The organism is Mesorhizobium sp. LNHC209A00, assembly GCF_000502915.1.
GTDB lineage: Bacteria > Pseudomonadota > Alphaproteobacteria > Rhizobiales > Rhizobiaceae > Mesorhizobium.
The window spans coordinates 572,967-628,301 of record NZ_AYWT01000003.1; the positions used below are offsets into that span (position 1 = coordinate 572,967).

Here is a 55,335-nt window from a genome sequence, read left to right on the forward strand (position 1 = left end):
TCCCGAACTGCCGGGCTATTACAAAGGCAAGGTCCGGGAGAACTACGACCTGGCCGACGGCAGGCGTATCATCATCGCCACCGACCGTCTCAGCGCCTTCGACATTATCCTGACCTCGATCCCGTTCAAGGGAGAGATCCTGACCCGGACGGCGCGGTACTGGTTCGAGGAAACGGCCGACATCTGTCCCAACCATGTGTTGGAATACCCCGACCCCAACGTCGTCGTCGGCACAAGGCTCGACATACTGCCGGTCGAGATCGTCGTGCGCGGCTATCTGGCGGGGACCACCAGCACCTCGATCCTGACCCGCTACCGACGCGGCGAACGGGACATGTATGGAATGCGCCTGCCAGACGGCCTGCGCGACAATGAGAAGCTGGCCGAACCCATTATCACGCCAACCAGCAAGGCGGCCGACGGCGGACATGACGAGCCGCTGGCCAGGGACGAGATCCTGGAGCAGGGCCTGCTCACGCAGGAGCAGTGGGACACGGTTTCGGATTATGCCCTGAAGCTGTTCGCCCGTGGCCAGGCGCGCGCGGCCGAACGCGGCCTGATTCTCGCCGACACGAAATACGAATTCGGCAAAGACAAGGACGGGACGGTCATTCTCGCCGACGAAATCCACACGCCCGACAGCAGCCGCTACTGGATCGCGGCCAGCTATGAACAGGCGCTGGCTGATGGCACGCGGCCGGAGAGCTTCGACAAGGATTTCATCCGCTCATGGGTGACGGCGCGCTGCGATCCCTACAAGGACCCGATCCCGAGGATTCCGGACGAGATCGTCGAACAGGCCTCCAAGGTGTATGCCCAGGCTTACGAGGCGATCACCGGCAAGGCATTCGTTCCCGACATTTCCGGCGACACCGTTCTCGACCGCATCCGCGCTAACCTTGCACGTTATTTTTGAGAGAGGTGCGATCTCCAGGAACTGCATTCCTCGGCGATTGGGAGAAATCCTCCCTGACACCCGAAGCCGCTGAAAACCAGGCACAACCGGGCGAATGCCAGGTTAGCCTATGGCCATGGGGCGAGGAAACAGCGGCCGCCGCGCGTTGACCTAGTCCCATGGCGGCGATACGGGATTGATGACCATCACTGCTTAAGGATGCTCCCATGGTGCAGTACGCGGACGGACGGCCGATCGGAGACCTGACGCTGCGCACCCTGGCCATGCCTTCGGACGCCAATGCCGCCGGCGACATTTTCGGCGGTTGGGTGATGGCGCAGATGGATCTTGCCTGCGGCATCCGCGCCGCAGAGCGCGCCAGGGGCCGCGTGGTGACGGCGGCGGTCAAGGAAATGTCCTTCGCCAAGCCGATGAAGATCGGCGACACGCTGTGCATCTACACCCATGTCGAACGCGTCGGCCGCACCTCGATGACGCTCAAGGTCGAGGCCTGGGCGCAGCGCTATCTTTCCGACCTGATGGAAAAGGTGACGCACGCCGACTTCGTCATGGTGGCGCTCGACGGCGAGGGCAAGCCGAAGGCGGTTCCCGCCGAGAGCTGATTCCACACCGCCAAGCCGGGGCATTTGTAACATCGCCGGAGCGAAGCGATGCGTTCAGCGACATCCTGCCGTTGCCCTTCACGCGCAATTCTGCGGGGCACCGGAGGAAGACAATGCGTCAACACCTGTTGAACGGCTGGCTTGCGGCAGCTCTCGTGGCCTTGGTCTGCCTGCTCGGCATAACCGCTTACGCCGAAGTCAAACAGGACCTTGGGCGCACCGCCTGCCTGCATGACACGACGGATGCTAAGCAGCTGATAGCGACGTGCACGCTCTGCAGCCAGACGCCTTGCGGAGCGTTGGAGCGAAGTGCCTGACTGGCTGCCGTTGGAATGCGGTCCGTCGAGGGTACCGGGGCATTGGACCGGCATCGAGCGCCATAGACAAAATCCCCAAGTCGGTTTCAGGGAACCTTTACTCCGGCAGCGGCAGCTAGTGCCGCTCGGTGCGAATCTGGACCCCTTGCCGCGCAAGGGTTTCAGGCATGCATGTCGTCGAACCTAGCGCGCGCCGACTGAACGCGCTGGGTGTTCTTGCGTGCCCATTCGCCAAGCGCGCCGACGGGCACCAGCAACTCGTGACCGAGCTCCGTCAGCTCGTAGTCGACGCGCGGTGGAATGGTCGGAAACACTTTGCGGGTGACGAAGCCGTCGCGCTCCAGGCCGCGCAACGTGGTGGTCAGCATCTTCTGCGAGATGCCGCCGACGGCGGCGCGCAACTCGTTGAAGCGCAGCGGTCCGCCACCTAGCTTGCCGACCACGAGCACGGTCCATTTGTCGCCGACGCGCTGCAGGATTTCCGATACTGCGCGGCAGTCCTCGGTGTTATGCGGGTGCCTCAGTAACAAAAACGTGCCTCCTTGCGCATCAAATTATCAGTATCACATATAGCGCCGGTATCCAAATGATACCAAAAATTCCCGCAAGGAGAGCCCCTTATGTCCAAGCCCAAAATTGCTATTGTCGTCGGTTCGACGCGCGCCGCCCGCTTCGCCGACGTGCCGACGCAGTGGATCGCCAAGATCGCCAAGGCACATGCCGACATCGATGTCGAAATTGTCGATCTGCGCGACTTTCCGCTGCCCTTCTTCGATGAGGTCGCGTCCTCCGCCTGGGCGCCGTCGCAGAACGAAGTCGCACAGCGCTGGCAGAAGAAGGTCGCAGGATTGGACGGCTTCATCTTCACCGCCGCCGAATACAATCACGGTCCGACGGCCGTGCTGAAGAATGCCATCGACTACGCCGCCAACGAGTGGAACAAGAAGCCGGCCGGATTTGTCGGCTATGGCAGCGTCGGTGGCGCCCGCGCCGTCGAACAGCTTCGTCTCCATGCCGTCGAATTGCAGATGGCGCCGGTCAAGTCCGCAGTCCATATCGCCTGGGGCGATTTCCTCGCCGTGCGCCAGGGCGAGAAGAAGCTCGAAGATCTCGAGCACCTGAACCAGGCCGCCACCGCGCTGGTCAACGACGTCGCGTGGTGGGCCAAGGTGCTGAAGGCCGCCCGCGCCGCCGACGCCATCGCCGGAGAAGCCCAGGCGGCCTGATCCGCCGGACGGGATTATCCTCCCAAGGGATACGGGCGGCGCTTGCGTCGCCCTTTTTTCGTTGGCTGCGTTCTTGCAAAGAAATAGGCGGCGGAGTGCCAACTAAAGGTCCCGACCGGCGGCCGCCGTGGCGCGGGCAAGCAGCAGGGCGCGTTCCCTGTCATTGCCGGTCAATTCAGCGGCGTGGCGGAACGCGGCACTGGCTTCCGCCCCATGGCCGAGCTTCTCGAGGAGATCGCCGCGCACCGTGGGCAAGAGATGCGAGTCCTTCAGGCGCGGTTCGTCGTTCAGCGCCTCGGCGATGGCGAGCCCTTGCGCCGGGCCGAACGCCATGCCGACCGCCACGGCGCGGTTGATTTCGACGATGGGCGAGGGGGCCGAGAGCGCAAGCGCCTGATAGTAGGCGGATATCGCGATCCAGTCGGTATCCGCGGCGGTGACCGCGCGCGCATGGCAAGCCGCGATCATCGCCTGCAGCAGATAGGGGCCGGGCGCCGATGTCAGGGCCATGGCGCGGTTCAGGCCGTCGAGGCCGCTCCGCATGAGCGACCAGTCCCACCGGCCGCGGTCCTGGTCGAGCAGCAGGATCGGGTCGCCCGCCTTGTCGGTGCGGGCGGCGAAGCGCGAGGCATTGAACTCCATCAGCGACACCAGCCCTTGCACCTCGGGCTCATCAGGTACCAGCGCCGCCAGCGAGCGGCCGAGGCGCAGCGCCTCGCCGCATAGATCGGCACGCAGCCAGTCCGGTCCCGCGGTGGCCACATAGCCCTCGTTGAAGATGAGATAAACCACCTCCAGCACAGTCGTGAGGCGTTCGCGGCGCTCTTCCGCGCGCGGGGTCTCGAACGGGACGGCGGCATCGCGAAGGCCTCGCTTGGCGCGCACGATGCGTTGGGCGGCGGTGGCTTCGGACACCAGGAAGGCGCGGGCGATCTCCGGCGTCGACAGCCCGCCCAAGAGCCGCAAGGCAAGCGCGGCACGCTGCTCGGCGGGCAGGACGGGATGGCAAGCGGTGAAGATCAGCCGCAAAAGGTCGTCGTCGATATCCTCGTCGAGCGCTGCCTCGATGTCGGGCATCTCGCGCTCCAGCTCGGTCAAGTCGACAGCGAGTTGGCGATGCTTGCCGTCGATCATTGTGGTGCGGCGCAGCCGGTCGAGCGCCCGGTTCCTGGCGACCTGCGTCAACCAGGCGGCCGGATTGCGCGGAATGCCGTCGCGAGGCCAGCGCTCCAACGCCAGCAGGAAGGCGTCCTGCGCGATTTCCTCGGCCAGTCCGACATCCCTGAGGGTGCGTGCCAGTCTGGCGGTGAGCTTTGGCTGCTCGATCCGCCAGACGGCTTCGATGGTTGCGCTGGCCGTCAAGCCTTCAACTCGCCAAAGCCTTCCGCCACCTTCTGGACGTCCTCGGGAAATTCGCTCATTTCGAAAACCTGGCGGATTTCGATCACGTCATCCTCCCCGGCGGGACAGCGGCGCGCCCATTCGATGGCTTCGTCGCGCGAGCGCACGTCGATCACCCAATAACCGCCAAGAACCTCCTTGACCTCGGCGAAGGGGCCGTCGACGACCACAGGCTTGCCGCCCTAGTAGCTGACCCGCGCTCCGGAGGATGGCGGATGCAGCCCGTCGAGCGCCAGCAGCACGCCGGCTTTCTTCAGCTCGTGATTGTATCTCATCATCCCTTCCACGGCCTCGGCGCCGGGCCTGACATCGGGCGTCGCCTGCGCGTAGCCGGCGGGGATCATCAGCATCATGAATCGCATGTCTTTCTCCTTGTTTGGGTTGGTTCGATCATATGACGAACGGGCAACTGCGGAATCGACAGCGCGAAGAAAATTCAGGCCCCGATCACTCCGGCAGCAACGTGGACCGCCATATCGGCGGGGCTGCCACCTGGCCCCGCCGGTCCGCCCTGATATATCCAGCTGCGATCCACCACATGAGGGGGCCTCGTGAAGTCTTCCAGCCTGGCAGGCGCCGTTTCTCCCACGATCCCGGTGCTTGTCTGCGCCCTAGGCATCTTCCTTCTGTCAGGGATGGACGCGGCGATGAAGTTCCTGGTCCTTGCCGTCGGCGTCTACAACACGGTGCTGTGGCGCAGCATGCTGGCGACCGTGGTTGCCGGCGCCGGCTGGTCGGCGGGACCGCGCACGCTACCCGCGCCTTCCGTGCTCAGGCTGCATGCGCTGCGTGCCGCGGTCGTCGGCTTTGTCCTGCTGTCCTTCTTCTGGGGGCTTGCCCGGCTGCCGCTGGCGGAGGCGATCGGACTCAGTTTCGTGGCGCCGCTGTTTGCCCTGCTGCTCGCGGCGCTGCTGCTCGGCGAACGAATACAGCGTCAGGCGATCTGGGCCTCGCTGGCCGGCATTGCGGGCGTCATAATCATCGTCGGCGGACAGTTCGGGCAGACAAGCCATGCCAGGGATGCCTTGCTCGGCACGGCGGCGGTGCTGGTGTCGACGGGATTCTATGCCTACAATCTGATCCTTGCGCGGCAGCAGGCGCTGGTGGCCAAGCCGATCGAGATCATGCTGTTCCAGAACCTTTGCGTGGCGGTCTTCCTTGGTCTCGCGTCACCCTGGCTAGCCATTGCCCTGCCGCGTGAGCTCTGGCTTCCGCTCGCCGGGGTGACGGCGCTGTCGCTCGCCGGCCAATTCCTGATGAGCTGGGCCTATGCGCGGGCCGAAGCGCAGTATCTGATTCCGACGGAATACTCCGCCTTCATCTGGGCGATCGCCCTTGGCTGGCTTTTCTTCGACGAGGCGGTGACCTGGACCACGCTGGCGGGAGCGGGTCTCATCGTCACCAGTTGCCTGATCGCGGCACGCTCAAATCCCAGGCTTGCCGAGCCGATCGAAGCTGCTCTCTGATGGCGTAAGCTTCCCGCCCGCCATGCGCCTAAGAGGAAGGCTGATGAGCCCGGAGGAGGATAGCGGTCATCTAAGTAGATCATTCATCTAAGTAGATCCTTTGCAATTTAGGGTTTATACACCATTTTACTAAATAGCCTTGCTTAAGAGACGCTCTTTCCCCGAATAATAAGTATATGTCTTCCGAAAGATCGATGATATGGTGGATTGTGTAATGATTCCCTGGAACGAAAATCGTTCCTTTCAGCATTGGTCCTACGTGGCCATCCGGAAATTTTAAGCGACGGTTCGAGGCGGCCAGGCCTCACGAGGAGGATGTATCCGATGAGCTTCTTCGTCAACGCCGTGGGTGTTCCTCTTCCCTATAGCGGCACGTCCAACCACTGGTTCTCGGCGCCTGGGGCCGGGCCCGACTTGTACGGCAGCGCGGGAAATGACTCGTTTTACGGAGCGGGCAATCTCAACGTCACCATGCATGGCGGCACGGGCGATGACATCTATTACCTCTATGGGGCGGGCAACAAGGTGGCCGAGGGCGCCGGTGCAGGCATCGACACGATCAGCACGTGGATGAGCTACAAGCTCCCCGCCAATGTCGAGAACCTCATCGTCACAAACCCCAATAACTACGCTTTCGGAAACGGTTTGGACAACATCATCACCGCCAAGGCCGGGCACCAGACGCTGGACGGCGGCGCGGGAAACGACGTGCTGATCGATGGCGGCGGCGGCTACGACACGTTCGTCATCTCGAAAGGCAACGGCAGCGACCTGATCGCCAATTTTGCCGCCACCGACGCCGTCCGCCTCAATGGCTATGGGTTCACGTCGTTCGATGCCGTTCACTCGCACCTGATCCAGGCGGGATCGAACGTGCTGCTGAACCTCGGATCCGGCGAGATCCTCGAGTTCAAGGACACGACCGTCGACAAGCTGCAGCCCAACCAGTTCGAATTGCCGATCGACTTGTCCGGTATGAAGCTGTCCTTCAGCGACGATTTCAACACGCTCAATCTTCACAACGCCCAGAGTGGCACGTGGGATACCAATTTCTCATGGGGAGCGCCGAACGGCAGCACATTGACCAGCAATGGCGAGCTGCAATGGTACATCGACGCCAATTACGGGCCGACGAGTTCCGTCCACCCGTTCAGCGTGAACAACGGCGTGCTCACCATCACCGCCGCGCAGGCGCCAGCCGACATCAAGCCCCTGATCAACAACTACGAATACACGTCAGGTATCCTCAACACGCACAGCACCTTCTCACAAACCTACGGCTATTTCGAAATGCGCGCCGACCTGCCCGAGAACGCCGGCGCGTGGCCGGCCTTCTGGCTGCTCCCGGCAGACGGCTCGTGGCCGCCGGAACTGGATGTGATCGAAACGCGCGGGCAGGACCCGAACTCGTTGATCATGACGGCGCATTCGAATGAAACGGGAACCCACACCAAGGTGACGTCGATGGTGAACACCATGGATACCGCCGGCTTCCACACCTATGGGCTGCTGTGGACCCCGGACAAGCTCGTCTGGACCTATGACGGTGTCCAGGTCGCGGAAGCGGCGACGCCATCCGATATGCACAAGCCCATGTACATGCTGGCCGATCTCGCGGTCGGCGGCCTTGCCGGCGCGCCTCCCGATCATCTGGCGACGCCTGCCGAGATGAAGATCGACTATATCCGCGCCTATACGCTGGACAACGCGCCGGCGATCGCCTTGCACACCGCCACCAGCACCGCCACGCATAGCATCGCCAGCAGCACGCTGCACGGCGGTTCCGAATTCGGGGGCCACGCGTAAGGTCCCGGGATCATGCAGCGGCGGGAAATGCGGAAATGACTGGACCGTCCGGCCTGCGTCCGGTCTTCCTGCGCGCCATCGCCGATGTCGGCGTCTTCTCGCTGCTGATCAACATTCTCCTATTGGTGATTCCGCTCTACCTGCTGCAGGTCTATGACCGCGTGCTGCCGTCCTCCAGCGTCGAGACGCTTGTCTATCTTTCAGCTATCGCGGTGCTCGCGCTCGCCTTTCTCGGGCTGCTTGACGCGATCCGCGCCGTTTACACGCACCGCGTCGCGGCGACAGTCGACCGCAAGCTGGGTGCCAGCACCTTCGCCATTTCGCTCGGCGCGAGATATGCCGGCGGCCTGTCGCCGCTGCGCGATCTCGCTTCGGTCTGCGCCTTCATCAGGTCACGCGGCGTGGCGGTGCTGTTCGACCTGCCTTTCGCCCCTGTCTTCCTCGCCTTGCTCTATCTCATCCATCCGGTGCTGTTCTGGGTGACGGTCGCCGGCGCGGTGCTTTTGCTCTTCCTGGTCGTTGCCAACCAGCTTGCGATCGGCAGGAACGATGCCTTGTCCGCGGAGCGTTCGGCGTTGGCCAGCCAGGCGGAACAGGCCTTTGCCCGCAATGCCGAGACGCTGCGCGCCATGGGCATGGTGCAGAATGCCTCCCTGGTCTGGGGACGGCACGTGGCGGCGGCGCTTACCTTCCATGACCGTTCCTCGAGCGCCAATGCGATCTTCAGCGGCGCCTCGCGGGCGTTGCGCATGGTGCTGCAGCTGGCGATCCTCGGCGCCGGCGCATGGCTGGTGCTGCAGGGGCAGATGACGGCCGGCATGATCTTCGCCTCCTCGCTGGTGTCGTCGCGCGCGCTGCAGCCGCTCGACCAGCTGATCGGCGCCTGGCGGCAGATCGCCGACGCGCGGCGGGCGTGGACGCGGCTGGAAAAAGCGCTCGCAATGCGTCCGGCCGAGCCGCGAAAACTGATCCTCCCCGATCCGGCTGGCGCGATTTCCGTGCAGGACGTCTTCTTCATGGCGCCGAACGCCAAACCCGGCACGGAACCCATCCTCAAGCGGCTCAACTTTGCGATCGGCGCGGGCCAAGCGTTGGCCATCGTCGGCCCGAGTGGGGCCGGCAAATCGACACTGGCGCGGTTGCTCGTGGGTGCCGCCCAACCGACCGGCGGCTCAATCAGGATCGACGGCGCCGACCTCAGGACCTGGGACGAAGGCCAGCTCGGAAAGCATGTCGGCTACCTCGCGCAGGAGGTTGAGCTCTTTCCTGGATCGATCGCGCAAAACGTCGCCCGCTTCGACCCGCAAGCGGACGACGCCGCGATCGTCGAGGCGGCAAGGCGCGCCCAGGTGCACGAGCTTATCCTGGCGCAGCGCGACGGCTACCAGACCATGATTGGCCCGTCGGACAGGGCCCTTTCGGGGGGCGAGCGCCAACGGATCGGCCTGGCGCGCGCCTTCTACGGCAATCCGCGGCTCCTGGTGCTCGATGAGCCCAGCTCCCATCTCGACGGCAGCGGCGAGGCCGCGCTCGAGGCGGTGCTTTCGGCCGCGCGCGCGGCGGGCGTCACGGTCGTCGTGATCACCCATCGCCCTGCGATCGCCGCCGCTTGCGACCGCGTGATGCTTTTGCGCGGCGGCATGGTCGAAGCCTTCGGCCCTGGCGACGAGGTGCTGCGGCGCTCGGTAATCGGCAAGGCCCCCCAGCAGAGCACGGTGGTGACCGGGTCATTCGTCCCGACAATCCGCGCGGGTGGCGGTTTCGGATCGTGAGATGACGACACAGAGCCTCGCCTGGGACAGCCAGCCGCGCACCGACATAAGACGCGTGGCCCTCACCGGCTACGTCGCCATAGCTGTGCTGGCGGGCGGCTTCGGCTATTGGGCCGTCAGCGCTCCCTTGTCGGGAGCGGTGATCACGCAAGGCACGATCTCGGCGACCGGCGGAAACATCCGCATCCAGCATCGCGAGGGCGGTATCATCAGGGAATTACCGGTCCATGAGGGCGATCGCGTGCAACAGGGTCAGGACCTGGTCGTGCTGGACCCAACGGCCGCGCAGGCCGAGCTCAACCGGCTGGTGAGGCAGTCGATCGCGCTCAGGGCAAGTGCGGCGCGGCTGGAGGCGGAACGCGACGGATTGGACAGGATGGCGCCCATCACCGAAGCGGCGCCGGCACCTTTCCAGCACGATTTCGAGATCCTGGTTCGCGAACAGCAAAAGGAATTCGACGCCAGGCTCGCGCGGTTCCGGTCGGAAAAATCGATCCTGGCACAACGCGTCGCCATGCATCGACAATCGGTGGTGGGGTTGCAGGCCCAGCAGCAGGCCATTCAGCAGCAAGCCGACGTGGTGAAGAACGAACTCGGCATCAAGACCGGCCTGCTGGACAAGGGCCTCACCAACCGCACCGAGTACTCCCAGCTATTGCGCAGCGAGGCCGATCTCGTCGGGCAGGCCGGGGCGCTGGAGGCCAATCTGGCGACGGCCAACACCCAGATCGTCGAAGCCCAGGAGCAGATCGAGCGCCAGACCACGCAACGCGTCGAGGAGGCGCTGACGAAGCTGGACGACGTTCGCGCCAATCTGGCCGACGTCGAGGAGCAGACCAGGGCGGCGGAGGCGGTGCTGCGGCGTACGACGATCAAGGCGCCGGCGGCAGGCATCGTGGTGTCGTCGGCATATAATTCCAAGGGAAGCGTGATTGCCCCCGGTGAAAAGATCATGGAGATCCTGCCCACGGCATCGGGCCTCGTCGTCGATGCAAGGCTGCGGCCGAAAGACCTCGATCAGGTCCGTGTCGGCCAGCCGGCGAAACTGCGGCTGTCGGCCTTGAACGCGCGGCTCACTCCCGAGGTTTCAGCCACGGTGGCGCAAATTTCCGCGGACCGGCTCATCGACGAGGCAACGCATGAGCCCTATTTCCGCGCCAAGCTGAGGATCGCGGCCGACCTGCCGTCCGGCGTGAAGCCCGAGCAGCTTTATCCCGGGACGCCGGTCGAGGCGTTCATCAACACCGGCGACCGGACTTTCCTGGAGTATCTGGCACGGCCGATGCTCGATTCCTTCGCCCGCGCCTTCACCGAGCGGTAGAGCTCGCCCTCCGCGCAATATATTGGTCGAGAACCGCCGGGCCGAAAACCAGGCATATGCCGTCAGCGCACCATCTCGCGGTGGCCGCTGGGCAGGCGGGTGGCGATCAGCTTGTCGATGCGGCGGCCGTCGAGGTCGACGACCTCGAAGCGCCAGCCCTGCGCGTCGACACATTCGCCGGTCGCCGGCAGATGGTGCATGTGCGACAGCACATAGCCGGCAACGGTCTCGTAGTCGCGGTTCTCCGGCAGGTCGATGCCGAGCACCTCGGCCATCTCGTCGGCCTGCATGTAGCCGGCGAGAAGCCATGAGCCGTCGTCGCGCTGGACTGCGTTTTCTTCCTCGCCGGCCTCGAGGTCCGAGCGGAAGACGCCGGTGATGGCTTCGAGGATGTCGGCGGGGGTGACGATGCCTTCGAAGTGGCCGTATTCGTCATGCACCAGCGCCATCGGCACGTCGCTCTCCTTCAGCTTCTGCAACACATCAAGCGCATCGGCCTGGTCGTGCACGATCGGTGCCGTGCGCACATATTTGCGCGGGTCGAGCGCGCGGCCGCCGAGCAGTGCGGCCAGCACGTCGCGGGTCTGGATGACGCCGATCATGGCGTCCACCCCGCCGTCGCCGGCGGGCAGGCGCGAATGCTGGGTGTCCATCAGAAGCTTGCGGATCGTGGCATCATCGGACTGCAGGTTGATCCAGTCGACATCGGTGCGCGGTGACATGACGGCACGCACCGCGCGGTCGCCAAGCCGCATGACGCCGGCGATCATGCGCCGCTCGTCGGATTCGATGGTGCCGTGATGCTCGGCCTCGGCGACCAGCATCTTGATCTCCTCGTCGGTGACCTTTTCCTCGCTTTCGCCGCGCTGGCCGAGCAGCCAGAGCACGGCACGGCCCGAAATATCGAGCAGAAAGACCAGGGGGGCCGAGATGGTGGCCAGGATGGTCATTGCCGGCGCCGCCCGTGCCGCGACCCGCTCGGGATCGCGCAACGCGATCTGCTTGGGCACGAGTTCGCCGACAATCAGCGAGGCATAGGTGATGATGGCCACGACGATGCCGACGCCGAGCGGGTCGGCTATGTTCTCGCGGATGCCTGCCGTAGCCAGATATTGCGCCAGTCTCTGGCCTAGCGTGGCGCCGGAAAAGGCGCCCGAGAGCACGCCGACCAGCGTGATGCCGATCTGCACGGAGGACAGGAATTTGCCGGGATTGGAGCCAAGCGCCAAAGCGCGTCCGGCACCCTTGACGTTGCGGTCGATCATCGCCTTCAGGCGAGCCGGCCGCGATGAGACGATGGCGAGTTCGGACATCGACAGAAGGCCGTTCACGCAGATGAGGACGACCACGGTGGCGATTTCAACGTATAGCATGAGGGCTCAATAGCATTGCCGCACGGCTTTCGAAAATAGTCGGAAGCCATTTTAGAAAGATGACAGCGGATGCGGGCCACGACCTGACCTGCCGTTACGGCAACTGCTTCAGCACGCCGACAATCGCCTTGCCGTCGGTGAAATAAGGGTCGCCGCCGCCATTGCGGCCGCTCCGGGTGGGGCCGATGCCTGCCAGGCCGCTGGTCGAAGCCAACAAGCCGGCGGCGTTGAGATCGCCGATCATAAAGTCGCGCTCGGCATCGAGGTCGGGACCGATGTGATGGGTGATGGCGCCCGTGTCATGGCTCAGACCGACGCCGCGATCGAAGCTGGCGGCACCCAGCCAGAGCGGCCTGCCATCATCGCCGACCGTATCCGTCCGCCAAAAACGGACGTGATGGCGCCGGTCGGCACTGTCGCCGACCGGCTTTTCGAAAGCGAGTTGCTGGGCGCGGCCTTCGAACAGCAGACGGCTTATCGGTGCGTCGGGATAGGGGCGGGAAAACAGGACACTTTCACCGATGTCGATGGCGGTTCTCAAGGTGACGGCGTCGGCGGTGTCCCAGCCGGCAACGGCGAAAGCGTGGACCAACTCCTTCTCCGTGCCGATCAGGCCGACATTGATGGGGTCACCGGGAATGCCTTGCGGCGTGTGGGTGACCATCTCGAAATGCCGATCGCCAAAGCCGCGATCACGGAACGTCCAGAATTCCGGCGCCGCGACATAGGCGAGCGCCAGCCAGGCACCCAGCACGGCCGCTGCCCAGATTGCAATGCGTCGCTGGAGGCTTCGTTGGCTCATAAAGGCGGCTCGATCCGAGCGGTATCTGTTGCCTGACGGTTCCTGGAAATCAATGGCCAGAGATGAGCAGACGGTTTATCGTCAGCCATCATTTTTTCGTGGGGGCGGGAATGAAGCGGAAGCCGACGGGCCTGAGAACGATGGCGTTGACCGCGGATCTTGTCGCCCGGGTCGAGCGCGTCGAACCGGATCCCGGGCCCGAGCCTGCAACGGCCGAGCACACCAACGCGGAGTTCGATGAGTTGGTCGCTCGACTGCTTGCCGAATATCGGCCCGAAATGCTGTGGGTCTTCGCCTATGGTTCGTTGATCTGGAATCCCGAATTCGTTCCTGTCGAGCAGCGCCCGGCGACGGCGCCTGGATGGCACCGCTCGTTCTGCCTGAAGCTGACGCGTTGGCGGGGGACGCGCGAATTGCCTGCCCTGATGCTGGCGCTGGACCGGGGTGGCAGCTGCAACGGGATCGTCTACCGGCTGCCCGATGAAGATCATTTCGGGCAGCTCGGCCAGCTTATGCGCCGGGAAATCGATGCCAACCCGCCAACCAACGTGCCCTGCTGGATCAAGGTCAAGACCACGGAGGGTCCGCTACGCGCTCTGGCTTTCGTCGCCGCGCCGGATGGCAAGGCCTATGCCGGACGGTTGCCGTTGGAGCAGGTTGCGGACACGCTGGCGCGAGCCGCCGGACACTGGGGGTCGTCGGCGCAGTATCTGTTCCGGACCGTCAGCAAGCTGGAAGAAAGCGGTATTCGCGATAAGAATCTCTGGCGCATCCAGGATCTCGTGGCTCGGCAAATTATCGCGTCCACCGGTGACGCATGATCTGTTCCTACCGGCAGGCGCGATAACCGTTCCTGCGGTTCTTGATGTCGAAATGGAAATGGTTGCGGTGGTCGTAATTGTAGCCGGGGCCGAGCACGGTGGTGAAATACTGGCAGCCGTCGGCGCGCACATTGTTGAGGAAGCCGCGGGTGCGGAAGGCGAACAGGCCTGGTTTGCGCACGTCGATGTCGTCGCCATTGTTGAGTTCGATGCTCATGACGTCGAGCGCGTTGCCCTTGCCGTGCTCCGACAGCACGCCTTCGCCTGCAATGTTGCGGCAGGAATAGCTTGAGCCCTGGTGGATGGTCCTGACGCCGGAGAAATAGCGCCAGCGAGCGGAGGGAACGAGTTCGTTCTTGGTCCAGGCGGCGAAGGTGGCGGCCATGTCGCAGGTCAGGGTCGCCGCGGGTTTCATCTGGATGCTGCCGATAGCCGTGACCTTGACCGGATAGTCGATGCCGCACTGGCCTTCATGGATCGGTGCCAGGTCGGTGTAGGCGACATCGAGGCGCCTCAGCTGCTGGCGGCAATCGGTTTCGCTGGCTGGAATCTGCTCGACCGGCGACATCGGCTCGTCCATGCGCGGATAGGCGGCCTGCGTCATGTAGGGATTGGACGGAACAAGCTTCTGCATGCCCTGATATTGCGGCACGGCCGCGGTCTGCGAGCCGACATCGACGGCAGGCTGCAGCGACAGCACGCTGCCGGTGTTGCAGGCGGAAACCGCGGCCAATGCAAGACCGGCGGCCATAAGCGCCGCAGGTTTCAGTTGGTGCGCGGCGGCGAGGAAAACGGCGCGAAATTTGCCGGCCATTGGCGGAATCCTACTTCTGCATATCCGGCATTTTAACGATCAAGGGTAAAGGAAAACTCAGCGTCCGCGTTCATGCCTGGGGCGGAATTGCGGCGGTGATCCTGCGTCGACCGCGTTTATTGGCAGAACGTGCCGCCATGCCGCCGGGGCTCAAGGTCGAGATGGAAGTGCAGCGCGTGGTCGGCGTCGGCGCCCGGGCCGAGCACGGTCTTGAACGGGCCGCAGGCGGCCTTGCGTACGGCGTCGAGGAATTTGCCGTCTTTTTCCGGAGGCGCCGGCCCGACCTCGATCGTCTTGCCGTCGGATAGCGTAAAGCTGGCAATGTCGAGCGCGTTGCCGAAAGCATGTTCCGACAGTTTGCGCGTGCCATTGCGCGGCCGGCAGACGAAGGCCGACGCCTGGCCGATCGATTTCAGGTCGGCGCCGAATTCGGCTTTAGCCGCCGGCTGGATGACGTCGGCGGCAAAACGCGCCGCCGCCTCGGCCATAGGGCAGTTGAGCTCGGTGCCCGGACCAATCGCGATCGATTTGCCAAGCGACTTCAGCACGATGGGGTAGGGGATCGAGCAGCCGATTTCGGGGTTGCTTTCGGCCTTGCGCTCCTCGAATTCGACGCCGAGCGTGTTCAGGCGCTCGCGGCAGGCGACTTCCTCAGCCGGCATCTTGTCGGCGGGAAAATCGGCCGAGCGTGGATCGGGCAGCATCTTCTCCTCGCCACCTGCTTCCGCCGGCTTTGGCGTTGGCTGCGGGGCGACGGCCGGCGGTTGAGGTTCGGGCGTCGTGGTGGCGGGCTTCGGCGTCGGCGTCGGCGCCACGGCAGGCGGCTCCGGCTCGCTTTCCGTTTCGGCTGGTGGTTCCGGTGGTTTCGGGCTTTTCTGACGTGACTCTTCGTCCTTCGGCAGATTGGGCGCCGCGCCGCTCTTTGGATTTTCAGCGTTTTGGTCTTGCGACTTTGGGGTGTCCGCCTTCGGAGTGTCCACCGGACGTGGCTCGGGCACCGGAACATCGGCGGACGGCCGAGCATCCTGCGTTGCCAGCGGTGCCGGATTGGGCGCAAGATGCTGCCTGGCTCGCGCTCTCGACTGCCGCTTGCCTCGCGGCTTCAGCGGCTGATCGGCCCGCTGTGTCAGCGGTTGCCCCACGCGCGGGCTCAGCGGCCCATGGTGTTTGTGACGATGTTTGGCGTCGGCCGGCATGACCAGCAGAGCCGTGACGGCTAAGGCCAATGCAATCCTGTACCTTCGAGAAAAGCTCAGCTTTGCCATTCTCCACAAAACGGCGCCGGCCGGCTGAAGTTGCCTGGACAGGCGCTTAGACCCGATCACAATCGGTTACCTCCGCGTTACGCGCCGATCGCTTCCAGCCCCTCTTCCAGCCAGTCGGCGAGCAGCGGCATGCCGAGCAGGTATTTTGCGGTGCGCTTGTTGGCGCGCTCGCGTGCCGCGGTTACGGCGTCGGCCCATTCCGAGGCGTCGTAGTCGCCGCGGCCCACCCAGGCCAGCGCGATCAGCTCGGCGGCCTCGTCGATATTGAGGTCGTTGATCAGCTCGCGCAGCTCTTCCTCGGTAAGGTTTTCCGAGCTTTCCTCGGCGAGGCCGTCGTGGTGGTGGTTGTCATGCGTGTCGCCGTCGAACTCGACCTCGTGTTCGGCGCCGTCGGCATAGTCCTCGTTGACGGCCGCGCTCAGCGCCTTGGCCTTGAGAATGAACAGCCGCACGGTATCGGGGCCGATCGTGAGATCCCAGTCCTTTTCGAGCCGTCGCTGCACGGGCCCTCTCCGTCAGTCTTTTGCCGGATGATACCGGATTTGCGGCATCCGTCACCTCATGTTCTACAGGTTATCTTTTCGGGGATGAAACGCGGACCGCTCGGCGTTAGTGTTGCATTGTCACACCCTCAGGAGGTTTCCATGCATAAAAGAGTGCTGATCCACGCGGCGAGCGCGCTTATCGCTCTGCAGTTCCTTGCCGTTCCCGTTTTTGCGGCGGGCAGTGGCGGCGACACCAATACGACCACCCAATGCAAGAAAGGCATGGTCTGGGACAAGAAGAAGAACAAGTGCGTCGCACCCCAGGAAGGCATGCTGGACGACGACAGCATTTACTATGCCGGGCATGACCTGGCGATGGCCGGCCGCTATGACGAGGCGATCGCCGTGCTCAGCCTCGCCGCCAACAAGCAGGATCCGCGCATCCTCAACTATCTCGGCTACTCGCACCGCCATTCCGGCCGCGTCACCGTCGGCCTCGGCTATTACGAGGAAGCGCTGCGCATCGATCCCGATTACACGCTGGTGCGCGAATATCTCGGCGAGGCGCATCTGCAGATCGGCGACCTGGCCGGCGCCCAGCAGCAGCTGATGGAAATCGAAAAGCGCACCGGCAAGGGTTCGCGCGAATACGGCATGCTGTCCGAGCAGATCGAGCATTTCATGAGGAGCTGATCGGGCCCTCATGATTTCTCAAAGCGGCCGCGAGCGATCGCGGCCGTTTTTGTTCGGCTCCGTCCCACGGCCGCCCTCGCTACAAAAGAAGGGATGATTTTTACAAAACCGATTTTTGGGCGTGAAAAGCCCGCAAAGATTGCTATATTCAGGGAAATTGCGGTGAAACGGTTCCGTTAGCCCGAGGCTGCCGGACCGTTTTCTTTTTGTACCCCAACGACAAGGCTTCCCCCGAATGCGGGGGCGGCGGCAGGAAAGGTCAGGCACTATGAACAAGGTCCCGATGACAGGCGAGGGGTTCGCGTCATTGAAGGAAGAACTGCGTTGGCGCCAGCAGGAAGAGCGGCCGCGCATCATCGAGGCGATCTCCGAGGCGCGCTCGCATGGCGACCTGTCCGAAAATGCCGAATACCATGCCGCCAAAGAGGCGCAGAGCCTCAATGAAGGCCGCGTCAACGAGCTCGAGGATTATATCGCGCGCGCCGAGGTGATCGACGTGACCAAGCTTAGCGGCGAAAAGGTCAAGTTCGGTGCCACCGTGGTGCTGGTCGACGAGGACACCGAGGAGAAGAAGACCTACCAGATCGTCGGCGACCAGGAAGCCGACGTGAAATCCGGCCGTATCTCNCCTCGCCCATCGCTCGCGCGCTCATCGGCAAGGAAGTCGGCGACGCCATCGAGGTGAATGCGCCGGGCGGCGCCAGGGGGTATGAGATCGTCCAGGTGCAGTTCATTTAAAAAACCGAAGACGAGGGCACGCCGCCTTTTCTGCCTCTGCTCGATTGCCAAATGGCGCGCCGGCCCCTCATCTGGCTGCCGCCATCTTCTCCCCGTAAACGGGGAGAAGGACGCTGTCATTTAGGGTTTCGCCAATCGCCGGCGTTGCGGGCCAGCTTCTTTCTCCCCGTTTAAGGGGAGAAATGCCCGGCAGGGCAATGAGGGGCGGCGGCGCCCTTCGGATCGAATTGATTGAATAAATCAATTTCCGCCGGGACCGGTCTGGCGAAGCATCAACAACCTCTCCACTTCCGCAACCACCTCAGCCGGCGTCACATGCGTCCCGGGCACGGCCAGCAACGTCGACGCATACGGCCCGCGCGGTCCGGTCAGACCCGGCTCCGTCGCCAGGAACACGGCGACCGTCGGCAGGTCGAAGGCGCTGGCGAGATGGGTCAGCCCGGTGTCGGCGCCGATGACCAGGGTCGAGCCGCCGAGGATGGCGGCAATGTCGGCCAGCGGTGACTTCGGCACCACGACCGTGGATGGCACGGCCTTGGCGATCGCTTCGGCCACCGCCTTCTCCCGTTCGTTCGACCAGGTTGTGAGCGGCGTCATGCCACGCTCGACCAGCAAGCGGGCGGTTCCGATCCAGTCCTCGAGCGGCCATTTCTTGTCCTCGCGGCTAGTGCCGTGCAGCAGGAACGCGGTCCTGCCGTCGATGCCGTCGACCATGCTGATCGGCGCCACGATGCCGGAGTCGAGCGTCAAAAGGTCCGGCCGATAGCCGAGCGCCAGCCCGAACAGCCGCCGTGTCCGCTCGATGGCGTGCAGGTCGCGCGGCACCGCAAAGGTGATATCATAGAACAGCGTCGCCGAGGGCTCGCGAACGCTCGACCGGTCGAAGCCGGCGATCGGCGCGCGCGTCTGGCGTGCCACCAGGGCCGACTTCAGCAGGCCTTGCGCATCGATGACGAGGTCGTAGCGGCATTCGCGCAAGGTTCGGCGCAAGGCCGCCGCCTCGCGCCAGGTGTTCGTGTCGAAGAGGTTCTTTCGCCAGCGCCTTATCGCCACAGTGTGGATGGTGCGGATCGCCGGATGCAGCGTCAGGATGCCGGCAAACGCCTCCTCCACGCACCAGTCGAAAGCGATATCGGGCCGTGCGCGGCAGGCATCTTGAAGTGCCGGAAAAGTGTGGATGACATCGCCCATCGACGAAGTCTTGACGATCAGCACCTTCATGCCGCGGCCGACACTTTCAGCAGGCGGTCCGCTGCCGCGGCGACCTGCCCGACTTCCAATGTCTTCAGGCAGTTGAGATGACCGAGCGGACAGATTTTCCGGTGGCAGGGCGAGCAGGACAGGCCGAGCCAGACCAGTTCGCGACGCTCCGCCAGCGGCGGCGTGTTTTCAGGGGAGGTCGAGCCATAGACGGCAACGATGGGTGTACCGACGGCGGCCGCGACATGCATCAGCCCGCTATCGTTGGAGACCGCGAGCCTGGCCGCCGCGATCAGGTCGATGGCGTCCTCCAGCCGCGTCTGGCCGGCAAGGTCGACGACGCCGGGTGCAAGGGCTGCGATCTCCGCCGTCACGTCGCGGTCGTTCTTCGAGCCAAACAGAGCGACCTCGAGGCCCTTGGCCATGAATTCGCGGGCAAGGCCGGCATAGCTTTCGCTTGGCCAGCGCTTGGCCGGGCCGAACTCGGCCCCGGGCATCAGGGCTACGAATTTCCGCGGCGCCAAGCCGAAACGATCGAGCAGGGCGGCCTGGTTTTTCGCGTCGACGGTGAGCCGGGGTGCGCGGAAACCGCCACCCTGGGCGAGGCCGAAATAGGCCTGCGCGGTGCGTCGTTTCATGGTGTCGGGCAGCGGCACGATGTCGGTCAGGAGCCCGTAGCGCATTTCGCGCAGATGGCCGATACGGCGCGGAATGCGGGCAAAGAACGGGATCAGCGCCGACTTCCAGCTGCCCGGCAGGACATAGGCCATGTCGTAGCGGCCGCGCAGCAGACGGCCGAAACGGCGGCGATGGCTGAATTCGAGTGCGCCAGGCTTCAGCGGAAAATCGATCTGCTGTCGGATTTCGGGCATGCGCTTGACCAGAGGTGCCGCCCAGGCGGGCGCCAGCACATCGATCGCGGCATCGGGATGGAGTTCCTTCAGCGCCGAGAACAGGCACTGCGCCATCACCATATCGCCCACCCAGCGTGGGCCGATCACGAGGATCGTTGGGCTTTCAGCCATTCGACATAGTCTCTGACGCCGGTTTCTACAGTGCGGAATTGCCCGTTATAGCCGGCCGCGCGCAAGCGGGACATATCAGCCTGGGTAAAACTCTGGTAGCTGCCCTTGAGGTGGTCGGGGAAGGGGATGAACTCGATCTCGCCCTTGCCCAGCGTGTCGATGACCGTTTCGGCGATCGCGCGGAACGGCTGGGCGCGACCGGTGCCACAGTTGAAGATGCCGCTGGCGCCGCGCTTCCACAGCCACAGATTGACGTCGGCGACATCGCCGACATGGATGAAGTCGCGGCTCTGTTCGCCGGGACCAAAGCCGTCATAGGCGCCGAATAGCTTCGGGTTTTCACCGCGCTGGACCTGGTTGAACAGATGGAAGGCGACCGAGGCCATGGAGCCCTTATGCGCCTCGCGCGGGCCATAGACATTGAAGTAGCGCAAGCCGGCGACCTGCGAATGATCACTGTCGAAGACCGTGCGCCTGACATAGTCGTCGAAGAGCTTCTTGGAATAGGCGTAGACGTTGAGCGGCCGCTCCAGCGCCGGCTCCTCGCGAAACTCGGATCCGCCGCCATAGACCGAAGCGGAGGAGGCGTAGAGGAAGGGCACGCGCAGTGCTTGGCAGGCATGCAGCAGCCGTTTCGAATAGGCGTAATTCACCTCCATCATGAACTTGCCGTTCCACTCAGTGGTGGTCGAGCAGGCCCCCTGATGGAAAACGGCCTCGACACGGCCAAGAGTGCCGGCCTCCATGGGCGACAGGAAATCATCCTTGTCGAGATAGTCGGCTATCGTCAAATCGGCCAGGTTGGCGATCTTGTGGCCGTCGGTGAGGTCATCGACGACCAGTATGTCGTCATGGCCTTCCGCATTGAGCGCGGCGACGATGTTGGAGCCGATCATGCCGGCGCCGCCCGTGACGATGATCATGAAGGCCTCTGGTTGCGTGCGATTCCGGTCCTTATAAGGGAGGCTGGCCGGGCTGTCGACAAAGCAGGTGGCCGCTCGGGGCTCGCCTGCTCAGGCTTTCTGTTTTGTCCATTTTGTCTATTATGGGGCAAACAAGTTTCCAATGAAACACTATCCATGTGCTCGCGGCTGCCAGCCAGCAGCCGGTCTCCATCACTCGCCACAACAGGCCGAGATACGTCCTGATGAGCATCGAGGCCTACGAAGCGCGCTTCGGCAACGATAGCTGTCGCGTCTACGCGGCCGAGGACGCACCGCTGCAACATGTCGAGATGCTGGAGCAGTACGCCGCGGAATTGCACGGTGATTAAACCCGTGGCCGCGGACGTCTGGCGATATCCATATCTGTGGCATCGCCGACATGGAGACGGCGAGACCGAAGGCCGCAAGGCTAGGCCTGGCGCCTTCGTTGCCGTTCTTCCCGGAAAAGCCGGAGGCACGAACCGTTTCATCCTTGCAATCACCTCCACCCAGCCGGGCCGTGATCGCGTCGCAGTTGGCGTTCCGGAAATTGAACGCCGCCGCGCCGGCCTTGACCCTACCCCGCTTTGGGTCATAGTCGACGAGTACAACCAGGATATTCTGGAATGGTCGGCTTATTCGAACCGGGTGCACGTATCGGCGCATTCAGTCCGTCATTCCACAAAAAGTCATGTCGGCTTCCATGGCAACTGTTCGCGCGGGCCAACCCAAAGCCATCCCACGGGCTGACTGAAAGCCCTGCAATCGGGCAGGGCAGGATCATGAGGGACAAGAAATGCCGCCGACCGAACTGCTGATCGCGTTTTTCGCCACCACGGCGATCTTCGCCTACATTCCGGGCCCCGCCATGCTTTATGCCGCCGCGCAGACCATGGCGCGGGGGCGCTGGTCGGGGCTGACGGCGGCACTCGGTATTCATCTGGGCGGCTATGTCCATGTCTTTGCCGCCGCCGCTGGCCTGTCGGTGCTGTTCCACGCCGTGCCGCCGCTCTACATGGCCGTCAAGCTGGTGGGCGCGCTGTACCTGATCTGGTTGGGTATCTCGCTGTTTCGCAAGCGCGTGGAGGGCGACGTGGCGCTGCCCGCGATCGAGCGGAAGTCGGCGCGGCGCGCGTTCTTCGAGAGCATCACCGTCGAGGTGCTCAATCCCAAGACCGCGATCTTCTTCATGGCCTTCCTGCCGCAGTTCATCGATGCCTCGGCGGGGTTCCCGGTCTGGGTGCAATTCGTGGTGCTGGGCACCGTCGTCAACCTGATGTTCTCATCGGCCGATGTGGTGTGCGTGTTCCTGGCCGGCCTGGTGATCGGCCGGCTGCGGCGTTCGAGCCGTGCGCAGCGGCTGATGCAGAGGGCAGGCGGCGCGGTGCTGGTCGGGCTGGGCGTCCACGTCGCCTTGCAGAAGGCCTGACCTGTCCGGTTTGCCTCCGCCCGGCGTTGCGCTGTGCCCAATTGCGGTATATCGGCAGGCATGACCGGCCGGCCTCGCAAATCTGGTGTTTCGACCTATCTGAGATCGGCGTTTCCCGCGCGTGGCAGATGACATGATCAAGCACAATCCGCCTTCACCCGAGCCCCTGCACCGCGCCATTGCGCGCTTCGGCGACGTCGCCGTGCTGGTGGTCGGCGACATCATCCTCGACCGCTTCGTCAATGGCGTCATCGAGCGGATCTCGCCGGAAGCGCCGATCCCGGTGCTGCATGGGCGTGGCGAAAGCGCGGCGATGGGCGGCGCCGGCAACGTCGTGGCCAACATCGTCTCGCTTGGCGCGCGCGCCATTCCGGTCTCGGTGATCGGCACTGATCCCGCCGGCGACAGTCTGGTACGGATGCTGGGCGAGCTTGGCGCCGAGACAGTGGGCCTTTCACAGCAGCGCGGCCGGATGACCTCGTCGAAGAGCCGCTTCAGCGCGCTCAACCAACAGGTGCTGCGTTTCGACGAGGAAGAGATCAAGCCGCTCGGCGAGGCGGAACGGGCGGAGCTGATCCGCCGTTTCCGGGATGCATTGCAACATGTCGACATCGTCATCCTGTCCGATTACGGCAAGGGCATATTGCTGGACGGCGTCGCCGCCGAGCTGATTGCCATCTGCCGCGAGGCGGGCAAGCCGGTGCTGGTCGACCCGAAGGGCCGCGACTACGCGCGCTACGCCGGCGCGACCGCCGTCACCCCCAACCGCAAGGAGCTTGGCGAGGCCGTTGGCCATGCGGTGTACGCCGATGACGAGATCGTTGCGGCGGCACGGGAACTGATTGTGGCGCACGGCTTCGATTTCGTCCTCGCCACGCGCAGCGAGAAAGGCATGAGCGTGGTCGGTCCCGAAGAGGCGAGCCACATCGCCACCCAGGCGCGCGAGGTGTTCGACGTCTCGGGCGCCGGCGATACGGTGATCGCGACCTTCGCGCTTGCGCTTGCCGCCGGTGCCGATCCCGTCGCCGCTGCCTCCATCGCCAATGCCGCCGGCGGCGTCGTGGTTGGAAAACGCGGCACCGCGCGGCTGAGCGTCGAGGAACTCACCGGCGCACTGTTCCGCTCGCACGGACCCACCGCGCACAAGGACGCCATCCTGGACGCCACTTCGGCCGCGCGCATGGTGGCGGGATGGAAGGCGGAGGGCCTGAGCGTCGGCTTCACCAATGGCTGTTTCGACATCCTGCATGCCGGCCATGTCAGCCTGCTGCACGCGGCGCGCAGCCAGTGCGACCGGCTGGTGCTCGGCCTCAACAGCGATGCCTCGGTGCGACGGCTGAAGGGACCGGGCCGCCCGGTCAACGACCAGCACGATCGCGCCTGCGTGCTCGCGGCCCTCGCTTCGGTCGATGCCGTCATTGTCTTCGATGAGGATACGCCGCTGGCTCTGATCGAGGCGCTGCTTCCCGACATTCTGGTGAAGGGCGCCGACTACACGATCGACACCGTGGTCGGCGCCGATGTGGTGCGGAAGGCGGGCGGGCGTGTCGTTCTGGTCGATCTCGTCGCCGGCAAGAGCACCACTGGCACCATCGGCAAACTGCGCGCCGGCGGCGCCACCAACTGAGAGAATTCATGTCCGAATTGAACGACTATCTGGTCCGCTCGGCGGCGGCCATCACTGCCACGGTCGAGCGAGATCTGACCGGCGAAATGGATCGTGCGGTGAGTGCTGTCGTGGCGGCGCTTTCCCAGGGAAAGGCCTTGCTGGTCTGCGGCAATGGCGGCTCGGCCAGCGACGCCATACATATCGCCACCGAACTGGTCGGCCGCTTCCTGAAGGAGCGCAAGGCCTACAATGTGATTGCGCTGCCGGCCAACGCCGGGATGCTGACCGCCTGGGGCAATGATTACGGCTTCGACACGGTGTTTTCGCGCCAGGTCGAAGCGCATGGTGCCGCGGGCGGCGTGCTTTTGGCGATCTCGACCAGCGGCAATTCGCCGAGCATTCTCGCCGCTGCCGAACAGGCGCGCATGATGGACATGACGGTAATCAGCCTGACCGGCGATACCGGCGGCAAGCTCAAGCCGCTCACCGACATCCTGCTCAACGTCCCCTCGACCTCGACGCCGATCATCCAGCAGGGCCATCTGTGCCTCTATCACTATCTGTGCGAGGTGGTCGAAGCGCGCCTGTCGAATGGGTGACAGGATCGGGAAGCCGCACCAGCTGACCGAACCGGGCCTGTGGGTGGAGCAGGTCGGCGGGCGGGTTTTCCCCGCGCGCTCGCCGGCGCTGTTCCTGGACCGTGACGGCACCATCAATGTCGACACCGACTATCCCAGCGATCCGGGCGAGATAGAACTCAGGCCGCGGATGCTGCCGGCGATCGCCGCCGCCAACCGGATCGGCATTCCGGTGGTCGTGGTCACCAATCAGTCCGGCATCGCGCGCGGCTATTTCGACTGGGGCGTCTTTGCCGCGGTAAACGGCCGCGTGCTCCATTTGCTGGACAGGCAGGGCGCGTTCGTCGACATGGTGCTGGCCTGCGCCTATCACGAGGCGGGCGTCGGGCCGCTCGCCATAACGGACCATCCGATGCGCAAGCCCAATCCGGGCATGCTGATCGAGGCGGGCAGGCGCCTTGATCTTGACCTCCAGCGCTCGCTGATGGTGGGCGACAAGCTGGCCGACATACAGGCGGCCCAACGCGCAGGGCTGGCACAGGGCTGGCTGGTCGACGGTGAGGCGGCGCTTCAGCCTGGTTTCGCCATCAGGCGCTTGCATGACGACCACGATCTCGGCGGGCTGCTTGCCGCCATCGACGCGCTCGGATCGTAGGGCCTACGCCTTGTCGTTTTGCTGCAAGGCTTCGTAGAGCTTGGCTTCGGTGGCGAAGGAATAGATCATCACCGACATTGAGTAGACGAAGCCGTGCCGGCCGCACAGGAAGTAGCGCTTGGCCAGGTAGAATTTGAGGAAGTTGCCGAACGGCGACAGCACCAGCCGCACCAGGCCGGGCTTCTTGCCTCTCTCGACCAGCGTCACCGCCTTGAGGCTGGAATAGGTGTTGGCCCGGGCAAGATCCTCCTCGACCGATATTTCACGGCGATGCAGCAAGAGACCCTCTTCGATCGTGTCGGTCTCGCCCGGCACGTGAATGGATTCATGCACCCGCGCCGTTAGATCCATGCTGGCGNCCCTCTTCGATCGTGTCGGTCTCGCCCGGCACGTGAATGGATTCATGCACCCGCGCCGTTAGATCCATGCTGGCGCCTTCCCTACGGAAAAGCCTGAGCAGCCTGTTGTGCAGCACCCAGCGATGGGCGTAACCGTAGCCCTTCAGCCAGTCGCGGCGGCGCATGTACCATCCGCTGGCCTTGCCGCCGGCCGCCCCGGCGATAGCCACGATCGACTGCCGCAACCGGTCGTCGACGCGCTCGTCCGGGTCGATCGAAAGGCACCAGGGCTGGTTGGCGTGGTCGAGCGCGAATTGCCGCTGGCGGGGGAAGCCCGGCCAGTCATTGTGCAGCAGCGTTATCGGATAGCCCTTGGCGATGTAGCTTTCAACGCATTCGACGGTGCCATCCGTCGAGCCGGAATCGACGATGATGATCTCGGCACAGAAATCGATGCTTTCCAGGCACGGGCCGATCATATCGGCCTCGTTCACGCAGATGATCAGCGCCGAGACCGGGCTTGCAAAACGGGTCATGGTCCCCTTCCCATGGCGGATTCTTCCCGGAATATACGCTGCTGGCGGCATCTGTTCTCAAGCAATTCCGGGCGGAAAAACCGTTACACATTTTTGCTGGAATTGCTTGAAAAACCAATGAAGCGTCAGTTGAGCGGCGAATCCGGCAGAGCCGTCCAGCCTTGTACATCAGCGTCTTTCGAATACCAACGCGGCACCGGTGGGGCGAATGTCGGGAATCTGCCCATCGCGCAGGTTTTCGCCTGGCTCAGGATCGCTCGAACGATACCAGGCCCTCATCCTTGACGCGGCGGATGGTGAGCGCGGTGCGCACCGTGTCGACGTTCGGCGTCGAGGTCAGCTCCTCGATGACGAAGGTCTGGAAGGCGCCGAGGTCGCTCGCCACGCAATGCAGCAGAAAGTCGGATTCGCCCGACACCATCCAGGCATCGCGCACGATCGGCCAGCCGCGCGTGCGCTCGGCGAAGATGCGCAGTTCGGCATCAGCCTGGTGATGCAGTCCGACCAGGCAGAAGGCAACGACATCGAGGCCCAGCGCCGGGGCGTTGAGCAGCGCGCGGTAGCCGCGAATGATGCCGGCTTCCTCCAGCCGCTTGACCCGGCGCAGGCAGGGCGGTGCCGAAATGCCGACGCGGTTCGAGAGCTCGACATTGGTCATGCGCCCGTCCGACTGAAGCTCGCGCAGGATCTTCCAGTCGATGGCGTCAAGATCGGCCTTGAGGGGCATCAGGGTTCTCGATGATCAGTGTGGCGCAAGAATCTTTCGCTATTTTGTAATTAAACGACTTTTGCGTCGAAGCCAGCCCTCGTCTACGCGATTGTGGACAGGTAACGAAAGCGGCCATCGCGCGAATATCCTTATGGGCCGAAGCTTTCCGGGGACGACGGTCCGTTCGTCTTGCTGGCGTGGTTGGCAGCCCTTACATTAAGCGCGATATTCCACGTCTTTTTTCCAAGGCACACTCGCTGTCCGCCCCGCAGAGGCTCCAAATGACCACCAAGCACGCGCCCGTCCTCATCATCGGTTCCGGTCCGGCCGGCTACACGGCGGCGGTCTATGCCGCGCGCGCCATGCTGAAGCCGATGCTGGTCGCCGGTCTGCAACAGGGCGGCCAATTGATGATCACCACCGATGTCGAGAACTACCCCGGTTTCGCCGATCCGATCCAGGGGCCGTGGCTGATGGAGCAGATGCTCAAGCAGGCCGAGCATGTCGGCACCGACATCATCAACGACATCATCACCGAGGTTGACCTCAACGTGCGACCGTTCCGCGCCATGGGCGATTCCGGCACGACCTACACGGCCGATGCGCTGATCATCGCTACCGGCGCGCAAGCCAAATGGCTGGGCATCCCGACCGAGCAGGACTTCATGGGGTTCGGCGTTTCCGCCTGCGCCACCTGCGACGGCTTCTTCTATCGCGGCAAGGATGTCGCTGTGGTCGGCGGTGGCAATTCGGCGGTGGAGGAGGCGCTCTATCTGTCCAACCTCGCCAAGAGCGTCACCGTCATCCACAGACGCTCGGACTTCCGTGCCGAACGCATCCTGCGCGAACGGTTGTTGAAGAAGGACAATGTCCGCGTCATCTGGGACACGATCGTCGATGAGATCACCGGCCGCCCCGGCAAGGCACCGCTGCCGCCTTCGGTCGAAGGGCTGAAGCTCAGGCATGCCGTGACCGGCGCCGAGAGCCACCTCAAGATCGACGGCGTCTTCGTGGCCATTGGCCATGCGCCCGCGGTCGAGCTGTTCGCCGGCAAGCTGAAGCAGAAGCCGAACGGCTATCTGTGGACAGCGCCGGATTCGACGCGCACCGACGTGCCCGGCGTGTTCGCCGCCGGCGACGTGACCGACGATATCTATCGGCAGGCCGTGACTGCGGCGGGGCTGGGCTGCATGGCCGCGCTCGAAGCGGAAAAGTATCTGGCCAGCATCGAAGTCCATCGCGAAGCGGCGGAATAGGGCCGCCGCAGACTGTAAAAAACGGCTTAGAAACGCCGTGTAAAAGCCTGATTTTTCATTCAGACGCCAACCGAAACGAGGGGAAATCATGGCGTTGGACTGGGACAAGCTACGCGTGTTTCACGCTGCGGCGGAAGCGGGGTCGTTCACGCATGCGGCCGAGACGCTGCATCTGTCGCAATCGGCGATCTCGAGGCAGGTCAGCGCGCTGGAACACGATGTCGGCGTGCCGCTGTTCAACCGTCATGCACGCGGCCTGGTGCTGACCGAACAGGGCGAGATGCTGTTCCGCACGGCGCATGACGTGCTGATGAAGCTCGAGACCATCAAGTCGCGGCTGACCGAGACCAAGGACCGGCCGTCCGGCGTGCTCAGGGTAACGACGACCGTTGGCCTCGGCGCCGGCTGGTTGACCGAGCGGGTGCAGGAGTTCATCGAACTCTATCCCGAAATCAGCTTGCAGCTGATCCTCGCCAACGAGGAACTCGACCTCACCATGCGCCAGGCCGATTGCGCCATCCGGCTACGCCAGCCGCAACAGCCGGACCTGATCCAGCGCCGCCTGTTCACCGTGCATTTCCACCTCTACGCAGCCCCCTCTTATGTCGCCAAGCACGGCAAGCCGAGCTCGGTCGCGGAGCTGAGAACCCATCGCATCGTCACCTTCGGCCTGCCCGTGCCGTCGCATCTGTCGGAGTTGAACTGGCTGGAGACGGTCGGCGATTTCGAGAGCGGCCAGCGCGTGCCGTCGCTGCAGATCAACGACATCCTATCGATCAAGCGCGCCGTGCAGGGCGGCGCCGGCATCGCCATGCTGCCGGACTATGTGATCAGCAAGGATTCCGGCCTGGTGCAGCTGCTGCCGGAGACCGAAGTGCCGTCCTTCGACACCTATTTCGCCTATCCCGACGCGATGAAGAACCAGGCCAAGCTGCACGTGTTTCGCGACTTCATCATCGCCAAGGCCAGAAGCTGGTCGTTCTGATCCAAGTCGGGTCCGCGAGCCTATCCCTTCCAAGGTGTCATCCGCGGCAGCCAGCCCGGTACGTTGCGGCGGTAGGCCTCGTATTCGGCGCCATAGCGGTCGGCGAGCGTCGGCTCCTCGTAGAGCTTGACGAAGGTCACCATGGCAGCCGCCGCGATTGCCGCGTAGGCAGCGATCGACCAGCTTGAGAACAGCAGCGCCTGGCCCAGAATGATCGACAGCACGGCAACATACATGGGGTTGCGGACATGGCGGTAGATGCCGCCGATCACCAACCTTTCGGTCGGCGCGACGGGGGCGGGTGTGCCCAGCCCCTCCAGCGCGAAGCGGGCGAAGGCATGCAGCAACACTGCGGCCGCGGCAATGACGAGCACGCCGCCCGTGAGAGCAAACAAGGGCAGGGGCGACCATGGCAGGCCCCAGCTATCGCTGAGCAGCCAGGGAATCAGCCCGGCGACAACGCCGGGAGCCGCAATCAGGAAAATGCCGCTGCCGGCGATCGCCGAAAACCTGCGCAATGGTCGATCCTCGCTTGAATGCCTTGGAATTGAACCGCCGCTGCCTCATTCAACATCATCAGTGTTTTTGGACGTTCGGGAGCAAAATCGGTCGGGATTGGCGTTTTCGAGACGACAATGACCCGAAATCGCGGCTCATTTTCACGATTCTGCTGGTCCTATTGGCTTCCGGAACGGGTTGGACCACAGCCTGTGCCTTTTTGCATGTGTGTGTTGCAAAATAGATGCTTGTTTCTTGGGCATGAAGAGCACATATTTAGATCATCTCCTGGACGCGTTCTCCTCCCATTAGCGTCCTCGAGTGTTCCCCTCTGGAGGTTAGCCTTAACAGGCACTTCCAATCAAACTCAGCCGGATCTTCATTGATCCGGCTTTTTTGTTGCCTGCATGCCACTGGGATGGCTGAAAAATTCACCAGAATTGCCGCGTAACAGTGTCATGTAACCTCTGGTAACATGACAAGGACACCCTCCATCTGCTAAGTGGATGATAGGACGCGGTGTGGTTCGGACGGGAGATGGGGGCATCACTCGTACGGCCCGGGCTCAGGCGGCTACCGCGTCCGAACCTTTTCCGCCGAAGCGCGGCGACCTTGACATGCGGCGGACCTGCCGTTTTTCCTCCCGAGAAAACGGTCCGCAAAACAAAACGACGTCCGGCCCCCCGGGCGTCGTTTTTGGTTTTTGCCCCCCGATCGTTCGATCGGGCGCCGGACGAAATCAGGCAGCCTTGCCGTTGGCGTTCATTGCTTCGTCGGCGAGACGGCCAGTCAGCTCGGCCATGTGATCGAAAACGGCGCGGTAGCTGGCAACGCCTGAGGTGGCCGAGCGCAGCTCGATGATCAGATCGCCGATCTCGGCCTGCGGCATGGTCGCCTCGACGACATCCCATCCCGGCCAGTCGGGCCGCGCGTCATAGCCGAGGATCTGGCCGCGCCGCTGCGGGATCAGCGCGATGATCTTCGACGTCGCGTCCGACGGCGTGACGATCTCGACCTTCATCACCGGTTCCAGAAGCACCGGCGAGCAGGCGGCCATGCCTTCCTTCATGGCGAGCTTGGCCGCCATCTGGAAGGCCATGTCGGAGGAATCGACCGCATGGTACGAGCCGTCCGACAGGTTGACCGCGACGTCGACCACGGGGAAGCCGAGCGGGCCGGACTTGAGGTAATCGCGTATGCCTGTCTCGACCGACTGGATGTAGGTCTTGGGCACGACGCCGCCCGTGATGGTGTCGGTGAACTGGAAGCCGGAGCCGCGCGGCAGCGGCTTGATCTCGATCACCACATCGCCGAACTGGCCGTGGCCGCCCGACTGCTTCTTGTGGCGGCCGCGCTGCTGCACCGGCTTTCGGATCGTCTCGCGATAGGGCACCGCCGGCGCATGGCCTTCCACCGGTATCTGGTTCTTGCCCTCCAGCCGCTCGCGCACGACGCGCAGATGCATCTCGCCGTGCCCTGACAGCACGGTCTCGGCCGAATCTTGGTTGTGGCGCAGGCTGAGCGAGGGATCCTCCTCGGCCAGGCGCTGGATGGCGGCCGACATCTTGACCTCGTCCTTGCGCTCCCTGGGGCGCAGCGCGAAGGCAAAGACCGGCTGCGGCGGCTCGACATCGAAGAGCTGTTTGGCTCCCCCTTTGGCCGAGGTGAGCGTCTGGCCGGTCTTGACCGCGTCCAGTTTGCCGAGCGCCACGGTGTCGCCGGTCCTGGCGGCGGTCAGCTTGACCTGATCCTTGCCCAGCATCCTGTAGATTCCGGAAACCTTGGCGGTGTCGCCGCCGGGCAGCCACAGTTCCGAGCCGTCGGTGACCTGGCCGGACAGGATGCGCGACACCGACAGCTTGCCGCCATGCGGCGTGTGGATGGTCTTCATCACCTGGACCACCGTCGCATTGCCGTCCGGGGCGCCGAGCCGCTTGCGGGTCGCCTCGATGTCGGGCGCATCGTGGCGGATCGTCTTCAAGAGGCGCAGCACGCCATTGCCTTTCTCGGCGGTGCCGATCAGCACCGGCGTCACCGCGCCTTCGCGCAGATCGGCGGCGAGGTCGTCGAAGATCGCGTCCTTCGGCGGCTCTATCTCTTCCAGGAGTTGCTCCATCAACTCATCGTCATGATCGGCCAGCGTCTCCAGCATGGAGAAGCGCGCCTGCAGTTCGCGCGCCTTGTCGTCACCCGGTATCTCGGCCACCTCGCTCTCGGCATATTCGCGGTAGATGTAGGCGCGCTCCAGCGCCAGATCGATCGAGCCGATGACGACGCCGTCCTTGCGCAGCGGAATCTGGCGCAGAAGCAGCGGCGCCGCGCTTGTCGGCTGAAGCATCTTCAGCGTATCGCGCACGCCCGCGATCGCCTTGTCGACCTTGTTGAGGAACAGGATGCGCGGCACGCCGAGATCGTCGAGCTTGCGCATGATAAGCTGCAAGGCGGGGATCTTCTTTTCGTCGGCCTCGGCCACGACCACCGCGACGTCGCAGGCGGCGAGCACCGGTTCGGCCTCGAAGGAGAATTCGATCGATCCAGGGCAGTCGATGAAGGTGAACTGCTCGCCCATGAACTCGGTGGTGGCGATCGACGCCTCGACGCTCATGGCGTGGGCGCGGGCCTCGGGCGAATGATCTGAAACGGTGTTGCCAGAGGAAACTGGGTTCTGGCGGGGGATGGCCCCGGTACGCGCCAATATGGCTTCCAGAAGTGTCGTCTTACCGCTTGCGAAGGGACCGACTATGGCAATGCATTTCGGTCCCGTGCGTCGTCCTCCGGCGCGAGTACCCATGACTGACCTCCACTCAGGCGTTTCCTGGGGACCGACTGGCGTTCATGGTTCAGGCCAGGGTCAATCGGTCCTGAGCGGCGGCCGGCCTGTTCGACCGTCGCGGGCGGTCTGTGTCGACCTGCCCGCGATTATCGTCCCACTTGTTTGCCGGCAGGGCAAGAAAAATAGAAGCAGGCACGGCCGGTCGTCTCAGGCGCCGAGCGCGAGCGGTTCGACCCAGCACCCGCCAAGGTGCGCGAGCGTCCCATGCGGGCAAGGTTCATGATCAAAAATCAGGCTTTGTCGGAGCGGGCTGACACACGGCTGGTTGCGTCCGGGCCAATCCGGGTCGAGAATGTGTTGACTTCAAGGGTCGGCGTCTCGCCAACTCCCAACAGCCTTAGGGACAGACGATGAAGATCATTGCTTGCGGCAGTGTGCCGACGGTTATAGCGCCGGAAAAATACTTCACCGGCCGGGTTCTGCAGACGCCAATCATCGAGAAGGAGCCGCCGGCGCGGCTCCGGGCCACGCTGGTCAGTTTCGAGCCCGGCGCGCGCACCCACTGGCACACGCATCCGCTTGGCCAGACGCTTTATGTCACCGCGGGCGCCGGCCTGGTACAGACATGGGACGGGCCAATCCAGGAAATAAGGGCCGGTGACGTCATCTCCTTCGCGCCCGGCGAGAAGCATTGGCATGGCGCGGCGCCGAAATCGGCAATGACGCACATCGCTATGCAGGAGGCGCTCGACGGCGTCCATGCCGACTGGCTGGAAGAAGTGACTGCGGCCCAATATAGCTGCTGAGTGCCGTATCCACAAAACCCGGCGGAAACGCTTGACAGCGGTGACGCCGGGTTGTTTCGGATCTACTCGATCAGGTCAGCGATGCCGTGAAGCGCTGGATGCGCGTGCAGGCTTCCTCCAGCAGTGCATCCGAGGTGGCGTAGGAGATGCGGAAGTTGGGGCCAAGGCCGAAGGCCGAGCCGAACACCACCGCGACGCCCTCGGCCTCGAGCAGTTCCGAACAGAAGGCCTCGTCGGTGTCGATCACCTTGCCGGCCCTGGTTTTCTTCCCGATCAGCTGGGCGCACGACGGATAGACATAGAAGGCGCCTTCCGGCGACGGGCAGGTGATGCCACGCGCCTGGTTGAGCATCGAGACGACGAGGTCCCGCCTGCCTTGAAAGATCGCCTTGTTCTTGGCGATGAAATCCTGCGGGCCATTCAACGCCTCGACCGAAGCCCATTGCGCAATGGTGCAGGCGCCGGAGGTCTGCTGGCCCTGAATCATGTCCATCGCCTTGATCAGCTGGACGGGACCGGCGGCGTAGCCGATGCGCCAGCCGGTCATGGCATAGGCTTTCGAGACGCCATTCATGGTCAGCGTGCGCTCGTAGAGCTTCGGCTCGACCTCGGCGATGGTCTTGAAAACGAAGTCGCCATAGGTCAGGTGTTCGTACATGTCGTCGGTCAGCGTCCAGACCTGCGGGTGCTTCAACAGCACGTCGGCGAGCGCCCGCAGTTCGGCCTCGGTATAGGCCGCGCCCGAAGGGTTCGACGGCGAGTTCATCAGCAGCCATTTGGTCTTTGGCGTGATTGCCTTCTCCAGCGCTGCCGGCGTCAGCTTGAAGCCATTGTCGATCGAGGTGTCGGCAAACACCGACGTGCCGCCGCAGATCGCCACCATTTCGGGATAGCTGACCCAGTAGGGGCGGGGGATGATGACCTCGTCGCCGGGGTTCAGCGTCGCCATGAAGGCGTTGAACAGGATCTGCTTGCCGCCGGTGCCGACGATGGTCTGCTCGGGCTTGTAGTCGAGATTGTTCTCGCGCTTGAACTTTTTCGCGATCGCCTCGCGCAGCGGCACGATGCCCGAAACCGGCGGATACTTGGTCTCGCCACGGCGAATGGCCTCGATCGCCGCATTCTTGATGTTGTCGGGCGTGTCGAAATCGGGCTCGCCGGCGCCAAGGCCAATGATGTCCCGCCCGGCATTTTTCAGCTCGCGCGCTTTCTGCGTCACCGCGATGGTGGCGGAAGGCTTAACGCGGGAAAGGGTGTCGGCAAGAAAGGCCATGACCTTTTGTCTCTCCAAAGGATCGGCGCGGCTAGGAGCGGCCGCGGCGCTTCTCATGTCGCAACATTCCCGTCAGCGCAAGCCTTGTCGGCTGGGCCAAGTGGGGAGGGCGCGGTCAATCAGGCGTGATCGGCAGAGGAAAGTTCATTAACGGGCGGTAGAGGCTTGCATGGCAGGATCGCGGTTCAATTCCGCCAGGTCGCGGAGCGAGGAACCTTTGTCACGCAGCATCGGACTTGCCCATATCGTCCGTCATGATGACGGCACCTCGAGCGGTGTCTGGGGCATTTATACCCTGCAAAGCGCTTTTCAGCCGATATTTGCCTTTAATGAGGGCAAGCTTTCGGTTGCCGCCTTCGAAGGGCTGATCCGCCCGTTTCGCGACGGCGAGCCGCAATCGCCGATGAGCTTTTTTTCGACCTGTCCGGCGGTCGACCGTCTGCATGTGGAGGCGCTGACCAGGACGCTGCATCTGCTCAATGCCGGCGTCTGCCTGCCGCAAGAGGCGTCGATCTTCATCAATTTCGACCCGTCGGTATTCACCGAGCGCGCTGTCGCCGACAGTGCCTTGCGTGACATGCGGCTGGTGCTGCACGAAGCCGGCATCGATCCGGGCCGCGTCGTTTGCGAGGTGACGGAGCAGAGATCGGCATCGCAGGAGACCCTGCACGGCTTCGTCGCCGCGCTCAGGGCCAACGGCTTCCGGATCGCCGTCGACGACTATGGCGCCGACGATTCCGACATCACTCGCGTCAAGGAATTGCGCCCCGACATCGTCAAGTTCGATGCTCACTGGATCACGCAACTGATGGAATCGGGCGCCGGTTTCGCGCTGCTGACATCCATGGTGAGGAGCTTCGAGGACCAGGGCATCCGCACCGTGTTCGAAGGCATCGAGGAAGGCTGGCAACTGGAGCTGGCCGAACGATCCGGCGCCTCGATGGTCCAGGGCTATGTGCTGGCCCGCCCAGAACTGGTGCCGACGAGTTTCCGCGTTTTCGGCCAGGGCAGTCCCGAGCCGGCTCCTCCCTCGAGCCATGCGTCCGCTCCCGCCGCCGTCGCGCCGCGAACCGGGCGGCGCGCAAAAGCCTTCGGGCGCAAGGTGGCGCCATGAGCCGCGAGCGGCGGCGCACCGTCGGCGATGCGATCTTCATCGACGAGATCGGCATCGAATGTGGGATCCATGGCGACTTCCGCCTGCGCAGCGCCTACCAGCCGATCTACGCCCCGCGCGGCGGCAGCTTGCATCCGGTGGCCGTAGAGGGCCTGATCGAACCGCACCGTGCCGGCCGGCCAGTGTCGCCGCGGATGTTCTTCGACAGCATCGCGGCTCCGGAGCGGCTGTACGTCGAAACAATGTGCCGGGTGCTGCATCTGAGAAATTTCCATAATATCGGGGTCGACGGGCTCGACCTGTTCTTCAACTACAATCCTCTGGTCAACGACCATGCTGGACGGGCGCTGGCCGAGATCCGGCTGATGAGCCGGCACCTCGACGAACTCGGCCTGGCGCCAGCCATGCTGGTGTGTGAAATCACCGAGCAGGCGGCGGACGATGCGCTGCTGGCCCGGCTGGTGCGTGAAATGCGGCGCGACGGCATCCGCATCGCCATTGACGATTTCGGCACCGGCCATTCGACCGTGGAGCGGGTGAGCCTGCTTCAGCCCGACATCGTCAAGATCGATGGCGGCTGGTTCGCGGAATTCTGCCGCCACGCCGCCGCCGAACGCTTCTTCCGCCCGCTGGTGTCCAGCCTCCACGATCGCAGTGCCAAGGTGCTGGTCGAGGGCATCGAGCAGCCCACCCATTTGCGTGTCGCGCTCGAAGGCGGGGTCGATTTGCTGCAGGGCTTTCTGCTCGGGCGTCCGGCGCTGGCCGGCACCATCTTCAACGAAGAGCCGCTTGCCGTCGATGCGCTGCTGGGCTTCGACAACAAGGTCGTACCATTGCATAAGCGGCGTTGATGGTCGCGCCAAAACAAATCATTGGTTGAGGATGGTGCCGCTGCGATAATCGGCTCGCAGAAGCAGCGCTCCGGGGAACCATGATGATACTTTACAGCATGATCGATAGCGGCAATTGCTACAAGCCGCGTTTGCTGATGGCCAAGCTCGGCCTTGCCTTCACCACTGTCGAGGTGAGTTCGCATACCGGCGATACGCGCAAGGCCGATTTCGTCGCCAAGAACCCGAACGCCATGGTGCCATTGCTGGAACTGGACGACGGCCGGCGGCTGGCAGAATCCAACGCCATCCTGCTCTATCTCGCCGAAGGCACACGCTTGCTGCCCGCGGACAAATATGAGCGCGGGCTCGCTTATCAGTGGCTGTTCTTCGAACAATACAGCCACGAGCCCTATATCGCCGTGCGCAAGGCGCTGCTGACCTTTCCGGAACGCGCCGCGGATGCCACGCCGGAGCGGCTGGCGGCGACGCTGGAGCGCGGCAACAAGGCGCTCGGCGTCATGAACACATATCTCGAAAACAACGACTTCTTCGCCGGCCGCACATTCAGCATCGCCGACATCGCGCTCTATGCCTATACCCACACGGCGGAGCAGGGCGGCTTCCAGCTCGACGCCTATCCGTCGGTGGTCGCCTGGCTGGGCCGCGTGGAGGCGGACCCGCGGCATGTGCCGATCGAGTGGGTGGGGTAGGCAAGGCAGGCCATTGGCGAAAGCGGCAACACAGCTCTGAGCCCCAGACAAATAAAAAGGCGGGATAAATCCCGCCTTCCCATTTCGGTAGCCTGATTGGGAGCATCCGGTCCGGGCCGGCAGCTATCTGCTGTTCCAGCTTGTCGGGTCTTTCCGCTCCGGCGCGCTTCTCGCGCGACCGTCAGTACATCCGTGACTTGCCGCGCGCCCCGAACTCTCGTCCGGCGCGCGCCATTTTCAAAATCAGGCTGCCTTGCTCAGAGAACCAGCGGACGACTTGCCAGTGCGGCGGTCCTGCTCGATCTCGAAGTTGATCTTCTGGCCTTCGACCAGGGTCGACAGTCCAGCGCGCTCGACAGCCGAGATGTGGACGAAAACGTCCGCGCCGCCGCTGTCAGGCTGGATGAAGCCGAAACCCTTGGTGGCGTTGAACCACTTGACCGTTCCAGTTGCCATAAAAATAGTCCTTCACATTTGCTTTGGTATGACCGGACCGAAGTCCAGCCGGTGTGCATCGAGATTTTGGAGATAGACGTCAGCAAACGCGAAGATCGCGAGGCCCGGATCGATCGGCCGAAATATCAATGGGGCTGATATAGGCTGCTTTCGCACAAAAAACAAGACTGCGTGAAAACGTCGTGATCTGGGGTCGCCCAACGGCCGCCCCAATCTGGTGAAACCGTGGCGCAAGATCGTGCCGTCCCGGGCGGCGGATCGAGGGGAGAGGACCATGAAAACCATCGTGCTTGCCACCTGCCTCACGCTGGTGGCCGCCCAGGCGCAGGCGATCTCGCGCTACGACCCGACACGTTTGAGCTGCGGCAAGGTCCAGTCGACGATCGCGCGCCAAGGTGCGGTTATCCTTCGCAATCAGTCGAAGCGGGTGCCGGGGCTGCCGCTCTATGACCGCTATGTGCAGAGCCAGCAGTTCTGCACCATGGGCGAGGTGCGGACGCGCGCCTATGTGCCGAGCGCCGACACCAAGTCCTGCCCGGTGTACAACTGCAAGCGGCCGGACAATGAGCATTTCAGGCATCGATTCATCCGGCGCCATTAGCCCCCGGGAGCGGCTTACTGCTCTCAAAACCCGAAAGACACCTGCGCCGGCGGCGGCGGGCCGACATGCACGCCTTCCATGGCCAGCATCTTTTCCTTGGTGACGGAGCCGCCGGGCGCCGAGAAGCCGCCGATCTTGCCACCGGCGGCAAGAATGCGGTGGCACGGGATGACCAAGGGCACTGGATTGGCGCCAAGGGCCGCCCCTGTTTCGCGCGGCAGGCCGGCATGGCCGGCACGCTTGGCGAGTTCGCCATAGGTGGTGGTTTCGCCATAGCTGAGCTTTCGTGCCGCGTTGTAGATGGCGAGGCGGAAATCGTCGATGCCATCGAGATCGACGGGAAAGCCGGTGAAATCGACGTCCCCGCCAGCAGCGTAAGCCTTGATCGAGGCGATCAGTTCGACCACCCATGACGGCTGGGCCGTGGAGGCGGAAATGCCGGCATGGCGCATCAACCGCCGCTCCACCGCTTCGCGGCTGCGTTCCGGCAGGCAAAGACGGATCAGGCCCTTTTCGCTCCAAGCGAAGCCCATGAAACCGATCACTGTTTCTAACACTGCGTGGCCGGCCGTGATCGAAGATGTCGTTTGCATGCTGAGCTCCTTTCCGCAAAGCGGCAAAATCCGGGATTCCCGCAGGTACATATCAGGAACGATATGGCATCACGGCCTGCATCCCGCCACCCGAAAACCACCAGATGGCCCCGATTGCTACCCAGGAATCGCTGGTGTAAGGAAAACTTAACACCCGACAAACCGGACACCGAACGCGGCTTGCCAGCAAAACAAACCCTTATCGCCATCGGCGTGATCGTGGCGGCTGCCGGCATCAGCGGCTGCACCTCGACCTCACGGATGAAGGCCGAGCCGTCCCTGACCGAAACCGCGACGGTTGCCGGCAGCGATGCCGGCTTCACTATCCCCTTGCCGGAAACGGTTTCGGTGTTGCCGCAATCCTCCGGAATCAAGCCTGTTCAGGCGGCTGAATTGACTCCCAGCCCGGCCACGCCCGCGCTTGATGCCGTCGCCCAGCCGACCGCGGCGCCCGCCGCCTTTGCCGGGGCGACCCCAACGGCGCCGGCGATACCCGCCGTGATGACCGCCAATGCCTGGCAGGCGCCGGCCCCGGCGAAAGCCGGCCGGCCGATCCAGTCGGCGGCGACCTACAGGACCGCCGGGCTCATCATGCCAGCGGTTGCCAAGGGCGGCCAGAAACTGCCTGGCGTGCAGCAGGTGGCCTATGTCGTGCCGCAGAACCCGGCCGCGCTGGTGCAGTTCCCGTTGGCGCCGGTCGAGCCGGAACAGCATGCGACCGGCATGCGCGGCGATGTCGACCGGCTGATCGTCAAATACGCCGCCTTCTACCAGGTGCCGGTGGATCTGGTGCGCCATGTCGTCAATCGCGAGAGCACCTACAATCCCAAGGCGTACAATAACGGCCATTGGGGGCTGATGCAGATCAAGCACGCGACGGCGCGCGGCATGGGCTATGACGGTCCGGCCAAAGGCCTGTTCGACGCCGAGACCAACCTCAAATACGCGGTCAAATATCTGCGCGGCGCCTGGCTGGTGTCCAACGGCAACGCCAAGAAGGCCGACTGGCTCTACCAGACCGGCTATTATTTCGACGCCAAGCGCAAGGGCCTGCTCGAGGCGACCGGCCTCGGCGCCGACCGCAAGCGCGGGCGTCTTCAGCCCGACGCCTGAGCGCGATGCCCGAACCGCGCCCGCCGGCTCCAAACGACATCCGGCTGCGCAAGATCCTCGACGAGACGCTCGTTCCACCGCATTGGCCGGACGGCTTCCTCATGCGCTCGTTCGAGCGCGGCGACGCGCCGCCCCTGCATGCGTTGCTGGGCGAAGTGTTCGACGACGGCACCGACGGCCCCTTCGACGAATGGTGGCCGCGCATATCCGAAGACCCCGAATTCGACCCGGCGCTGTGTTTCCTCGTCATCGACGCCAAGGGCAGGCTGGCGGCGGCTGCACTGTGCTGGAGCTCGGCGTTCGTCAAGGATCTGGCCGTTCATCCCGAGGCGCGCGGCAAGGGTGTCGGCGAAGCGCTGATGTGGCACGCCTTCGCCATTTTTCGCGACCGGGGCGCCGCCCATGTCGATCTCAAGACCAATACGCTCGAGAACCCCGCTGCCGTGCGGCTCTATGAGCGGCTGGGCATGAGGCCCGTCGCCTGGGAAGGCTAACCGACGACGTTGATCCGTCCCCTTCACCGGCGATGGCTGTTCGGGAACCCAAGGCGCTGCTCCGCATTCAATGAACGGTGGGGCCTGACCGGCTGCCGGTGCCGTGCGCCGCCGGCTGCCAAGGGAGATCCACCGCGATGAAGCTTTTCCACGCATGGCTGGCGTTGAGCGTCGCTGTCGTGCTCGCGGCGGGTCCGGCGCGATCGGTAGAGCTGTCGATCGTGTCGGGCGACACCGGCAACGGCCTCAAGGTGCTGCGCGAGATCCTCGACCGCTATGAGAAGGAGAGCGGCGACACGGTCACCATCGTCGCCATGCCGTCGTCGGGGACCGACCAGTTCGGCCAGTACAGGCTGTGGCTCGCTGCCGGCAACAGCGACGTCGACGTCTACCAGACCGATGTCATCTGGGCACCGCAGCTCGCCAGCCAGTTCGTCGACCTGACCCAGGCGACCAGGGATGTCGTGGCCAAGCATTTCCCGTCGATTATCCAGTCGCAGACCGTCGACGGCAGGCTGGTGGCGCTGCCGATCTTCACCGATGCGCCGGCGCTCTACTACCGCAAGGATCTGCTCGACAAATACGGCGCCAAGGTGCCGGCCACCTGGAAGGAACTGGGCGACACCGCCAGGCTGGTGATGGATAAGGAGCGGGCCTCGGGCAACAGGGATATCTGGGGTTTCGTCTTCCAGGGCAATGCCTATGAAGGGCTGACTTGCGACGCGTTCGAATGGGTGGTGTCGAATGGCGGCGGTCATATCGTCGAGCCGGATGGCGCGATTTCCATCAACAACCCCCAGGCGGCGGCCGCGCTCGACATGGCCAAGGCCTGGATCGGCACCATCGCACCGCCGGGCGTGCTCGCCTACCAGGAAGAGGAGGCGCGCGGCGTGTGGCAGACCGGCAATGCGGTCTTCATGCGCAACTGGCCCTATGCCTATGCGCTGGGCAACAGCCAGGGGTCGCCGATCAAGGGCAAGTTCGATGTCGCGCCGCTGCCGGCTGGCACGGGCGAGGGCGCGCGGCCGGCAGCGACGCTCGGCGGCTGGAACCTCGCGGTCTCGAAATATTCCAAGCACCCGGATGCCGCGATCGACCTGGTCAAGTACATCGCCTCGCCGGCAATGCAGAAATACCGCACGCTCAAGACCGCCAACCTGCCGACCATCCAGGCGCTCTATGACGACCCCGACATCGCCCGGCAACAGCCGATCATTCCACACTGGAAGGAGGTCTTCCTCAGTGCCGGGCCACGGCCCTCGGCGGTGACGAGGAACAAGTACAATGAGGCGTCCAGCCAGTTCTGGAACGCCGTCCACAAGACCTTGTCCGGCGAAGGCAGCGCCGCCGACAATCTGGCCGACCTCGAAGCGACGCTGACCCGGCTGAAGGGCAAGGGCTGGTGAGCGCGCACCCGGCCGATGCGCGCTCTGGTTCGAGGCTGATGAGCCAGCGTGTGCGCTCGGCATGGCTGTTCCTGGCGCCGATGCTTGCGGTGCTCGCCGCCGCTGCCGGCTGGCCGCTGGCGCGCACGGTCTATTTCAGCTTCACCGATGCCTCGCTGTCAGACCTGGACGCCCGCCAATGGGCCGGCTTGGCCAATTATGTCTCGGTCCTGCGCATGCCGAGCGGGCGGGTCATCTACGACGGGCTGCTTCTCGACCCGGTCTGGTGGGGCGCTGTGTGGAACACCGTGCGGTTCGCGGTGGTTTCGGTGACCTGCGAGACGATCCTCGGCATGGTCGTCGCCCTGGTGCTCAACGCCGAATTCCTCGGCCGCGGCATCGTCAGGGCGGCGATCCTTATTCCCTGGGCGATCCCGACCATCGTCTCGGCGAAGATGTGGCAGTGGATGCTGAACGACCAGTTCGGCATCATCAATGTCGTGCTCATCAACCTAGGGCTGATCGACCACAAGATCGCCTGGACCGCCAGCGCCGATACGGCAATGGCGGCGGTGCTGATCGTCGACATCTGGAAGACGACGCCCTTCATGGCGCTGCTGATCCTTGCGGCGCTGCAGATGCTGCCGCGCGAAATCATCGAGGTCGCCAGGCTGGACGGCGCCAATCCCTGGCAGATCTTCTGGCGCGTGACCTTGCCGCTGATCCGCCCGGCGGTGATGGTGGCGGTGATCTTCCGGGTGCTCGATGCGCTGCGAATCTTCGACCTGATCTATGTGCTGACGCCCAACAATGCGCACACCAAGTCGATGTCGGTGTTCGCCCGCGAGAACCTGTTCGAGTTCGACAAGTTCGCCTATGGCTCGGCCGCCTCGACCCTGCTCTTCCTCATCCTCGCTCTGCTCACCATCCTCACCATCCGCATTGGCCGGATAAGCCTGGACGGAGGCCGCTGAGATGTGGCTCCTGAAGCGCATGGCCTTTTATCTGCTGGTCGGAGCAATCGTGCTCATCGCGGTGTTCCCGTTCTATTACGCCATCGTCACCAGCCTCAAATCGGGGACCGAGCTGTTCCAGGCCGACCTATGGCCGAAGGCGCCCAGCCTCGGCAATTACCGCAACGTGCTGGCCGAAGGCGCCTTCCTGCGCAACCTCCTGAACTCGCTGGCGGTTTCGGGCGCGGTGGTGGCTCTGTCGCTGTTCTTCGGCGTCACCGCGGCCTACGCGCTGGCGCGTATCCGCTTTCGCGGCCGCTCGGCATTGCTGTTCGCCATCCTGTCGGTCTCGATGTTCCCGCAGGTGGCGGTGCTGGCCGGGCTGTTCGAGCTGGTGCGGCTGTTCGGCCTCTACAATTCGCTTTTCGCGCTGATCTTCTCCTACATGATCTTCACGCTGCCGTTTACCGTCTGGGTGCTCACCGCTTTCGTGCGCGACCTGCCGGTGGAGGTCGAGGAAGCGGCGATCCTCGACGGCGCGACGCCGTGGATCATCATCACGCGCATCTTCCTGCCGCTGATGTGGCCGGCGCTGGCGACCACCGGGCTGCTGGCCTTCATCGGCGCCTGGAACGAGTTCCTGTTTGCCCTGACCTTCACCTCCAACGACGCGCGGCGGACCGTGCCGGTGGCGATCGCGCTGCTCTCGGGCAATTCGCAGTTCGAAATCCCCTGGGGCAACATCATGGCCGCCTCGGTGATCGTCACGGTGCCGCTGGTGGTGCTGGTGCTGATCTTCCAGCGCAAGATCGTCTCCGGCCTCACCGCCGGCGGGGTCAAGGGGTGAGGAGGCGGTCGGCGTTCAGATATCGGGCGCGTTGCCGATCTTCTGCTTGATCTCCAGCGCCCAGGCGCGGCCCTCGTCGCCACCCCACAAGAGCCAGGCTATGGTGCCAGCCGAAGGGTTTTCCTCATTGCCGTAATTCTTGCCGCGCTTGTCGACCTCGTGGCGGGCGAAGTAGCTGACCATGCGGCGGATGGTGGAAGGCGCCAGCTTCTCGCGGTTCTTCAGCTCCGTCGCCCGCGCCACGCCGATCTCGGTGCCGCCACGGCCGAACTGCTTGCGCAGACGCAGGCCCTTGGCGGCATTGTCGGCCACCACTTGCGGGCAGCGCAGGTCGATCTCGTCGGCTTCGTGCATTCTTCTCTCCACTCCGCAGCTGTAGCCGATAACGGGGATGTGGCAAGGCCGGGCCTGTCCCGATGCGAAATGTCGGGACCGGTCGCGGCCAAACGTCCTTGGGTCGCAGAGCAACCGCGCCGGGACGCCGGCGCGCGGAACCAAGGAGCCGATCATGATCACCTTTCCCAACGAATCAGCCAGATACCGCACCGCACGCGAAAAGCTGCTGAAGAAGGAAATCGAGCTGCGCCGCGCCATGGAAGCCGTGGCCGAGGCGCGCCGCGCGCTGCCGCCGGGCGGGCTGGTGCCGCAGGATTATGCATTCGACGGGCTCGATGCCGCCGGCAAGCCCGCCAGGATAAAACTTTCGGAGCTGTTCGCGCCCGGCAAGAACACGCTGATCCTCTACAACATGATGTTCCCGCGCCATCCGCGGGAGACGCGCGACGTCGCGACCAGCGGCGGTACGGCGAAGCTCGCCCGGCCCGACCAGCCATGCCCGTCCTGCACCGCCCTGCTCGACCAGTTCGACGGCGCGGTCGGCCATCTCGAAGCGGCCGGCTTCAACTTCGCCGTGGTGGCCAAGACGGCGCTGGAAAACCTCGTCACGCTCGGCCGCGATCGCGGCTGGCGCGACATGCGGCTGGTGTCGTCGGCCAACAACAGCTTTAAGCGCGACTACAATGCCGAGGACGCCGACGGCGCGCAGATCCCGCTGCTGTCGGTGTTCCACCGCGATGCTGACGGCATCAGGCATTTCTGGTCGTCGGAACTCGGCTTCGCGCCGACCGAGCCCGGTCAGGACCCGCGCGCCATCGGCACCTGCGAGATCCTGTGGAACCTGATGGATTTCACGCCGGAGGGCCGGCCGAATTTCGGCGAGCAACTGCAATATGGCGAGGCGTGCTGCCACTGAAGTCGCTCAGTCCGCCCTTTTCAGTTCCGAGTGGCTCTTCAGCACATGGTCGCCGTCGGCCTGTTCGACGAGATAGGCGGGCTCGTCGGGCGATGCCTTGCGTTTGACCTCGGTGCCCTTGATCTGGCGGGACACGTCGCGGGTAAAACTTTCCGCCACCTTGCCCTCGCCGGTATGAGCGCCCCAGGCCCAGGTGACGCGTGTTCCCTTGCGCAGCTTCCGCATCCGAAGGTCCTCCGGGTCAGGAATGTCCCGCGCCGCCCGCGGTTCCTGAGAACCAAAGCCGGGGTGGGACGTTGGCCTAGCCAATACAACCAACAGGAGCCCGCCGTGACCGACAGAAACCTTGCCGAAATTGCCGAGAAGATGCGCGATATCGATGTCGCCATGCTGTCCACCCACACGCAAGGCGGTGCCATTGCCGGCCGACCGATGAGCAACAACCAGGACGTCGACTATGACGGCTCCTCCTTCTACTTTACCTGGGACAAGTCGCAGGTGGTGGAGGATATCGAACGCGACGCCAATGTGTCGCTTGCCTTCAAGGGCGACGATGGTTTCTGGGTCGCGGTTGAGGGCAAGGCCGAGATCATCCGCGACAAGGTTGCCTTCGAGGAACACTGGACCGACGATATCGACGAGTGGTTCGAACAGGGCACCGATACGCCCGGGCTGGCCATGATCAAGATCGAAGCCGTTCGCGCCCATTACTGGGATGGTGAGGACGAGGGCGAGGTGACCCTGTCGTCTTGACGCGCCGGCAGGCAACCTCGCCGCATCCTGCTGGCTTCAGTGTCCTTGATCCGCGCTTCACGTGGCTGCTGAAGCCGCTCAAGTCGGCCGGAACATCGGACGATCCGCTGCATTGATAGGAGACGGTTTGCGACCCGCTTCACGGATTGGACGTGCGCCCTGTAATTAAAGACGTATGGGACTTGGTGCGAGAAAGCGTGGTTGGCTTTGTCAACGACAATGCCCTTAGTCATGGGGCGGCAATGGCGTTTTATGCCGCCACGTCGCTGGCCCCGGTTCTGATAATCGTCGTCGCGATAGCCGGCATCGCTTTTGGTCATGACGCGGCACAGTTGGCCTTGTCCGCCCAGATATCGGGGCTGATGGGCTCGGAAAGCGCGGCGCTCCTTCAGACGGCGCTCGAAGGGGCATCCAGCAAATCATCGGGGACCCTGGCGGCGCTCATCGGCGTGGCCACGCTACTCGTCACCGCCTCCGCGGTGTTCGGCGAGATGCAGCAGGCCCTGAATGCAATATGGAAGGTTGAAGCGAAAGGGGATTCGCTGTCGCGTCTGTTGCGCGCACGCGCGGCAAGTCTCGGCCTGGTCGCCGCCCTTGGCTTCATGTTGCTGGTATCCTTGGCGGCGAGCGCTGCGATCTCGGCTCTGGGTAACGTGATCAGCGCTCATCTGCCGTTCGGCGAATTTTTTCTGAGCGCCATCAACACCCTTATTTCCTTTTCCCTGATCTCCGTGATGTTTGCCGCGATCTACAAAGTCCTGCCGGACCGTGCCTTGCAATGGCGCGATGTCGGGATCGGCGCCGTGGTGACCGCCGCTCTGTTCACGTTGGGAAAGTCGCTTATCGGTTGGTATATCGGCACAAGTGCGGTCGCATCGTCCTATGGTGCGGCCGGAGGGCTGCTCGTCATACTGCTCTGGGTCTACTATTCATCGGAAATCTTTCTGCTCGGTGCGGAGTTGACGCGCGCCTATTCCGTTCGACGGGGGAGCAGGTCCGACCTGGACGGTTTGGTTCAAAATGCTCCGGCTTCAGAAAGCCCTGTTCCAATGCGCCGAACGCCCGGCTCTTCGGGCTTCGTCCCCTTGTTGGCGGTGGCGTGCGTGAGCGCAACGATGACGGCCTTTCTGCTGGGGCCTCGCCGCCCGTAGGGAGAGATCATGCTGTGGTCGTAAGGCTGCTTTCCCTCCTTCCCGTGACCAGAAGAGACCCGGCTGGCAACCTCGCGGCGTCCGCGGCGTTGGACTCCTTGAGGGAACCATTCCGATCGGAGACGCCAGATGAAAATGCTCCTGACCATGGCCGCCGTCGCGCTGACAGCCGTCGCGCCCGCCGCCCTTGCCCAGACGAACGGCACCAATTCGAACGCCGTCGCGCCCATGTTGCCCGACAGCAAGGTCGACACCCCGACCTTCGTCGGCGCCGTGCCCAGTGCCAATGAATTCGAGATCCAGTCGAGCCAGCTCGCCGAACAGAAATCCGCCTCGGCCGACGTCAAGGCCTTCGCCGGCCAGATGATCAAGGACCACACCAAGGCTGGCGAGGACTTCAAGCAGGCGCTGAGCAAGGGGCAGACCACCGCCTCGATCAAGCCCGCCGGCCCCGCGCTGCAACCCAAGGAGCAGCAGATGCTGGACCAGCTGAAAGCCGCCAACGGCAAGGCATTCGACCAGAAATACGTCATGATGCAGACCGAGGCCCACAAGCAGGCGGTCGCGCTGTTCAGCACCTATGCAAGATCGGGCGACGACCCCGCGCTGAAGGAATTCGCCAAAAAGACGCTGCCGACACTGAAGATGCATGAGAAGCACGTGAAGGAGCTCGGCGCGGCGCATTAGGGGCTGGGCGAGTTGCTTCATTTCGTCATCCACGGGCGGAGCAAGGAGCGTAGCGACGCGGCGCAGAGCCGAGGATCCATGTCGGGACTTCAAAGCGTCGCTACAGTTCGTAATTCTGTTCCGCTGCGTCCCATCGATGTCGCGGCATGGATCCTAGGGTCTCCGCGACGCCGCTCCGCGGCTGCTTCGCCCTAGGATGACGAAGTTGAGGTGTCAGGCGCTCTACCCCTGGTAAACCAGCAGCCGAAAGAGGCCCCTGTGCCTCCACCCGCCATGCGCTACACTACCCGGCCTCACCTCGGGAGCATCCCATGCCCAAGATCGACCTCGCATCCGTGCCCGTGCGCAAGGGCTCGGGCTACCCCGTTCCCTTCGACGCCCCGTGTGCCGACCGCACGCGCCGGCGCCTTGGCGATGCCGGCGGGCTCACCGATTTCGGCGTCAACCTGATGACGCTGCCGCCGGGCGGCTGGTCGAGCCAGCGTCACTGGCATAGCCATGAGGACGAACTCGTCTATGTGCTGGAAGGCGAGCTGACGCTGGTCGAGGATGGCGGCGAGACGCTGCTCAAGGCCGGCGATAGTGCTGCCTTCGCCAAGAACAGCGGCAACGGCCATCACATGATCAACCGCGCGTCGGTTACCGCACGCTACCTGGAAGTCGGCTCGCGCAACCCCGACGATGTGATTACCTGCTCGGACATCGACATGATAAGTCCGAGTTCGGACGGGCGCTTCCTGCACAAGGACGGCACGCCCTATCCGGGGCAGGGGTGAGGGCTGGACCATGCGTCGGCGCTGGCGTTCCGCCGGTGCCGGGATAAGTTGCCTATTACCGCAGGAGTCGGAGCCAGCCCCTCATCCGGCCGCTTCGCGTCCACCTTCTCCCCAGCTGGGGAGAAGAGCCGGCGCCGGCGCTCGTGATCTCCTCTCCCCTCGGGGAGAGGTCAGCCGAGCGAAGCGGAGGCTGGGGGAGTGGCGCCAGCCCTGCCAACCCGGGGGAGGACACCCATGAAGAAAGAAGTCATCGAAGTGCCCGTCATGTCGGACAAGGTGCGCTCACTCGGCCTGCCCTGTTCGACGGCGGTGAGGGCCAACGGTTTCGTGTTTATCTCGGCCACGCCGCCGGTGGACATGGTGACCGGCGAGATGGTGCGCGGCGACATCGAAACGCAGACAGACGCCTCGCTGAAGGCGCTGAAACATTGCCTGGAAGCGGCCGGCACCTCGCTGGAAAACGTGGTGATGGTGCGCATCTACGCCGTCAACTCCGGCTTCTACAACGCGATAAACAGGGTGTATGCCCGGTATTTCAGCGTCAACCCGCCGGCGCGGAGTTTTGTGCCGGTAGCCTGGACTAGGACGCCCATCGCAATATCGGGCATGTATTCTTCTCCGCTCCGTCGACATCGGGCCGATACTGCCCGTCGCTACGCGTGTTTGCAATGACGGGTAAACTCCATTCCGGGCTTCATCAACTTGGTGCTTCCACACTCGCGCAGGACATGATTCAAATGGGTAGGAGGATCTGCCCAATGCCCGATCACTACTGGCTTGCCGAAGCCCAACTTGAGCGCATCAAACCATTCTTGCCGCGTTCTCATGGCACACCGCGTGTGGATGATCGGCGCGTGATCAGCGGAATCGTGCACGTCATTCGTAATGGCCTGAGATGGCGCGACGTGCCAGAGGTCTATGGGCCGCACAAGACGCTCTACAACCGCTTCATCCGATGGAGCCGGCGCGGCGTGTTCAACCATATATTTGCAGGCCTGGCGGCCACGGGCGGCAAGCCTGACCAATTGATGATCGACGCGACCCACTTGAAGGCACATCGGACGGCTGCAAGCCTGCTCAAAAAGGGGATATTCCACGACGTATCGGACGCACCAAAGGGGGCTTGAACTCAAAGCCCACGCAGTTTGCGACGGCATGGGTCGGCCCCTCATCATGCTGCTAAGCGAAGGGCAGATGAGTGATTATAAAGGCGCTGCGCTCATGATCGACGCCTTTCCCAAGGCCAAAGCCCTGCTTGCCGACCAAGGCTATGATGCCGACCGGTTTCGCAATGCCTTGGCCGAACGCAACATCTCCGCCTGTATTCCAGCAAAAGCCAATCGAAGGGCGCAGATTCCACATGACGCAACGCTTTATTGCAGGCGGCACAAGATCGAGAATATGTTCGGCAGGCTCAAGGACTGGCGACGTATCCACACCCGCTATGACCGTTGTGCCCACACTTTTATGTCCGCCATCTGCATCGCAGCCACTGTCATTTTCTGGCTCTGATCAATGAGTCCTGACCCTAGTGTAATTTTTACTTGTCTTTCAAGTAAACTCCCTCTCAACTCCCGTCGGGGATAGGGAGGGTGAGTCATTGAACAAATTATCGAAAAAATTTATCGAGCGAGTTGCGTCGAATCTCAAGAAGTATCAGCGGATTACGCGATGTTGGCCGTCTTTGCCGCGTTGCCTGGACTGGCAGCCGCCAATTTGAGGTGCGAGCGCTGCCCCTCATCCGCCTGCCGGCACCTTTCTCCCCGTTGAACGGGGAGAAGAGAGCCAATCACCTCAGGCAAAATACTCCTGCAGCGGCCTGACTTCCAAACTCCCCGCCTTCAACGCCGCAATCGCTTCCGCCACGGCCGCGGCACCCGACAACGTCGTGTAATACGGCACTTTCTGCATCAGCGTCGCCCTGCGCAGCGATTTGGAGTCCGACACCGCCTTCTGGCCATCCGTTGTGTTGAACACGATCTGGACCTGGCGGTTGCGGATGGCGTCTTCGATGTGGGGGCGGCCTTCCAGGACCTTGTTGATCTTCTGCGCGTCGACGCCGTTTTCGGCGAGGAAGCGCTGCGTGCCTGACGTCGCCAGCACCTTGAAGCCGAGGCCGGCGAGGCGCTTGACCGCCGGCAATATGCCTTTCTTGTCCTCGTCGCGCACCGAGACGAACAGCGTGCCGGAGCGGGGCAGGTCGACGCCGGCGCCGAGCTGGCTCTTGGCGAAGGCCAGCGCGAAATCGCGGTCGAGGCCCATGACCTCGCCTGTGGAGCGCATTTCCGGGCCGAGCAGGATGTCGACGCCGGGGAAGCGGGCGAAGGGGAAGACGGCTTCCTTGACGGCGATGTGGCCGGGATTGCGCGGATCGGGCATGGCGCCGTAATGGGCGAAGGCATCTTCCAGCGTCTCGCCGGCCATGATGCGGGCGGCGATTTTCGCGATCGGACGGCCGATGGTCTTGGCGACGAAGGGCACGGTGCGCGACGCGCGCGGGTTGACCTCCAGCACATAGACCGTGCCGTCCTTGATGGCGTATTGCACGTTCATCAGCCCGCCGACATTGAGCGCGCGGGCAAGGGCCGCCGTCTGGCGTTCCAGCTCGTCGACCAATTCCGAGGGCAGCGAGTGAACCGGCAGCGAGCAGGCACTGTCGCCCGAATGGATGCCGGCTTCCTCGATGTGTTCGAGAATGCCCGACACGAAGGTCGCCTTGCCGTCGCAGAGGCAGTCGACATCGACCTCGATGGCGCCGGAGAGATAGGTGTCGAACAGAAGCGGGTTCTTGCCCAGCAGCGTGTTGATCTGGCCGGTCTTGTCGTTGGGGTATTTCTGCTTGATGTCCTCCGGCACCAGGCCGGGCACGGTGTCGAGCAGGTAGGATTGCAGCATGCCCTCGTCATGGATGATCTGCATGGCGCGGCCGCCGAGCACATAGGAGGGGCGCACCACCAGCGGGAAGCCGAGCTCGCCGGCGACGAGGCGGGCCTGCTCGACCGAATAGGCGATGCCGTTCTTCGGCTGGCTGAGGTTGAGCTTGTGCAGCAGCTTCTGGAAACGGTCGCGGTCCTCGGCGAGATCGATCATGTCGGGCGAGGTGCCAAGGATCGGAATGCCTGCCTTCTCCAGCGCGTCCGCCAGCTTCAGCGGCGTCTGGCCGCCGAACTGGACGATGACGCCGACCAGCTCGCCCGAGGCCTGCTCGGCGCGCAGTATCTCCAGCACGTCCTCCGCCGTCAGCGGCTCGAAATAGAGCCGGTCCGAGGTGTCGTAGTCGGTCGAAACGGTCTCGGGGTTGCAGTTGATCATGATCGCTTCATAGCCGGCATCGCGCAGCGCGAACGCGGCGTGGCAGCAGCAATAGTCGAACTCGATGCCCTGGCCGATGCGGTTCGGGCCGCCGCCGAGGATGACGACCTTTTTGCGCGCCGAGACCTGCGCCTCGTTGGCGAGCGCGCCGGCGAAGGGCACTTCATAGGTCGAGTACATGTAGGCGGTGGGCGAGGCGAATTCGGCGGCACAGGTGTCGATGCGCTTATAAACCGGATGAACGTCGAGCTTTTCACGAATCCTTTGAATCACTTCGGCGTCGGTCTTCGTCAGCGAGGCGAGGCGCGCGTCGGAGAAGCCCATCGCCTTCAGCATGCGCAGATTGACGGCGTCGCCCGGAATGCCGTGCTCGCGGATGCGGGCTTCCATGGCGACGATACCGGCGATCTGTTCGAGGAACCACGGGTCGATCTTGCACATGGCGTGCACGTCTTCCAGCGAGGTGCCCACGCGGATCGCCTGCGCCACCATGCGCAGCCGGTCGGGCGTCGGCGTGCCCAGGGCGGCACGGATGGCGTTGCGGTCGTCCGGGTTGTTGCCCAGGGCATGGCCAAGGCCGGGGATCTCGATCTCGTCGAGGCCGGTGAGGCCGGTTTCGAGACCGCGCAGCGCCTTCTGCAAAGATTCCTGGAAGGTGCGGCCGATGGCCATGACTTCGCCGACCGACTTCATGGCCGTGGTCAGCACCGGCTCGGCGCCGGGGAACTTTTCAAACGCGAAGCGTGGGATCTTGGTCACGACATAGTCGATGCTCGGTTCGAACGAGGCGGGCGTGGCGCCGCCGGTGATGTCGTTCTCCAGTTCGTCCAACGTGTAGCCGACGGCTAGCTTGGCGGCGATCTTGGCGATCGGGAAGCCGGTCGCCTTGGAGGCGAGCGCGGACGAGCGCGAGACGCGCGGGTTCATCTCGATGACGACGAGACGGCCATCGGCCGGGTTGACGGCGAACTGCACGTTGGAACCGCCGGTCTCGACGCCGATCTCGCGCAGCACCGCGATCGAGGCGTTGCGCATCATCTGGTATTCCTTGTCGGTCAAGGTCAGTGCCGGGGCGACGGTGATCGAGTCGCCCGTGTGCACGCCCATCGGGTCGATGTTCTCGATCGAGCAGACGATGATGCAATTGTCCGCTTTGTCGCGGACGACCTCCATCTCATACTCCTTCCAGCCCAGCACGCTCTCCTCGATCAGCACTTCGGTGGTCGGCGAGGCGTCGAGGCCGGACTGGACGATGTCGTAGAATTCGGCCCTGTTGTAGGCGATGCCGCCGCCGGTGCCGCCCATGGTGAAGGACGGGCGGATGATGGCCGGCAGGCCGACATGGTCGAGCGCCTGGGCCGCGATCGCCATGCCATGGCTGATGTAGCGCTGCTTGCGGTCGCCTTCGCCGAGGTTCCAGCGGGTTTCCAGCGCATCGAGTTCGGCGTCGAGATTGTCCGGCTTCTCGGCCTTCAGCGCGGCGCGCTCGGCCTCATGCGTCTTGCGGTCGGCGTTCTTGACGTCGGTGGCGTTGGCCAGCATCGACTTCGGCGTTTCCAACCCGATCGTCTTCATCGCCTCGCGAAACAGCGCGCGGTCCTCGGCCTTGTCGATGGCATGCGCGTCGGCGCCGATCATCTCGACATTGTAGCGCTCGAGCACGCCCATGCGACGCAGCGACAAAGCGGTGTTGAGCGCGGTCTGGCCGCCCATCGTCGGCAGCAGCGCGTCGGGCCGCTCCTTGGCGATGATCTTGGCGACGACTTCGGGGGTGATCGGTTCGATATAGGTGGCGTCGGCCAGTTCCGGGTCGGTCATGATGGTGGCCGGGTTGGAATTGACCAGGATGACGCGAAAACCCTCTTCCTTCAGCGCCTTGCAGGCCTGGGTGCCGGAATAGTCGAATTCGCAGGCCTGGCCGATGACGATGGGGCCGGCCCCGATGATCAGGATCGACTTGATGTCGGTGCGTCTGGGCATGTCTATGAATTCCGTTCGGCAGCGGGCTTGCACAAAAAACCGGGACGGGAAGACCCGGCCGGTTGTGCTCGCGATTCTGGTGTCAGGCTAGGAGGGCCTTATAGGGAAGAGTTTTGCCCGATGTAACCCCGAAAATGCGGGTACGCGTGCTAAGCAAACACGCGCCTCATTCCCTCGCGTCGACCCTGGAGCGTGCCTAATTCCCCAGCACCACCGTGTCCGTGATCTCGAACCGCTCCGACACGCCGATGCGGATCATGTTGAGTTTGCCTTCCCGGGTGAAGCGGAAGTCGCTGCCGGCGTCCGAGCTTGCCGGCAGGCCGGCAGTGAAGGAGATGACGCGGCTGCCGCCATCGGGCCAGGTCACGGTCACGTCGGCCTTGTCAGTGCCCTTGTGTGTCACGCTCGCCGCGCAAGGCGCCATCGGCTGTCCAACGTAGCGGGCGCAGGGAATTTGCAGGGCGCCATCGGCGGCTGCCGTGGCCCCCGTTGGCTCTTCGGCCGCGGGCGCGTTTTGAGTTGCAGCCAGCGCCAGGCCGTAGGCATCCTGCATGGCGATCTCCGCCGCGGATTTCGGCATGGTTTCGGGGCTGGCCGGTTGGTTGGCGTCGCCCAGCCGTGCGGTCAGGTCGGGTGCATTGGGCATCGCGGCGGCTTCGGGGGCCATGCCGGGCGTATCCGCCGCCTCGTCGGGCACGGTCGCGGGATTGAGAGGAACGAGGTAGCGCGCGGGAGCCCAGCCGGTGGCTTTGGGATTGTCAGACTCGACCTTGCACCAGGGATGGCCGTCAATGTCGTTGCAGCCGAGATTTCTCACGCTCGCACCGGCGGCCAGACGGGCCTCGGTCTTGCCGATCGCCGACGGCTTGGCGCGCACATTGAGCAGGTCGTCGGGGGCGAGCCCGGTGATGACGGAGATGAACGGCGCCTCTTCGGCATGGGCCGGGACGACAGCCGGCCATGCCGCCATCAGCAGCGGAGCGGCAACCAGCGCATGCAAACCTGTTCGGAGCGTAACTGTGCGCCTCATCATTTGGCCGTGCGCCGATACCACCATGCCGCGGCGGTCTCGCCGCATGTCCGGCGAATTCTATAAGGGACGATGTGCCGCCATGTAAGCTGGAAATTGAGGCTAGTCATTGCGGCGGACCGGTGCTGGCGGTGCAAGTCTAGGGATCAGGATCACGGCCGCGCCGCTTCCAGCATGAAGCCGGTGCGCAGGCCGTGCGCCCATTCCGGGCGTCCCGTGTGTTCAGCCTGCCGTGCCGCCGCCTCGTGGTCGTACTCGACGGCGATCATCTCGAAGCGATCCGGCTGGCCGGCGCCGCCCAGGGTGACGATGCCGTAGCGGGCGTGCGGCGAACCCTGTTCGGAGACATGGGCCGGCGGCGTGTCGTCGTCATAGGCGGGGCAGCCGATGCTGCCCGGGTTGAAGATGACGGGACCGTCAGGGATACGGATCAGTTCGGGTCGATGGCTGTGGCCGCACAGCGCGATGCGGCAGGCCGGGTCGAGCGCCTTCAGCCGGCGCCGGATCGCCGCCAGCGGCGCGCGCACCAGCTGACGATCGACGATCGCGTCGAGCAGGTATTTCTCGTCGTGATCGGGGCGGGCGTGGAAGGCGATGACGCCGGGCGCGATCTCAAGGATCAAGGGTTGGGCGAACAGTGTATCGCGCTGCGCTGGCGTCAGTCGCTGCCGCGCATAGATGTCGGACGCCCACATGGTCTCGTCGGCCGGATCGACGGCGACGCGGCGGTCATGGTTGCCACGCACCGTCGGCAGGCTGAGCGCCTCCAGCCTCTCCATTGTTTCACGCGGCCACAGCGGCCCCGAAACGCTGTCGCCGAGATTGACGGTGAGGTCGGCGCCGCCGCGCCGCGCCATGTCTTCGAGCACGGCGTCGAGCGCGAG

The 55,335-nt window shown here is 63.9% G+C and carries 56 protein-coding genes and 3 pseudogenes (2 of these 59 running past the window's edge); 35 read left to right on the forward strand and 24 right to left on the reverse strand.

Annotated elements, in window-relative coordinates; genetic code table 11:
* Together X739_RS155645 and X739_RS155640 are read left to right on the forward strand one after the other, a co-directional pair.
* Window positions 1-916: the 3' portion of a phosphoribosylaminoimidazolesuccinocarboxamide synthase gene (locus tag X739_RS155645; RefSeq protein ID WP_023794141.1), read on the forward strand. 26 nt of this gene lie to the left of the window's left edge; 916 of the gene's 942 nt are visible here — the last part of the coding sequence; its start codon lies beyond the left edge, outside the window; the stop codon is at window positions 914-916.
* A gap of 206 nt (window positions 917-1,122) precedes the next feature.
* Window positions 1,123-1,518 carry an acyl-CoA thioesterase gene (locus tag X739_RS155640; RefSeq protein ID WP_013893544.1) on the forward strand — a complete coding sequence of 132 codons (396 nt, stop codon included), beginning with the start codon at window positions 1,123-1,125 and terminating at the stop codon, window positions 1,516-1,518.
* A gap of 478 nt (window positions 1,519-1,996) precedes the next feature.
* On the opposite strand, the gene X739_RS155630 is transcribed toward X739_RS155640, so the two are convergent.
* The gene (locus X739_RS155630; protein ID WP_023770230.1) at window positions 1,997-2,365 is read right to left on the reverse strand and encodes a helix-turn-helix domain-containing protein; all 369 of its coding nucleotides are present in this window, start codon (window positions 2,363-2,365) and stop codon (window positions 1,997-1,999) included.
* 90 nt (window positions 2,366-2,455) lie between these two features.
* Here X739_RS155630 and X739_RS155625 point away from each other — a divergent pair, with 90 nt between their 5' ends.
* Entirely contained in the window at window positions 2,456-3,061 is a 606-nt protein-coding gene (locus tag X739_RS155625; protein ID WP_023770229.1) for an NADPH-dependent FMN reductase, read from the forward strand.
* A 102-nt stretch (window positions 3,062-3,163) separates the two neighbouring features.
* On the opposite strand, the gene X739_RS155620 is transcribed toward X739_RS155625, so the two are convergent.
* Complete coding sequence (locus X739_RS155620; RefSeq protein ID WP_023794147.1) at window positions 3,164-4,423, reverse strand: RNA polymerase sigma factor; 1,260 nt, start codon at window positions 4,421-4,423, stop codon at window positions 3,164-3,166.
* Window positions 4,420-4,824 (reverse strand): annotated as a pseudogene (locus X739_RS01000000165965) (YciI family protein). Before X739_RS01000000165965 ends, X739_RS155620 begins: the two are co-directional and overlap by 4 nt.
* A gap of 189 nt (window positions 4,825-5,013) precedes the next feature.
* Between X739_RS01000000165965 and X739_RS155615 the strand changes: the two are divergent.
* The 4 genes from X739_RS155615 to X739_RS155600 all read left to right on the forward strand — a co-directional run bounded on the left by X739_RS155615 (window position 5,014) and on the right by X739_RS155600 (window position 10,827).
* Window positions 5,014-5,928 carry a DMT family transporter gene (locus X739_RS155615; RefSeq protein ID WP_023794149.1) on the forward strand — a complete coding sequence of 305 codons (915 nt, stop codon included), beginning with the start codon at window positions 5,014-5,016 and terminating at the stop codon, window positions 5,926-5,928.
* A gap of 324 nt (window positions 5,929-6,252) precedes the next feature.
* Complete coding sequence (locus X739_RS155610) at window positions 6,253-7,734, forward strand: family 16 glycosylhydrolase (RefSeq protein WP_023794151.1); 1,482 nt, start codon at window positions 6,253-6,255, stop codon at window positions 7,732-7,734.
* Between the two features lie 35 nt (window positions 7,735-7,769).
* Window positions 7,770-9,506, forward strand: a complete 1,737-nt coding sequence (locus X739_RS155605; RefSeq protein ID WP_023794153.1) for a type I secretion system permease/ATPase — start codon at window positions 7,770-7,772, stop codon at window positions 9,504-9,506.
* A gap of 1 nt (window position 9,507) precedes the next feature.
* Window positions 9,508-10,827 carry an HlyD family type I secretion periplasmic adaptor subunit gene (locus tag X739_RS155600; protein WP_023794155.1) on the forward strand — a complete coding sequence of 440 codons (1,320 nt, stop codon included), beginning with the start codon at window positions 9,508-9,510 and terminating at the stop codon, window positions 10,825-10,827.
* A gap of 62 nt (window positions 10,828-10,889) precedes the next feature.
* On the opposite strand, the gene X739_RS155595 is transcribed toward X739_RS155600, so the two are convergent.
* Both X739_RS155595 and X739_RS155590 read right to left on the reverse strand, forming a co-directional pair.
* Complete coding sequence (locus X739_RS155595; protein WP_023770223.1) at window positions 10,890-12,200, reverse strand: hemolysin family protein; 1,311 nt, start codon at window positions 12,198-12,200, stop codon at window positions 10,890-10,892.
* 94 nt (window positions 12,201-12,294) lie between these two features.
* On the reverse strand, window positions 12,295-13,002 hold the full coding sequence (locus X739_RS155590) for an LssY C-terminal domain-containing protein (RefSeq protein WP_023770222.1): 708 nt from the start codon (window positions 13,000-13,002) through the stop codon (window positions 12,295-12,297).
* 110 nt (window positions 13,003-13,112) lie between these two features.
* Between X739_RS155590 and X739_RS155585 the strand changes: the two genes are divergently transcribed.
* Entirely contained in the window at window positions 13,113-13,823 is a 711-nt protein-coding gene (locus X739_RS155585) for a gamma-glutamylcyclotransferase (protein ID WP_023794158.1), read from the forward strand.
* A 7-nt stretch (window positions 13,824-13,830) separates the two neighbouring features.
* On the opposite strand, the gene X739_RS155580 is transcribed toward X739_RS155585, so the two are convergent.
* From X739_RS155580 to X739_RS155570, 3 genes are all read right to left on the reverse strand, one after another.
* Window positions 13,831-14,637 (reverse strand): extensin family protein, encoded by an 807-nt coding sequence (locus X739_RS155580; protein ID WP_023770220.1) that lies wholly within the window; start codon window positions 14,635-14,637, stop codon window positions 13,831-13,833.
* A 116-nt stretch (window positions 14,638-14,753) separates the two neighbouring features.
* Window positions 14,754-15,779 carry an extensin family protein gene (locus X739_RS155575; RefSeq protein WP_023770219.1) on the reverse strand — a complete coding sequence of 342 codons (1,026 nt, stop codon included), beginning with the start codon at window positions 15,777-15,779 and terminating at the stop codon, window positions 14,754-14,756.
* Between the two features lie 200 nt (window positions 15,780-15,979).
* Window positions 15,980-16,405 (reverse strand): DUF3775 domain-containing protein, encoded by a 426-nt coding sequence (locus X739_RS155570; RefSeq protein WP_023770218.1) that lies wholly within the window; start codon window positions 16,403-16,405, stop codon window positions 15,980-15,982.
* A gap of 141 nt (window positions 16,406-16,546) precedes the next feature.
* Here X739_RS155570 and X739_RS155565 point away from each other — a divergent pair, with 141 nt between their 5' ends.
* On the forward strand, window positions 16,547-17,080 hold the full coding sequence (locus tag X739_RS155565) for a tetratricopeptide repeat protein (RefSeq protein ID WP_023770217.1): 534 nt from the start codon (window positions 16,547-16,549) through the stop codon (window positions 17,078-17,080).
* 268 nt (window positions 17,081-17,348) lie between these two features.
* Window positions 17,349-17,818, forward strand: a pseudogene (greA, locus tag X739_RS01000000165970) (transcription elongation factor GreA).
* A gap of 240 nt (window positions 17,819-18,058) precedes the next feature.
* Here greA and waaC read toward each other — a convergent pair.
* From waaC to rfaD, 3 genes are read right to left on the reverse strand one after another with little or no spacing between them, the layout of a single operon-like run.
* On the reverse strand, window positions 18,059-19,039 hold the full coding sequence (gene waaC / locus X739_RS155560; RefSeq protein ID WP_023770216.1) for a lipopolysaccharide heptosyltransferase I: 981 nt from the start codon (window positions 19,037-19,039) through the stop codon (window positions 18,059-18,061).
* Window positions 19,036-20,043 (reverse strand): lipopolysaccharide heptosyltransferase II, encoded by a 1,008-nt coding sequence (waaF, locus tag X739_RS155555; protein WP_023770215.1) that lies wholly within the window; start codon window positions 20,041-20,043, stop codon window positions 19,036-19,038. The genes waaC and waaF overlap by 4 nt, the downstream gene beginning before the upstream one ends.
* Window positions 20,016-20,966 carry an ADP-glyceromanno-heptose 6-epimerase gene (gene rfaD / locus X739_RS155550; protein ID WP_023794162.1) on the reverse strand — a complete coding sequence of 317 codons (951 nt, stop codon included), beginning with the start codon at window positions 20,964-20,966 and terminating at the stop codon, window positions 20,016-20,018. Before rfaD ends, waaF begins: the two co-directional genes overlap by 28 nt.
* Window positions 20,967-21,124: 158 nt before the next feature.
* Between rfaD and X739_RS1000000171135 the strand changes: the two genes are divergently transcribed.
* The 6 genes from X739_RS1000000171135 (at window position 21,125) to gmhB (ending at window position 25,237) form a co-directional block, all read left to right on the forward strand.
* Window positions 21,125-21,316 (forward strand): type II toxin-antitoxin system prevent-host-death family antitoxin, encoded by a 192-nt coding sequence (locus tag X739_RS1000000171135; RefSeq protein ID WP_023770214.1) that lies wholly within the window; start codon window positions 21,125-21,127, stop codon window positions 21,314-21,316.
* The gene (locus X739_RS01000000165975) at window positions 21,309-21,716 is read left to right on the forward strand and encodes a hypothetical protein (protein ID WP_245273813.1); all 408 of its coding nucleotides are present in this window, start codon (window positions 21,309-21,311) and stop codon (window positions 21,714-21,716) included. The genes X739_RS1000000171135 and X739_RS01000000165975 overlap by 8 nt, the downstream gene beginning before the upstream one ends.
* 46 nt (window positions 21,717-21,762) lie before the next feature.
* Window positions 21,763-22,395: a LysE family translocator gene (locus X739_RS155540; RefSeq protein ID WP_023770213.1), complete on the forward strand. Its 633-nt coding sequence runs from the start codon at window positions 21,763-21,765 to the stop codon at window positions 22,393-22,395.
* Between the two features lie 133 nt (window positions 22,396-22,528).
* Complete coding sequence (rfaE1, locus tag X739_RS155535; RefSeq protein ID WP_023770212.1) at window positions 22,529-24,022, forward strand: D-glycero-beta-D-manno-heptose-7-phosphate kinase; 1,494 nt, start codon at window positions 22,529-22,531, stop codon at window positions 24,020-24,022.
* A gap of 8 nt (window positions 24,023-24,030) precedes the next feature.
* Window positions 24,031-24,603: an SIS domain-containing protein gene (locus tag X739_RS155530; protein ID WP_023770211.1), complete on the forward strand. Its 573-nt coding sequence runs from the start codon at window positions 24,031-24,033 to the stop codon at window positions 24,601-24,603.
* A complete protein-coding gene (gene gmhB, locus X739_RS155525; protein ID WP_023794166.1) occupies window positions 24,596-25,237 on the forward strand; it encodes a D-glycero-beta-D-manno-heptose 1,7-bisphosphate 7-phosphatase in 642 nt (213 codons plus the stop codon). The genes X739_RS155530 and gmhB overlap by 8 nt, the downstream gene beginning before the upstream one ends.
* A gap of 3 nt (window positions 25,238-25,240) precedes the next feature.
* Here the strand turns inward: gmhB and X739_RS1000000170360 are convergent, their stop codons facing one another.
* The 3 genes from X739_RS1000000170360 to X739_RS155520 form a co-directional block, all read right to left on the reverse strand.
* A complete protein-coding gene (locus tag X739_RS1000000170360; protein ID WP_245273814.1) occupies window positions 25,241-25,570 on the reverse strand; it encodes a hypothetical protein in 330 nt (109 codons plus the stop codon).
* Entirely contained in the window at window positions 25,563-26,111 is a 549-nt protein-coding gene (locus tag X739_RS1000000170365) for a glycosyltransferase family 2 protein (protein WP_245273815.1), read from the reverse strand. Before X739_RS1000000170365 ends, X739_RS1000000170360 begins: the two co-directional genes overlap by 8 nt.
* Before the next feature lie 247 nt (window positions 26,112-26,358).
* The gene (locus X739_RS155520; protein ID WP_023770207.1) at window positions 26,359-26,838 is read right to left on the reverse strand and encodes an Lrp/AsnC family transcriptional regulator; all 480 of its coding nucleotides are present in this window, start codon (window positions 26,836-26,838) and stop codon (window positions 26,359-26,361) included.
* 263 nt (window positions 26,839-27,101) lie between these two features.
* Between X739_RS155520 and trxB the strand changes: the two genes are divergently transcribed.
* Together trxB and X739_RS155510 are read left to right on the forward strand one after the other, a co-directional pair.
* Window positions 27,102-28,076, forward strand: coding sequence for a thioredoxin-disulfide reductase (gene trxB / locus X739_RS155515; RefSeq protein WP_023770206.1), 975 nt, complete (start codon window positions 27,102-27,104; stop codon window positions 28,074-28,076).
* An 88-nt stretch (window positions 28,077-28,164) separates the two neighbouring features.
* Window positions 28,165-29,061, forward strand: a complete 897-nt coding sequence (locus tag X739_RS155510; protein ID WP_023770205.1) for a LysR family transcriptional regulator — start codon at window positions 28,165-28,167, stop codon at window positions 29,059-29,061.
* Window positions 29,062-29,081: 20 nt separating this feature from the next.
* Here the strand turns inward: X739_RS155510 and X739_RS155505 are convergent, their stop codons facing one another.
* Window positions 29,082-29,579 carry an isoprenylcysteine carboxylmethyltransferase family protein gene (locus tag X739_RS155505; RefSeq protein WP_023770204.1) on the reverse strand — a complete coding sequence of 166 codons (498 nt, stop codon included), beginning with the start codon at window positions 29,577-29,579 and terminating at the stop codon, window positions 29,082-29,084.
* Window positions 29,580-30,298: 719 nt separating this feature from the next.
* Window positions 30,299-32,350: an elongation factor G gene (locus X739_RS155500; protein WP_023770203.1), complete on the reverse strand. Its 2,052-nt coding sequence runs from the start codon at window positions 32,348-32,350 to the stop codon at window positions 30,299-30,301.
* Between the two features lie 392 nt (window positions 32,351-32,742).
* On the opposite strand from X739_RS155500, the gene X739_RS155495 reads away from it, so the two are divergent.
* Window positions 32,743-33,138: a cupin domain-containing protein gene (locus X739_RS155495; protein ID WP_023794169.1), complete on the forward strand. Its 396-nt coding sequence runs from the start codon at window positions 32,743-32,745 to the stop codon at window positions 33,136-33,138.
* Window positions 33,139-33,208: 70 nt separating this feature from the next.
* On the opposite strand, the gene X739_RS155490 is transcribed toward X739_RS155495, so the two are convergent.
* The gene (locus tag X739_RS155490) at window positions 33,209-34,411 is read right to left on the reverse strand and encodes a pyridoxal phosphate-dependent aminotransferase (protein ID WP_023794171.1); all 1,203 of its coding nucleotides are present in this window, start codon (window positions 34,409-34,411) and stop codon (window positions 33,209-33,211) included.
* A 217-nt stretch (window positions 34,412-34,628) separates the two neighbouring features.
* Here X739_RS155490 and X739_RS155485 point away from each other — a divergent pair, with 217 nt between their 5' ends.
* From X739_RS155485 to X739_RS155475, 3 genes are all read left to right on the forward strand, one after another.
* Window positions 34,629-35,525 (forward strand): EAL domain-containing protein, encoded by an 897-nt coding sequence (locus X739_RS155485; protein WP_023794173.1) that lies wholly within the window; start codon window positions 34,629-34,631, stop codon window positions 35,523-35,525.
* Window positions 35,522-36,376 carry an EAL domain-containing protein gene (locus tag X739_RS155480; RefSeq protein ID WP_023794176.1) on the forward strand — a complete coding sequence of 285 codons (855 nt, stop codon included), beginning with the start codon at window positions 35,522-35,524 and terminating at the stop codon, window positions 36,374-36,376. The genes X739_RS155485 and X739_RS155480 overlap by 4 nt, the downstream gene beginning before the upstream one ends.
* Before the next feature lie 83 nt (window positions 36,377-36,459).
* Window positions 36,460-37,068 (forward strand): glutathione S-transferase family protein, encoded by a 609-nt coding sequence (locus X739_RS155475; RefSeq protein WP_023770198.1) that lies wholly within the window; start codon window positions 36,460-36,462, stop codon window positions 37,066-37,068.
* Window positions 37,069-37,311: 243 nt separating this feature from the next.
* Here X739_RS155475 and X739_RS155470 read toward each other — a convergent pair whose 3' ends face one another.
* Complete coding sequence (locus tag X739_RS155470; protein ID WP_015316174.1) at window positions 37,312-37,524, reverse strand: cold-shock protein; 213 nt, start codon at window positions 37,522-37,524, stop codon at window positions 37,312-37,314.
* A gap of 274 nt (window positions 37,525-37,798) precedes the next feature.
* Between X739_RS155470 and X739_RS155465 the strand changes: the two genes are divergently transcribed.
* Window positions 37,799-38,125 (forward strand): hypothetical protein, encoded by a 327-nt coding sequence (locus X739_RS155465; RefSeq protein ID WP_023794179.1) that lies wholly within the window; start codon window positions 37,799-37,801, stop codon window positions 38,123-38,125.
* 23 nt (window positions 38,126-38,148) lie between these two features.
* On the opposite strand, the gene X739_RS155460 is transcribed toward X739_RS155465, so the two are convergent.
* A complete protein-coding gene (locus X739_RS155460) occupies window positions 38,149-38,718 on the reverse strand; it encodes a methylated-DNA--[protein]-cysteine S-methyltransferase (RefSeq protein WP_023794181.1) in 570 nt (189 codons plus the stop codon).
* A 180-nt stretch (window positions 38,719-38,898) separates the two neighbouring features.
* Between X739_RS155460 and X739_RS155455 the strand changes: the two genes are divergently transcribed.
* The 5 genes from X739_RS155455 (at window position 38,899) to X739_RS155435 (ending at window position 43,510) form a co-directional block, all read left to right on the forward strand.
* Window positions 38,899-39,831, forward strand: coding sequence for a lytic transglycosylase domain-containing protein (locus tag X739_RS155455; RefSeq protein WP_023794183.1), 933 nt, complete (start codon window positions 38,899-38,901; stop codon window positions 39,829-39,831).
* 5 nt (window positions 39,832-39,836) lie between these two features.
* A complete protein-coding gene (locus X739_RS155450) occupies window positions 39,837-40,325 on the forward strand; it encodes a GNAT family N-acetyltransferase (RefSeq protein WP_023770193.1) in 489 nt (162 codons plus the stop codon).
* Window positions 40,326-40,462: 137 nt separating this feature from the next.
* The gene (locus X739_RS155445) at window positions 40,463-41,731 is read left to right on the forward strand and encodes an ABC transporter substrate-binding protein (RefSeq protein WP_023794186.1); all 1,269 of its coding nucleotides are present in this window, start codon (window positions 40,463-40,465) and stop codon (window positions 41,729-41,731) included.
* Between the two features lie 38 nt (window positions 41,732-41,769).
* Window positions 41,770-42,684: a sugar ABC transporter permease gene (locus tag X739_RS155440; RefSeq protein ID WP_084056178.1), complete on the forward strand. Its 915-nt coding sequence runs from the start codon at window positions 41,770-41,772 to the stop codon at window positions 42,682-42,684.
* A gap of 1 nt (window position 42,685) precedes the next feature.
* Window positions 42,686-43,510, forward strand: a complete 825-nt coding sequence (locus X739_RS155435) for a carbohydrate ABC transporter permease (RefSeq protein WP_023794191.1) — start codon at window positions 42,686-42,688, stop codon at window positions 43,508-43,510.
* 15 nt (window positions 43,511-43,525) lie between these two features.
* Here X739_RS155435 and X739_RS155430 read toward each other — a convergent pair whose 3' ends face one another.
* Window positions 43,526-43,864 carry a hypothetical protein gene (locus tag X739_RS155430; RefSeq protein WP_015316182.1) on the reverse strand — a complete coding sequence of 113 codons (339 nt, stop codon included), beginning with the start codon at window positions 43,862-43,864 and terminating at the stop codon, window positions 43,526-43,528.
* A gap of 154 nt (window positions 43,865-44,018) precedes the next feature.
* Here X739_RS155430 and X739_RS155425 point away from each other — a divergent pair, with 154 nt between their 5' ends.
* Window positions 44,019-44,762 carry a DUF899 family protein gene (locus tag X739_RS155425; protein WP_023794193.1) on the forward strand — a complete coding sequence of 248 codons (744 nt, stop codon included), beginning with the start codon at window positions 44,019-44,021 and terminating at the stop codon, window positions 44,760-44,762.
* A 6-nt stretch (window positions 44,763-44,768) separates the two neighbouring features.
* On the opposite strand, the gene X739_RS155420 is transcribed toward X739_RS155425, so the two are convergent.
* A complete protein-coding gene (locus tag X739_RS155420) occupies window positions 44,769-44,987 on the reverse strand; it encodes a DUF2945 domain-containing protein (RefSeq protein ID WP_023770188.1) in 219 nt (72 codons plus the stop codon).
* A gap of 105 nt (window positions 44,988-45,092) precedes the next feature.
* Between X739_RS155420 and X739_RS155415 the strand changes: the two genes are divergently transcribed.
* The 6 genes and pseudogenes from X739_RS155415 to X739_RS1000000171340 all read left to right on the forward strand — a co-directional run bounded on the left by X739_RS155415 (window position 45,093) and on the right by X739_RS1000000171340 (window position 49,641).
* Complete coding sequence (locus X739_RS155415) at window positions 45,093-45,515, forward strand: pyridoxamine 5'-phosphate oxidase family protein (protein ID WP_023781494.1); 423 nt, start codon at window positions 45,093-45,095, stop codon at window positions 45,513-45,515.
* A gap of 152 nt (window positions 45,516-45,667) precedes the next feature.
* Entirely contained in the window at window positions 45,668-46,666 is a 999-nt protein-coding gene (locus X739_RS155410; protein ID WP_023794197.1) for a YihY/virulence factor BrkB family protein, read from the forward strand.
* 129 nt (window positions 46,667-46,795) lie between these two features.
* Window positions 46,796-47,353 (forward strand): DUF4142 domain-containing protein, encoded by a 558-nt coding sequence (locus X739_RS155405; RefSeq protein ID WP_023781497.1) that lies wholly within the window; start codon window positions 46,796-46,798, stop codon window positions 47,351-47,353.
* 311 nt (window positions 47,354-47,664) lie between these two features.
* Window positions 47,665-48,129 (forward strand): cupin domain-containing protein, encoded by a 465-nt coding sequence (locus X739_RS155400; RefSeq protein WP_023794199.1) that lies wholly within the window; start codon window positions 47,665-47,667, stop codon window positions 48,127-48,129.
* A 234-nt stretch (window positions 48,130-48,363) separates the two neighbouring features.
* Window positions 48,364-48,801, forward strand: coding sequence for a RidA family protein (locus X739_RS0134075; protein WP_023794201.1), 438 nt, complete (start codon window positions 48,364-48,366; stop codon window positions 48,799-48,801).
* 86 nt (window positions 48,802-48,887) lie between these two features.
* Window positions 48,888-49,641, forward strand: a pseudogene (locus tag X739_RS1000000171340) (IS5 family transposase).
* 282 nt (window positions 49,642-49,923) lie between these two features.
* Here X739_RS1000000171340 and carB read toward each other — a convergent pair.
* From carB to X739_RS155375, 3 genes are all read right to left on the reverse strand, one after another.
* Window positions 49,924-53,421 carry a carbamoyl-phosphate synthase large subunit gene (carB, locus tag X739_RS155385; RefSeq protein WP_023794208.1) on the reverse strand — a complete coding sequence of 1,166 codons (3,498 nt, stop codon included), beginning with the start codon at window positions 53,419-53,421 and terminating at the stop codon, window positions 49,924-49,926.
* A gap of 196 nt (window positions 53,422-53,617) precedes the next feature.
* Entirely contained in the window at window positions 53,618-54,454 is an 837-nt protein-coding gene (locus X739_RS155380; RefSeq protein WP_023794210.1) for an SH3 domain-containing protein, read from the reverse strand.
* Between the two features lie 149 nt (window positions 54,455-54,603).
* Window positions 54,604-55,335, reverse strand: the 3' portion of a protein-coding gene (locus tag X739_RS155375) for a metallophosphoesterase family protein (protein ID WP_023794212.1). It continues 39 nt past the right edge of the window; 732 of the gene's 771 nt are visible here — the last part of the coding sequence; its start codon lies beyond the right edge, outside the window; the stop codon is at window positions 54,604-54,606.

Bases quoted from the DNA above. Each gene is read 5' to 3' on its own strand.
- X739_RS155380 (WP_023794210.1), bottom strand. From the start codon at position 54,454: ATGATGAGGCGCACAGTTACGCTCCGAACAGGTTTGCATGCGCTGGTT.
- X739_RS155590 (WP_023770222.1), bottom strand. From the start codon at position 13,002: ATGAGCCAACGAAGCCTCCAGCGACGCATTGCAATCTGGGCAGCGGCC.
- X739_RS155405 (WP_023781497.1), top strand. From the start codon at position 46,796: ATGAAAATGCTCCTGACCATGGCCGCCGTCGCGCTGACAGCCGTCGCG.
- X739_RS155490 (WP_023794171.1), bottom strand. From the start codon at position 34,411: ATGGCCTTTCTTGCCGACACCCTTTCCCGCGTTAAGCCTTCCGCCACC.
- X739_RS155500 (WP_023770203.1), bottom strand. From the start codon at position 32,350: ATGGGTACTCGCGCCGGAGGACGACGCACGGGACCGAAATGCATTGCC.
- X739_RS0134075 (WP_023794201.1), top strand. From the start codon at position 48,364: ATGAAGAAAGAAGTCATCGAAGTGCCCGTCATGTCGGACAAGGTGCGC.
- X739_RS155495 (WP_023794169.1), top strand. From the start codon at position 32,743: ATGAAGATCATTGCTTGCGGCAGTGTGCCGACGGTTATAGCGCCGGAA.
- X739_RS155470 (WP_015316174.1), bottom strand. From the start codon at position 37,524: ATGGCAACTGGAACGGTCAAGTGGTTCAACGCCACCAAGGGTTTCGGC.
- X739_RS155530 (WP_023770211.1), top strand. From the start codon at position 24,031: ATGTCCGAATTGAACGACTATCTGGTCCGCTCGGCGGCGGCCATCACT.
- waaF (WP_023770215.1), bottom strand. From the start codon at position 20,043: ATGGCTGAAAGCCCAACGATCCTCGTGATCGGCCCACGCTGGGTGGGC.
- X739_RS155565 (WP_023770217.1), top strand. From the start codon at position 16,547: ATGCATAAAAGAGTGCTGATCCACGCGGCGAGCGCGCTTATCGCTCTG.
- X739_RS155595 (WP_023770223.1), bottom strand. From the start codon at position 12,200: ATGCTATACGTTGAAATCGCCACCGTGGTCGTCCTCATCTGCGTGAAC.
- X739_RS155580 (WP_023770220.1), bottom strand. From the start codon at position 14,637: ATGGCCGGCAAATTTCGCGCCGTTTTCCTCGCCGCCGCGCACCAACTG.
- X739_RS155520 (WP_023770207.1), bottom strand. From the start codon at position 26,838: ATGCCCCTCAAGGCCGATCTTGACGCCATCGACTGGAAGATCCTGCGC.
- X739_RS155610 (WP_023794151.1), top strand. From the start codon at position 6,253: ATGAGCTTCTTCGTCAACGCCGTGGGTGTTCCTCTTCCCTATAGCGGC.
- X739_RS155440 (WP_084056178.1), top strand. From the start codon at position 41,770: ATGAGCCAGCGTGTGCGCTCGGCATGGCTGTTCCTGGCGCCGATGCTT.
- trxB (WP_023770206.1), top strand. From the start codon at position 27,102: ATGACCACCAAGCACGCGCCCGTCCTCATCATCGGTTCCGGTCCGGCC.
- X739_RS155605 (WP_023794153.1), top strand. From the start codon at position 7,770: ATGACTGGACCGTCCGGCCTGCGTCCGGTCTTCCTGCGCGCCATCGCC.
- X739_RS155435 (WP_023794191.1), top strand. From the start codon at position 42,686: ATGTGGCTCCTGAAGCGCATGGCCTTTTATCTGCTGGTCGGAGCAATC.
- X739_RS155445 (WP_023794186.1), top strand. From the start codon at position 40,463: ATGAAGCTTTTCCACGCATGGCTGGCGTTGAGCGTCGCTGTCGTGCTC.
- X739_RS155475 (WP_023770198.1), top strand. From the start codon at position 36,460: ATGATACTTTACAGCATGATCGATAGCGGCAATTGCTACAAGCCGCGT.
- waaC (WP_023770216.1), bottom strand. From the start codon at position 19,039: ATGAAGGTGCTGATCGTCAAGACTTCGTCGATGGGCGATGTCATCCAC.
- X739_RS155480 (WP_023794176.1), top strand. From the start codon at position 35,522: ATGAGCCGCGAGCGGCGGCGCACCGTCGGCGATGCGATCTTCATCGAC.
- X739_RS155425 (WP_023794193.1), top strand. From the start codon at position 44,019: ATGATCACCTTTCCCAACGAATCAGCCAGATACCGCACCGCACGCGAA.
- rfaE1 (WP_023770212.1), top strand. From the start codon at position 22,529: ATGATCAAGCACAATCCGCCTTCACCCGAGCCCCTGCACCGCGCCATT.
- X739_RS155510 (WP_023770205.1), top strand. From the start codon at position 28,165: ATGGCGTTGGACTGGGACAAGCTACGCGTGTTTCACGCTGCGGCGGAA.
- X739_RS155430 (WP_015316182.1), bottom strand. From the start codon at position 43,864: ATGCACGAAGCCGACGAGATCGACCTGCGCTGCCCGCAAGTGGTGGCC.
- X739_RS155460 (WP_023794181.1), bottom strand. From the start codon at position 38,718: ATGCAAACGACATCTTCGATCACGGCCGGCCACGCAGTGTTAGAAACA.
- X739_RS155585 (WP_023794158.1), top strand. From the start codon at position 13,113: ATGAAGCGGAAGCCGACGGGCCTGAGAACGATGGCGTTGACCGCGGAT.
- X739_RS155540 (WP_023770213.1), top strand. From the start codon at position 21,763: ATGCCGCCGACCGAACTGCTGATCGCGTTTTTCGCCACCACGGCGATC.
- X739_RS155420 (WP_023770188.1), bottom strand. From the start codon at position 44,987: ATGCGGAAGCTGCGCAAGGGAACACGCGTCACCTGGGCCTGGGGCGCT.
- carB (WP_023794208.1), bottom strand. From the start codon at position 53,421: ATGCCCAGACGCACCGACATCAAGTCGATCCTGATCATCGGGGCCGGC.
- X739_RS155625 (WP_023770229.1), top strand. From the start codon at position 2,456: ATGTCCAAGCCCAAAATTGCTATTGTCGTCGGTTCGACGCGCGCCGCC.
- X739_RS155465 (WP_023794179.1), top strand. From the start codon at position 37,799: ATGAAAACCATCGTGCTTGCCACCTGCCTCACGCTGGTGGCCGCCCAG.
- gmhB (WP_023794166.1), top strand. From the start codon at position 24,596: ATGGGTGACAGGATCGGGAAGCCGCACCAGCTGACCGAACCGGGCCTG.
- rfaD (WP_023794162.1), bottom strand. From the start codon at position 20,966: ATGATCATCGTCACGGGCGGCGCCGGCATGATCGGCTCCAACATCGTC.
- X739_RS155600 (WP_023794155.1), top strand. From the start codon at position 9,508: ATGACGACACAGAGCCTCGCCTGGGACAGCCAGCCGCGCACCGACATA.
- X739_RS155450 (WP_023770193.1), top strand. From the start codon at position 39,837: ATGCCCGAACCGCGCCCGCCGGCTCCAAACGACATCCGGCTGCGCAAG.
- X739_RS155640 (WP_013893544.1), top strand. From the start codon at position 1,123: ATGGTGCAGTACGCGGACGGACGGCCGATCGGAGACCTGACGCTGCGC.
- X739_RS155400 (WP_023794199.1), top strand. From the start codon at position 47,665: ATGCCCAAGATCGACCTCGCATCCGTGCCCGTGCGCAAGGGCTCGGGC.